Source organism: Leeia oryzae DSM 17879 (assembly GCF_000376945.1).
In the GTDB taxonomy this organism is placed as follows: domain Bacteria; phylum Pseudomonadota; class Gammaproteobacteria; order Burkholderiales; family Leeiaceae; genus Leeia; species Leeia oryzae.
Window position 1 is genome coordinate 57,672 of the sequence record NZ_AQXU01000015.1, and the last position, 56,775, is coordinate 114,446.

General features: G+C 52.3%; 59 protein-coding genes (2 of these 59 running past the window's edge). 38 read left to right on the top strand and 21 right to left on the bottom strand.

The features are described 5' to 3' along the window. The 7 genes from F552_RS0103060 to rfbC all read left to right on the top strand — a co-directional run. Positions 1-467, top strand: the final stretch of a protein-coding gene (locus tag F552_RS0103060) for a Re/Si-specific NAD(P)(+) transhydrogenase subunit alpha (RefSeq protein ID WP_026182344.1). The gene continues 652 nt to the left of window position 1, outside the view; 467 of the gene's 1,119 nt are visible here — the last part of the coding sequence; its start codon lies beyond the left edge, outside the window; the stop codon is at positions 465-467. Positions 468-512: 45 nt separating this feature from the next. Next, complete coding sequence (locus F552_RS0103065; protein WP_018150248.1) at positions 513-821, top strand: proton-translocating transhydrogenase family protein; 309 nt, start codon at positions 513-515, stop codon at positions 819-821. After that, positions 821-2,188 (top strand): NAD(P)(+) transhydrogenase (Re/Si-specific) subunit beta, encoded by a 1,368-nt coding sequence (locus tag F552_RS0103070; RefSeq protein ID WP_018150249.1) that lies wholly within the window; start codon positions 821-823, stop codon positions 2,186-2,188. Before F552_RS0103065 ends, F552_RS0103070 begins: the two co-directional genes overlap by 1 nt. A 175-nt stretch (positions 2,189-2,363) precedes the next feature. Beyond that, positions 2,364-3,425 carry a dTDP-glucose 4,6-dehydratase gene (gene rfbB / locus F552_RS0103075; protein WP_018150250.1) on the top strand — a complete coding sequence of 354 codons (1,062 nt, stop codon included), beginning with the start codon at positions 2,364-2,366 and terminating at the stop codon, positions 3,423-3,425. Further along, positions 3,415-4,341, top strand: coding sequence for a dTDP-4-dehydrorhamnose reductase (rfbD, locus tag F552_RS0103080; protein ID WP_018150251.1), 927 nt, complete (start codon positions 3,415-3,417; stop codon positions 4,339-4,341). The genes rfbB and rfbD overlap by 11 nt, the downstream gene beginning before the upstream one ends. Positions 4,342-4,362: 21 nt before the next feature. Continuing rightward, entirely contained in the window at positions 4,363-5,244 is an 882-nt protein-coding gene (rfbA, locus tag F552_RS0103085) for a glucose-1-phosphate thymidylyltransferase RfbA (protein WP_018150252.1), read from the top strand. Between the two features lie 18 nt (positions 5,245-5,262). Continuing rightward, on the top strand, positions 5,263-5,832 hold the full coding sequence (gene rfbC, locus F552_RS0103090; RefSeq protein WP_018150253.1) for a dTDP-4-dehydrorhamnose 3,5-epimerase: 570 nt from the start codon (positions 5,263-5,265) through the stop codon (positions 5,830-5,832). A 79-nt stretch (positions 5,833-5,911) separates the two neighbouring features. On the opposite strand, the gene F552_RS0103095 is transcribed toward rfbC, so the two are convergent. From F552_RS0103095 to F552_RS0103110, 4 genes are all read right to left on the bottom strand, one after another. Further along, positions 5,912-6,781, bottom strand: a complete 870-nt coding sequence (locus tag F552_RS0103095; protein WP_018150254.1) for a DMT family transporter — start codon at positions 6,779-6,781, stop codon at positions 5,912-5,914. A gap of 39 nt (positions 6,782-6,820) precedes the next feature. Further along, complete coding sequence (locus F552_RS0103100; protein WP_211208211.1) at positions 6,821-7,438, bottom strand: phosphohydrolase; 618 nt, start codon at positions 7,436-7,438, stop codon at positions 6,821-6,823. A 47-nt stretch (positions 7,439-7,485) separates the two neighbouring features. After that, on the bottom strand, positions 7,486-7,905 hold the full coding sequence (locus F552_RS0103105; RefSeq protein WP_169333561.1) for an LEA/WHy family protein: 420 nt from the start codon (positions 7,903-7,905) through the stop codon (positions 7,486-7,488). Between the two features lie 106 nt (positions 7,906-8,011). Then, on the bottom strand, positions 8,012-8,617 hold the full coding sequence (locus F552_RS0103110; protein WP_018150257.1) for a LysE/ArgO family amino acid transporter: 606 nt from the start codon (positions 8,615-8,617) through the stop codon (positions 8,012-8,014). 109 nt (positions 8,618-8,726) lie between these two features. Here F552_RS0103110 and F552_RS0103115 point away from each other — a divergent pair, with 109 nt between their 5' ends. Both F552_RS0103115 and prpR read left to right on the top strand, forming a co-directional pair. Then, on the top strand, positions 8,727-9,632 hold the full coding sequence (locus F552_RS0103115) for a LysR family transcriptional regulator ArgP (RefSeq protein WP_018150258.1): 906 nt from the start codon (positions 8,727-8,729) through the stop codon (positions 9,630-9,632). Positions 9,633-10,235: 603 nt separating this feature from the next. Then, positions 10,236-12,128 carry a propionate catabolism operon regulatory protein PrpR gene (prpR, locus tag F552_RS0103125; protein WP_018150260.1) on the top strand — a complete coding sequence of 631 codons (1,893 nt, stop codon included), beginning with the start codon at positions 10,236-10,238 and terminating at the stop codon, positions 12,126-12,128. Here the strand turns inward: prpR and astA are convergent. Together astA and ctlX are read right to left on the bottom strand one after the other, a co-directional pair. Continuing rightward, positions 12,125-13,144, bottom strand: a complete 1,020-nt coding sequence (astA, locus tag F552_RS0103130) for an arginine N-succinyltransferase (protein WP_018150261.1) — start codon at positions 13,142-13,144, stop codon at positions 12,125-12,127. The two genes, prpR and astA, sit on opposite strands and share 4 nt — an antisense overlap. A 28-nt stretch (positions 13,145-13,172) precedes the next feature. Beyond that, complete coding sequence (gene ctlX, locus F552_RS18360; protein ID WP_051078251.1) at positions 13,173-14,138, bottom strand: citrulline utilization hydrolase CtlX; 966 nt, start codon at positions 14,136-14,138, stop codon at positions 13,173-13,175. Positions 14,139-14,305: 167 nt separating this feature from the next. Here ctlX and F552_RS0103140 point away from each other — a divergent pair, with 167 nt between their 5' ends. After that, positions 14,306-14,794, top strand: a complete 489-nt coding sequence (locus F552_RS0103140) for an Lrp/AsnC family transcriptional regulator (RefSeq protein WP_018150263.1) — start codon at positions 14,306-14,308, stop codon at positions 14,792-14,794. A 96-nt stretch (positions 14,795-14,890) separates the two neighbouring features. On the opposite strand, the gene F552_RS0103145 is transcribed toward F552_RS0103140, so the two are convergent. Continuing rightward, positions 14,891-15,769: a D-hexose-6-phosphate mutarotase gene (locus F552_RS0103145; RefSeq protein ID WP_026182348.1), complete on the bottom strand. Its 879-nt coding sequence runs from the start codon at positions 15,767-15,769 to the stop codon at positions 14,891-14,893. 159 nt (positions 15,770-15,928) lie between these two features. Continuing rightward, positions 15,929-16,915 carry a malate dehydrogenase gene (locus tag F552_RS0103150; RefSeq protein ID WP_018150265.1) on the bottom strand — a complete coding sequence of 329 codons (987 nt, stop codon included), beginning with the start codon at positions 16,913-16,915 and terminating at the stop codon, positions 15,929-15,931. Between the two features lie 312 nt (positions 16,916-17,227). Between F552_RS0103150 and F552_RS18365 the strand changes: the two genes are divergently transcribed. From F552_RS18365 to F552_RS0103215, 13 genes are all read left to right on the top strand, one after another. Beyond that, positions 17,228-17,944, top strand: a complete 717-nt coding sequence (locus tag F552_RS18365) for a GntR family transcriptional regulator (RefSeq protein ID WP_169333562.1) — start codon at positions 17,228-17,230, stop codon at positions 17,942-17,944. Positions 17,945-18,191: 247 nt separating this feature from the next. After that, positions 18,192-18,569 (top strand): succinate dehydrogenase, cytochrome b556 subunit, encoded by a 378-nt coding sequence (sdhC, locus tag F552_RS0103160; RefSeq protein WP_018150267.1) that lies wholly within the window; start codon positions 18,192-18,194, stop codon positions 18,567-18,569. Next, positions 18,566-18,913 carry a succinate dehydrogenase, hydrophobic membrane anchor protein gene (gene sdhD / locus F552_RS0103165; RefSeq protein ID WP_018150268.1) on the top strand — a complete coding sequence of 116 codons (348 nt, stop codon included), beginning with the start codon at positions 18,566-18,568 and terminating at the stop codon, positions 18,911-18,913. Before sdhC ends, sdhD begins: the two co-directional genes overlap by 4 nt. Continuing rightward, a complete protein-coding gene (sdhA, locus tag F552_RS0103170) occupies positions 18,914-20,698 on the top strand; it encodes a succinate dehydrogenase flavoprotein subunit (RefSeq protein ID WP_018150269.1) in 1,785 nt (594 codons plus the stop codon). Between the two features lie 52 nt (positions 20,699-20,750). Continuing rightward, on the top strand, positions 20,751-21,446 hold the full coding sequence (locus F552_RS0103175; RefSeq protein WP_018150270.1) for a succinate dehydrogenase iron-sulfur subunit: 696 nt from the start codon (positions 20,751-20,753) through the stop codon (positions 21,444-21,446). A gap of 56 nt (positions 21,447-21,502) precedes the next feature. Then, positions 21,503-21,736 carry an FAD assembly factor SdhE gene (locus tag F552_RS0103180; protein ID WP_018150271.1) on the top strand — a complete coding sequence of 78 codons (234 nt, stop codon included), beginning with the start codon at positions 21,503-21,505 and terminating at the stop codon, positions 21,734-21,736. A 195-nt stretch (positions 21,737-21,931) separates the two neighbouring features. Further along, entirely contained in the window at positions 21,932-23,221 is a 1,290-nt protein-coding gene (gene gltA / locus F552_RS0103185) for a citrate synthase (protein ID WP_018150272.1), read from the top strand. 93 nt (positions 23,222-23,314) lie between these two features. Then, positions 23,315-26,134, top strand: a complete 2,820-nt coding sequence (locus F552_RS0103190; protein WP_026182349.1) for a 2-oxoglutarate dehydrogenase E1 component — start codon at positions 23,315-23,317, stop codon at positions 26,132-26,134. A gap of 65 nt (positions 26,135-26,199) precedes the next feature. Continuing rightward, positions 26,200-27,387, top strand: a complete 1,188-nt coding sequence (gene odhB / locus F552_RS0103195) for a 2-oxoglutarate dehydrogenase complex dihydrolipoyllysine-residue succinyltransferase (RefSeq protein ID WP_018150274.1) — start codon at positions 26,200-26,202, stop codon at positions 27,385-27,387. Positions 27,388-27,549: 162 nt separating this feature from the next. Next, positions 27,550-28,977, top strand: coding sequence for a dihydrolipoyl dehydrogenase (lpdA, locus tag F552_RS0103200; RefSeq protein ID WP_018150275.1), 1,428 nt, complete (start codon positions 27,550-27,552; stop codon positions 28,975-28,977). Between the two features lie 62 nt (positions 28,978-29,039). After that, positions 29,040-30,209, top strand: a complete 1,170-nt coding sequence (gene sucC / locus F552_RS0103205) for an ADP-forming succinate--CoA ligase subunit beta (RefSeq protein WP_018150276.1) — start codon at positions 29,040-29,042, stop codon at positions 30,207-30,209. Positions 30,210-30,240: 31 nt separating this feature from the next. Further along, the gene (sucD, locus tag F552_RS0103210) at positions 30,241-31,125 is read left to right on the top strand and encodes a succinate--CoA ligase subunit alpha (RefSeq protein ID WP_018150277.1); all 885 of its coding nucleotides are present in this window, start codon (positions 30,241-30,243) and stop codon (positions 31,123-31,125) included. A 118-nt stretch (positions 31,126-31,243) separates the two neighbouring features. Continuing rightward, positions 31,244-31,948 carry a TIGR01621 family pseudouridine synthase gene (locus tag F552_RS0103215; RefSeq protein ID WP_033374581.1) on the top strand — a complete coding sequence of 235 codons (705 nt, stop codon included), beginning with the start codon at positions 31,244-31,246 and terminating at the stop codon, positions 31,946-31,948. An 8-nt stretch (positions 31,949-31,956) separates the two neighbouring features. Here F552_RS0103215 and F552_RS0103220 read toward each other — a convergent pair whose 3' ends face one another. After that, a complete protein-coding gene (locus F552_RS0103220; protein WP_018150279.1) occupies positions 31,957-32,448 on the bottom strand; it encodes an HPP family protein in 492 nt (163 codons plus the stop codon). Positions 32,449-32,555: 107 nt separating this feature from the next. On the opposite strand from F552_RS0103220, the gene F552_RS0103225 reads away from it, so the two are divergent. Both F552_RS0103225 and F552_RS18370 read left to right on the top strand, forming a co-directional pair. Beyond that, positions 32,556-33,125, top strand: a complete 570-nt coding sequence (locus F552_RS0103225; protein ID WP_018150280.1) for a TetR/AcrR family transcriptional regulator — start codon at positions 32,556-32,558, stop codon at positions 33,123-33,125. Positions 33,126-33,193: 68 nt separating this feature from the next. Next, positions 33,194-33,409 (top strand): DUF3460 family protein, encoded by a 216-nt coding sequence (locus F552_RS18370; RefSeq protein ID WP_018150281.1) that lies wholly within the window; start codon positions 33,194-33,196, stop codon positions 33,407-33,409. Between the two features lie 78 nt (positions 33,410-33,487). On the opposite strand, the gene F552_RS0103235 is transcribed toward F552_RS18370, so the two are convergent. The 11 genes from F552_RS0103235 to F552_RS0103285 form a co-directional block, all read right to left on the bottom strand. Beyond that, positions 33,488-34,009 (bottom strand): CBS domain-containing protein, encoded by a 522-nt coding sequence (locus tag F552_RS0103235; protein ID WP_245546646.1) that lies wholly within the window; start codon positions 34,007-34,009, stop codon positions 33,488-33,490. Positions 34,010-34,092: 83 nt separating this feature from the next. Then, complete coding sequence (locus F552_RS18375) at positions 34,093-34,650, bottom strand: ankyrin repeat domain-containing protein (RefSeq protein ID WP_169333563.1); 558 nt, start codon at positions 34,648-34,650, stop codon at positions 34,093-34,095. A gap of 279 nt (positions 34,651-34,929) precedes the next feature. Continuing rightward, positions 34,930-35,433, bottom strand: coding sequence for a FixH family protein (locus F552_RS18380; RefSeq protein ID WP_018150284.1), 504 nt, complete (start codon positions 35,431-35,433; stop codon positions 34,930-34,932). Positions 35,434-35,448: 15 nt separating this feature from the next. Continuing rightward, positions 35,449-36,876 (bottom strand): cytochrome c oxidase accessory protein CcoG, encoded by a 1,428-nt coding sequence (ccoG, locus tag F552_RS0103250; protein WP_018150285.1) that lies wholly within the window; start codon positions 36,874-36,876, stop codon positions 35,449-35,451. Between the two features lie 127 nt (positions 36,877-37,003). Next, positions 37,004-37,945, bottom strand: coding sequence for a cytochrome-c oxidase, cbb3-type subunit III (gene ccoP / locus F552_RS0103255; RefSeq protein ID WP_018150286.1), 942 nt, complete (start codon positions 37,943-37,945; stop codon positions 37,004-37,006). Further along, entirely contained in the window at positions 37,942-38,115 is a 174-nt protein-coding gene (locus F552_RS20290) for a cbb3-type cytochrome oxidase subunit 3 (RefSeq protein ID WP_083917413.1), read from the bottom strand. The genes ccoP and F552_RS20290 overlap by 4 nt, the downstream gene beginning before the upstream one ends. A gap of 24 nt (positions 38,116-38,139) precedes the next feature. Then, a complete protein-coding gene (gene ccoO / locus F552_RS0103265; RefSeq protein WP_018150288.1) occupies positions 38,140-38,754 on the bottom strand; it encodes a cytochrome-c oxidase, cbb3-type subunit II in 615 nt (204 codons plus the stop codon). An 18-nt stretch (positions 38,755-38,772) separates the two neighbouring features. Further along, on the bottom strand, positions 38,773-40,203 hold the full coding sequence (gene ccoN, locus F552_RS0103270; RefSeq protein ID WP_018150289.1) for a cytochrome-c oxidase, cbb3-type subunit I: 1,431 nt from the start codon (positions 40,201-40,203) through the stop codon (positions 38,773-38,775). An 81-nt stretch (positions 40,204-40,284) separates the two neighbouring features. After that, a complete protein-coding gene (gene ccoS / locus F552_RS0103275; RefSeq protein ID WP_026182353.1) occupies positions 40,285-40,464 on the bottom strand; it encodes a cbb3-type cytochrome oxidase assembly protein CcoS in 180 nt (59 codons plus the stop codon). Between the two features lie 165 nt (positions 40,465-40,629). Then, positions 40,630-43,059 (bottom strand): heavy metal translocating P-type ATPase, encoded by a 2,430-nt coding sequence (locus F552_RS0103280; RefSeq protein ID WP_018150291.1) that lies wholly within the window; start codon positions 43,057-43,059, stop codon positions 40,630-40,632. A 20-nt stretch (positions 43,060-43,079) separates the two neighbouring features. Further along, positions 43,080-43,961, bottom strand: a complete 882-nt coding sequence (locus tag F552_RS0103285; protein ID WP_245546649.1) for an HDOD domain-containing protein — start codon at positions 43,959-43,961, stop codon at positions 43,080-43,082. Positions 43,962-44,344: 383 nt separating this feature from the next. Between F552_RS0103285 and F552_RS0103290 the strand changes: the two genes are divergently transcribed. Continuing rightward, complete coding sequence (locus tag F552_RS0103290) at positions 44,345-44,890, top strand: retropepsin-like aspartic protease family protein (RefSeq protein WP_169333564.1); 546 nt, start codon at positions 44,345-44,347, stop codon at positions 44,888-44,890. A 67-nt stretch (positions 44,891-44,957) separates the two neighbouring features. Here F552_RS0103290 and nadB read toward each other — a convergent pair whose 3' ends face one another. After that, a complete protein-coding gene (gene nadB / locus F552_RS0103295) occupies positions 44,958-46,526 on the bottom strand; it encodes an L-aspartate oxidase (RefSeq protein ID WP_018150294.1) in 1,569 nt (522 codons plus the stop codon). Positions 46,527-46,713: 187 nt separating this feature from the next. Here nadB and rpoE point away from each other — a divergent pair, with 187 nt between their 5' ends. The 12 genes from rpoE to nagZ form a co-directional block, all read left to right on the top strand. Continuing rightward, on the top strand, positions 46,714-47,313 hold the full coding sequence (gene rpoE / locus F552_RS0103300) for an RNA polymerase sigma factor RpoE (RefSeq protein ID WP_018150295.1): 600 nt from the start codon (positions 46,714-46,716) through the stop codon (positions 47,311-47,313). A 5-nt stretch (positions 47,314-47,318) separates the two neighbouring features. Continuing rightward, a complete protein-coding gene (locus F552_RS19915) occupies positions 47,319-47,807 on the top strand; it encodes a sigma-E factor negative regulatory protein (RefSeq protein WP_169333565.1) in 489 nt (162 codons plus the stop codon). Next, the gene (locus F552_RS0103310; RefSeq protein ID WP_018150297.1) at positions 47,804-48,772 is read left to right on the top strand and encodes a MucB/RseB C-terminal domain-containing protein; all 969 of its coding nucleotides are present in this window, start codon (positions 47,804-47,806) and stop codon (positions 48,770-48,772) included. Before F552_RS19915 ends, F552_RS0103310 begins: the two co-directional genes overlap by 4 nt. 33 nt (positions 48,773-48,805) lie before the next feature. Next, positions 48,806-50,194, top strand: a complete 1,389-nt coding sequence (locus F552_RS0103315) for a DegQ family serine endoprotease (RefSeq protein WP_018150298.1) — start codon at positions 48,806-48,808, stop codon at positions 50,192-50,194. A 22-nt stretch (positions 50,195-50,216) separates the two neighbouring features. Continuing rightward, positions 50,217-50,456, top strand: coding sequence for a glutaredoxin family protein (locus tag F552_RS0103320; RefSeq protein WP_018150299.1), 240 nt, complete (start codon positions 50,217-50,219; stop codon positions 50,454-50,456). A 107-nt stretch (positions 50,457-50,563) separates the two neighbouring features. After that, positions 50,564-52,357 carry a translation elongation factor 4 gene (gene lepA, locus F552_RS0103325; RefSeq protein WP_026182356.1) on the top strand — a complete coding sequence of 598 codons (1,794 nt, stop codon included), beginning with the start codon at positions 50,564-50,566 and terminating at the stop codon, positions 52,355-52,357. Between the two features lie 41 nt (positions 52,358-52,398). Then, positions 52,399-53,373, top strand: a complete 975-nt coding sequence (gene lepB / locus F552_RS0103330) for a signal peptidase I (RefSeq protein ID WP_018150301.1) — start codon at positions 52,399-52,401, stop codon at positions 53,371-53,373. A gap of 20 nt (positions 53,374-53,393) precedes the next feature. Continuing rightward, positions 53,394-53,765 carry a DUF4845 domain-containing protein gene (locus F552_RS0103335; protein ID WP_033374584.1) on the top strand — a complete coding sequence of 124 codons (372 nt, stop codon included), beginning with the start codon at positions 53,394-53,396 and terminating at the stop codon, positions 53,763-53,765. Between the two features lie 4 nt (positions 53,766-53,769). Continuing rightward, a complete protein-coding gene (gene rnc, locus F552_RS0103340; protein WP_018150303.1) occupies positions 53,770-54,471 on the top strand; it encodes a ribonuclease III in 702 nt (233 codons plus the stop codon). Next, positions 54,468-55,391 (top strand): GTPase Era, encoded by a 924-nt coding sequence (era, locus tag F552_RS0103345; protein ID WP_018150304.1) that lies wholly within the window; start codon positions 54,468-54,470, stop codon positions 55,389-55,391. The genes rnc and era overlap by 4 nt, the downstream gene beginning before the upstream one ends. Before the next feature lie 25 nt (positions 55,392-55,416). Beyond that, entirely contained in the window at positions 55,417-56,187 is a 771-nt protein-coding gene (gene recO / locus F552_RS18390) for a DNA repair protein RecO (RefSeq protein WP_018150305.1), read from the top strand. 41 nt (positions 56,188-56,228) lie between these two features. After that, positions 56,229-56,775, top strand: the 5' portion of a protein-coding gene (nagZ, locus tag F552_RS0103355; protein WP_018150306.1) for a beta-N-acetylhexosaminidase. Its footprint extends 545 nt past the window's final position; 547 of the gene's 1,092 nt are visible here — the first part of the coding sequence; it begins with the start codon at positions 56,229-56,231; the stop codon falls past the right edge of the window.

Genomic DNA, 56,775 nt, shown 5'->3' on the forward strand with positions numbered 1-56,775 from the left:
ATGAATCTGGCGATGCAGCCGGCGGGTACGCCAAGGAAATGTCGGAAGAATACAAGGCCAAACAGGCTGAGTTGATCCATGAACGGGCCAGACAGGCGGACGTGGTGATTACCACGGCGCTGATTCCTGGTCGTCCTGCTCCTATTCTGATTACGGCAAGAACCGTCGCGGCCATGAAGTCTGGCTCTGTGGTGGTGGATCTGGCCGTGGAGAATGGGGGGAACACTGAGGGTGTGGTGTTGAATGAAGTTGTCACGACGGCGAATGGGGTCATGCTGGTAGGTAACCCGAACGTACCGGCGCTGGTAGCTGCTGATGCCTCTGCACTGTATGCAAAAAACCTGCTGAATTTCATTAATCCGATGCTGGATAAGGAAAAAGGTTTGGTGCTGAACCCCGAAGACGAACTTGTGAAAGCAACGCTGGTTGTGTCGGGTGGTCAGGTGCTGTTTGGCAAGCCGGTTTAGGCTGTTTGCTGACAACTGTTTAACAGGATAAAACAAGGAAAGATCATGGATCCATTGATTGTCAATCTGACGGTCTTTGTATTGGCCGTATTTGTCGGATACCACGTGGTATGGAATGTTACACCTGCCTTGCATACGCCGCTGATGGCGGTGACCAATGCCGTATCGGGCATTATTGTGGTGGGTGCTTTATTGCAGGTAGTGGAAATTGATGGTCAGCAAATCACGCTGACTAGCGTATTGGGTGCAGTGGCGGTATTGCTGGCATCCATTAACATCTTTGGCGGCTTTATGGTGACTCAGCGCATGCTGGAGATGTTCAAGAAAAAAGACCGTAAGAAAGGAAATGCATAATGCAAAACTTTGCTTCCCTTTTATATCTGGTCGCTTCGGTGCTGTTTATTCTGGCATTGAAAGGCTTGTCGAGCCCTGATAGTGCACGTCGCGGTAATTTGTATGGCGTGATCGGGATGGTGTTGGCGGTGGTGACGACCCTGTTGCTGATGGATAAACCCATCGTCGCGCTGATGCTGGGTGCGGTGGTGATTGGTGGTGGTATTGGTGCCACACTGGCGCGTCGGGTGCAGATGACACAAATGCCGGAACTGGTGGCTGCCATGCACTCGCTGGTGGGGTTGGCCGCGGTATTGATCGCGATTGCTGCGATCTTCCACCATGGTCAGGAACACACTGGCGCGCAGAAAATCGAGCTGTTCATCGGTGCGTTCATTGGTGCGATTACCTTTACTGCATCCGTGATTGCCTATGGCAAGTTGTCAGGTCGTTTTGGTGCCAAGCCAGTCAGTTTTGGCGGGCAGCATCTGCTGAATCTGGTACTTGCGCTGGCGATGCTGGGCTTCGGCTTTACCTACTATGCAACGGATAATCATGCGGCCTTCCTGATGATGTCTGCCATTGCTTTGGCACTGGGTGTGCTGCTGATCATCCCGATTGGCGGTGCCGATATGCCGGTGGTGGTGTCCATGCTGAACAGCTACTCTGGCTGGGCTGCGGCAGGTATTGGTTTTACGCTCAATAACAGCGTGTTGATCATTGCCGGTGCGTGTGTGGGCTCTTCTGGTGCGATTCTGTCTTACATCATGTGCAAGGCCATGAACCGTTCGATCATCTCGGTCTTGCTGGGTGGTTTTGGAGCCGAAACGGCTGCTGGCCCAGCAGCAGACAGTGGTCCGAAAAACTACAAATCCGGTAGCCCTGAAGATGCGCTCTTCATGATGAAGAATGCGGATAGCGTGGTGATTGTGCCTGGTTATGGTCTGGCCGTGGCGCGTGCCCAGCATGCGCTGCAAGAGCTGGCAGAACTGCTGCAGGAAGAGGGCGTGAATGTTCGTTATGCCATCCATCCGGTCGCGGGGCGCATGCCAGGCCACATGAACGTGTTGCTGGCCGAGGCTGAAGTACCTTACGAGCATGTGCTGGAAATGGAAGAAATCAACAATGATTTCTCCAGTACCGATGTGGTGCTGGTTATCGGAGCGAACGACGTGGTCAACCCGGCCGCCAAGAATGACCCTTCCAGCCCGATTTTCGGCATGCCGATTCTTGAGGCACATAAAGCACGTACCGTGATGGTGGTGAAGCGCTCCATGGCGGCAGGTTATGCCGGTTTGGACAATGATCTGTTCTATATGGACAAGACCATGATGGTCTTCGGTGATGCCAAAAAAGTGGTAGAAGACATGGTGAAGTCGTTTCACTAAGTAGGTAGCTGGCCCGATATTATGTTGGGCGGGTTGCTGTCAAAAACGCAGGCGAACGCAAGTTCGCCTGCGTTTTTTTATGGAATTGCGCTGTTGGCTGCATATTTTGGTGGCTTGATACTTATCAAAATGGTCTGGAGTGCTAAACTTGCATTTTTAAGCGCTGGGATCGTGTATGTCCATTCTTGTCACCGGTGGAGCCGGCTTTATTGGCGGCAATTTTGTCCTGGATTGGCTGGCAGCCTCTGATGAGAAAGTCATCAATCTGGATAAGCTGACTTACGCAGGCAATCTGGATACATTGCGATCACTGGAGGGTAACCCGAACCACGTGTTTGTCCGTGGGGATATTGGTGACAGGGCACTGGTTGGCCGCCTGCTGGAAGAACACCAGCCGCGAGCCATCATCAACTTTGCCGCCGAGTCGCATGTGGACCGGTCGATTCATGGGCCGGGCGATTTTATTCAGACCAATATTGTGGGTACCTTCAATTTGCTGGAATCCGCCAGAGCTTACTGGCAAGCATTGACCGGGGAGGCCAAGTCAGACTTCCGCTTCCTGCATGTGTCTACCGATGAGGTGTACGGCACGCTGAGCAAGGACGACGCGCCTTTTTCTGAGACCAATCCGTACGAACCTAACAGCCCCTATTCGGCAAGCAAGGCTGCCAGTGACCATCTGGTGCGTGCCTGGCACCATACGTATGGCTTGCCGGTGCTGACCACCAATTGTTCGAACAACTATGGCCCGTATCATTTCCCGGAAAAACTGATCCCGCTGGTGATTTTGAATGCGTTGGCTGGCAAGCCGTTGCCCGTGTACGGGGACGGACAGCAGATTCGGGACTGGCTGTATGTCAAAGACCACTGCAGCGCCATTCGCAGGGTATTGGCAGCCGGACGACTGGGCGAAACTTATAACGTGGGTGGCTGGAATGAAAAAGCCAATCTGGATGTTGTGCACAGCATTTGCCGGATTCTGGATGAGCTGAAACCCAAGGCGGATGGTACAGGCTATGCCAGCCAGATTACCTTTGTGCAAGACCGCCCCGGGCATGATCGTCGCTACGCCATTGATGCCCGCAAGCTGGAAAAAGAACTGGGCTGGAAGCCGGCCGAGACATTTGAAACCGGGATCCGCAAAACCGTTGCCTGGTATCTGGAGCATACTGACTGGGTGGAGAATGTGACCAGCGGCAGTTATCAGACATGGATTGAAACCCAGTATGGCCAATAATATGCCGGTTTCACCTGTACGGTTACTGATTCTGGGGGCGAATGGCCAGGTTGGGTTTGAATTGCAGCGCGCCCTGTCTTTGTTGGGTGAGGTGATTGCCGCAGACAGGTCCATCGTGGATCTGTCTGACCCCGCTCGGATCCGGGCATATGTCAGGGAAGTCCTGCCCGCGGTGATCGTCAATGCGGCTGCCTATACTGCTGTTGATAAGGCCGAGACGGACAGCGCGATGGCCCGGGCCATCAATGCGGATGCAGTCGGTGCCTTGGCTAGTGTTGCCAGTGAGTTGGGATGCCTGCTGGTCCATTACTCTACGGATTATGTTTTCGATGGTAGTAAAGCGGAGGCCTATCAGGAAACCGATACGCCAGCCCCGATCAATGTCTATGGTCAAACCAAGCTGGCGGGTGAGCAGCTGATCCAGCAGCAATGTGCTCGGCATCTGGTATTCCGTACCACCTGGGTCTATGGGGTACACGGCGGGAATTTTGTGAAGACCATGTTGCGACTGGCCAAAGACCGCGACAGCCTGAATGTGGTAAATGACCAGTTTGGCGCGCCGACCAGTGCTGCGCTGATTGCCGATGTGACCGCCAGTGTCATCAAACAGTATCTGGTCTCTGACCCAATGCATTTCCCGTACGGAATTTATCATTTGGCCGCCGCAGGTGAGACCAACTGGCATGCGTATGCCAGTTTTGCCATCGGCCTTGCCAGGCAGCTGGGCATGCCTTTAACCCTTGACCCCGTCAATATTCAGGCAATCCCCGGTAGTGCTTACCCGGTGCCTGCCGCCCGACCAGCCAACTCCCGGCTGGATTGCCGCAAGTTGCAGCAGACATTTGGCATTACGCTGCCATCTTGGCAGCAACATGTTCAGCAAACCGTTCAACTGATCACAGAACTCAGCAGATAATCAACTCAGCAGATATCCAATATGACGACACTAAAACGCAAAGGCATCATTCTGGCCGGCGGTAGCGGTACCCGGCTCTACCCGGCCACCCTGGCGGTGAGCAAACAGTTGCTACCCATCTTCGACAAACCGATGATCTACTATCCGCTGACCACGCTGATGCTGGCAGGTATTCAGGATGTATTGATCATTTCCACGCCACAGGACACCCCCCGTTTCGAGCAACTGCTGGGGGATGGCAGCCAGTGGGGCATGAACCTGCAATATGCGGTGCAGCCTAGTCCGGACGGGTTGGCGCAGGCCTTTATTATCGGCAAGGAATTTGTGGGAAATCACCCATCGGCGCTGGTGCTGGGGGACAATATTTTTTATGGTCATGACCTGATCAAACAGCTGGAGCGCGCCAATGCCCAGACCACGGGGGCAAGCGTGTTTGCCTACCATGTGCAGGACCCGGAGCGTTACGGGGTGGTTGAGTTTGATGACCAGTTCCGCGCGCTTAGCATTGAAGAGAAACCCAAACAGCCCAAGTCCAACTATGCCGTGACGGGCTTGTATTTCTATGACCAGCAGGTGTGCGACATTGCCGCAAGCATCAAGCCTTCTGATCGTGGCGAGCTGGAAATTACCGATGTTAACAAACGTTATCTTGAAGCCGGGCAATTGAGTGTCGAGATCATGGGCCGCGGCTACGCCTGGCTGGATACCGGTACGCATGACTCCTTGCTGGAGGCCTCCAGCTTTATTGCGACACTGCAAAAGCGGCAGGGCCTGATGGTGGCGTGTCCGGAAGAAGTAGCCTTGCGCAATGGCTGGATCAGTGACGCCCATGTCGCGGCATTGGCCAAACCGTTGGCCAAGAATGCCTACGGACAATATTTGCTGAAACTGATTGGCCAATAACACAAAAGGAAAGCATTCATGCCATATCAGGCTATCCCGACCGGATTACCCGACGTTTTGATTCTGGAACCCAAGGTATTTGGCGACGAGCGGGGCTTCTTTTTTGAGAGCTTCAACCAGAAAGAGTTTGAACGGGCAACGGGGCTGCAGCGTACTTTTGTGCAGGATAACCATTCCCGCTCAGCCAAAGGGGTGCTGCGCGGCTTGCATTACCAGATGGCACCACATCCACAAGGCAAACTGGTGCGGGTAACTGCGGGTGAGGTATTTGATGTGGCCGTGGACATCCGCCCTGAGTCGCCGGATTTCGGTAAGTGGGTTGGCGTGCATTTGTCGGCGCAGAACCATCGCCAGTTGTGGGTGCCGGAAGGGTTTGCACATGGTTTTCTGGTACTGTCGGAGTCGGCTGACTTCTTGTACAAGACCACGGACTACTACATGCCGGAACTGGAGCGCTGCATTGCCTGGGATGATCCGGAACTGGGGATCGAATGGCCGCTGGATGGCATGGAGCCTCGCATGTCAGCCAAAGATTTGTATGGCGTATCGTTTGAAGTAGCCACCCAAGCGTTGCATCCGCAACCCTGACCGGATCAACCTGTCGAGATGACGTGCAGTGCCGGTCTGCGGTACGGCGCTGCACCTGTCCGTTGTGTATGCACTCCTATTACCGTTTCAGGCTGATACCATACAAGGCGATGCCGATCATGATCATGCCGGTAGTATCCATGAGGTGCGGAATCTCGCCTAGCTGCAGGGCGCTGAAGAGCACCGCCAATGCCGGCACCAGTAAGGCGTTGAGCCCCACCGTGTTGGCGGGCAGGTTCCGTAGTGCAAACATCCATAGTGTCCAGCCAAGCGCATTGCCAAACAGGGCAGAAAATGCGGTAGAAATGATGACTGTCTCGTTCCATTGCGTAGGCGGTGTCGGGTAAAGCAGGGCCAGCGCAATGGTGAACAGGCAACCATAAAACATCTGCCAGGCCGTCAGGCTCAGGGCATCTATCTGATGTTTCATGCAGATGCGCTTGGTGTAAATGATGCTGCATGCCCACACCAGTCCGGATAACAGGGCCCACAAGTCACTGACCAGCGAACCATGCAGTGACCATGGCTGGATGACCAGCACCATCCCGAAGGCCGCCAGTCCGACCATCCACTTCTGCAGATGCTGCAAGTGTTCTCCCAAAAACATCCTTGAGAGCAGAACGGTCCAGAATGGCATGGTGTAGGCCAGGACAGTGGTTTTACCAGCAGCGCCGCTCATCAGTGCCATGGTGGCTGTCAGGTTGAACAGGAAGGTCTGCCCAAAACCGAGCAGCAGCGTGGGACGCCAGGGGGGAATTCCGTTGCTGGGGCGCTTGATGCCGACAATGATCATCAAGGTCAAGCTGCCAAAAATGGTTCTCCAGGCAACAAAGGGAATCGGATGAATATAGTGGACGGCTTTTTTCAGCAGAATCCAGTTATAGCTCCAGATGACGGCCAGAATGAACAAGGCGATGAAAGCATTTCTTTGTGTTTGGGACGTGGACATGAAAATGAGTGAATCCGTAGCAAGGGGTAAGACTGCTGGTTAGAGCCGGCTTTTCAGTTCGTTCAGCATCTCCAGAAAGCGGCTGCGCGCTTTCTCGGGCGCCCAGGGTTCCCATGGCGTGTCGCCGTAGTGTGCGGCCAGTACATCCTCTGCCAATGGCTGGAAACGGATTTTCAGCGTTTGCCGGATTTCTTCCTTGCTCCAGCCCACAATGTGTAATGCCTCACTGGCGGCCGCGATACGGTCAGCCCGTTTATGCTCGGTTTTGTCATCCGCTTGCCAGCTGGGCAGGCCATAACGCAGAAAAACGGCATGTTCCAGCCGGGCGCTTAGCTGCTTGAAACCTTCCCCCATGAAAGGTTTGAGTACGGAAATGCAATCAAACCCCAGCAAGCCTTCTTCGGCATCATGCAGCAGTTCCCGCAGCTCTTGCACCGGAGACAGTTTGTTTTTGCTTAGCTGGCGGCGTAGCAGCATGACAGCGACCGAATGCTGCGCCACAGAAAGCGGCAGCGGCCATGCTGAGTGGCCGCCCCAGCGGTAGGTTCTGGCAAGCCCCAGAGCCAGATCCTCATCATCCCAGTCAAACGGGGTGGGGTTGAGCAGGTCCAGTCGCTTGCCGGAAGGCAGACGAACCCAGGCACGGGTATTTTGCATGGCAGACATCTTTGTGATGAGTAGGGTAGATCAGAAAAAGGGAAGGGTCAGAACCGCAAATCCGGTTTCCAGAGACCTTTGTATTCAAACGGCAGGCCGCCAGATTTCAGGGGTACAAAGGCATTGCCTTTGACGCTGTAAGGCAGGCCTTGGCCCGGGTTCTTGAGCCATTTTTTGACTTGGGGCAGCAGGTTGTTTAATTGGCTGACCACATCCAGCTGAATCTTGGCTTCGCCATGGCGTGGCAGGGTAACGCTTTGTTGCGTCTGGCCTTGCGCCATGGAAAGCCCGTTGATCAGGAATTCTGCCCCAAGCTTGGTTAGCGGGATCGGAATATCATTCGGATTTTGCAGGGTGAGTGTCAGGGTAAAGTGCTGTTCTGTCAGGCTCATGTCACCGGTTTTGATGCCAACCGCCGTGATGTTAGGCGCCTGTAACACTTTTTGGGACAAACTGCTGCATGCCATGAGGCCACCGGCAAGCAGGAACACAAAGCAGCGGCGTGACAGAGCGGAGATCATAATGGGTGACTTTCATGGCGTACAGATGCGTATTGTACGCCATGAAAAATCGTTATACCAACAGGCTTGCCGCCAGGCTCCACATCACGATGCCGACAATCGCATCCAGCACCTTCCACGCAACTGGACGGGCAAACAGCGGGGCCAGCAAGCGTGCCCCATAGCCCAGCGAGACAAACCAGAGGAAAGAGGCCGTCATCGAACCCAGGGCAAACCACAGTTTCCCCTGACCGACTTCTTGCCCGCCAATCGATCCCAGCAGTACCACCGTGTCCAGATAGACATGCGGGTTCAGCAAGGTAATGGCCAGCACGGTGGCCAAGGCCTGACGCCATCCCAGCGCTTTGACCGGCGCACTGGTATCCAGCGTATCGTGTGCAAACACGGCCTTCCAGGCTTTTAGCCCGTACCAGAACAAGAAGGCAGCGCCGCCGAATTTGGCCACTTGCAGCAGTGTTGGCGTGTTTTCAATCAGGGCACCCATGCCCGCGACACCTGCACCAATCAACAGCATGTCACACAAGATACATACTGCAATGGTCAGACTGATGTGCTGGCGCTTGATGGCTGTCCGCAGCACATAGGCATTCTGCCCGCCAATGGCCATGATCAGGCTGGCGCCCAATCCCATTCCCTTGAGATACACAGGTAAAAACATGATCTGCTCCTTCATTACGTTGAAGGCATTGTGAAGCAGGCAAGAATTAAATGAAACAATACTTAGTATTTGTTAGTATTCATTAAAATATCTTAATAAAGGTGGGGTGATGAACGAGCATATTGCCAATCTGGACTATCGCCAGACCGAGGCACTGATGGCGGTGGCTGAAACCGGCAGCTTTGAGCAGGCTGCACAACGCCTCTTCATGACGCCATCGGCGATATCTCAGCGTATCAAGTTGCTGGAAACCCGTCTGGGTAAGCCGCTGCTGATCCGTACACGACCGGTACGCCTTACCCGGGAAGGCCAGCGCGTCTTGCAGTACCTGCACCGGGCCCGCTTGCTGGCTAACGAGCTGGCCATTGACTTGTCGGATGATAGTGACGCCCCTGTGACCATTGCGATAGCGGTCAATGCCGATACCCTGAGTAGCTGGTTTTTACCGTCACTGTCGGCTTTCCTGATCGAAGAAAACATTCTGGTGGATTTGAGTGTGGATGACCAAGACCACACGCATGCCCTGTTGCAAGCTGGGCTGGCCGTGGGTTGCATCACGGCAGAACCCGTGGCCATGAAGGGATGCATCGCCCAGCCGCTGGGCATCATGCGCTACCGTGGGGTGGCAGCCCAGGGATATATTGATCGCTGGTTCCAGAACGGCGTGCATCGCGACAGCTTGCGCAAGGCCCCCGTGATGGTGTTTAACCAGAAAGACCGCTTGCAGGCCGATTTGCTGGAGCAGCGTTATGGGTTGCCGGCCGGTACCTACCCGTGCCATTACTTGCCGGCCTCAGAGCCGTATATGCATGCAATCGCTCTGGGTATGGGCTGGGGAATGCTGCCGGAGGTACAAATGGCCCCCTGGCTGGACAGGGCCCGCTTTATTGATATTTTTCCGGATGCGCCAGTGGATATTCATCTGTACTGGCATCACTGGCAACTGCAGACCCCCAAGATGGAACGTCTGAGCAGGCAGCTGGTGCAAGCCGCCCGGGATATCCTGATCAACTGATCCGGCAAAAAAATACCCCGCGCAAAGGCGGGGTGTTAAGTCAACGCTGGCACCGGAGACGCCAACGTGTCTGGGATATTGCCTGGCAGCATGTGAGCAGCAGACTAGGCAATAAATTCGGTTTCCCGGGCGTACTGGTGTGGCGATCCGCTTAAATGGCTGACGGGGGCGACGCCCGCAACCTGAACCTGGAACTTGTCATCCAGTCGCGTCATTGCTGCAACAATGCGCGCAGGCTGCGGATAGCACGTTATCAAAGGCACCGCCCCATCAGCGTCGACGTCTGGCTTGCGGTCATGAATCGTGTAGGTACACCGCAGGACATCGACAACTAAGCTTCCGTTACAAACCCGGATATCTGCAGCAGAAGCGTCATGTTTTGGTGATCTGCTTTCTGCTGCTTGCCACTATATGAGCAAATGGCGTGCCAGCCTCTCAAAAAATGCGATAAAAATAATTTCTTCATTAAAAACATGGGTTTATATTTTTCGTGTTTGTCTGAAACTTAAGTCTTGCGAATTTGCTGTGTTTCATGTGAAATTTACATGTTTCATATGAAACACCTATAATGCACTTATCCCGATATCTGACCCGAGCCAACGTATGAAAGCAGCCAAACCCACCCTGGCCATTGTGGCCTACCGCGGCCTTGCCCGGTTGATGCGTACCGTATTACCAGAATACAGCGGGCTGGCGGACTGGCGCCTGATCGACCTGCCGATTCAGGATGCGCGGCTGGAGGTCGAGTCGCTCTGGCAGGATGGTGTGGTAGATGCGGTGGTGGCTGCCAGCGCTAACTCGCGGGTTTTGCGCAAGGTGGTGCCGTTGCCCGTTGCGACGATTCAGGTGAGCGGGCACGATGTTCTGCTGGCGATTCAGCAAGCGCATCAAATGGCGCTGCCACGCAAGGCAAGGGTCGTCATGCTCGGCCGGCAGCCATTGGTGCACGGCTTTCTGGACTTGCAAGATGTGCTGGCCGTCCGGCTGGATATCCGTACCTACCAGCAGGATGCTGAAGCGCGGGAGATTCTGGCGGCGCTGGCCGCCGAGAACCCGGAAACGGTGATTGTCGGTTCCAGTCTGATCGTGGACTGGGCCGAACAGCTGGGGATGCAAGGGGCAATGATTTACTCCCTGCCGTCGCTAAGACGTGCTCTGGACGATGCGCTCGAACTGGTACGGATTGCTCACGAAGAAGAAATCAAGCGCGAGCGGTTAGACAATATTGTCCGCACCCTCAATGAAGGGGTGGTGGCAGTAGATATGAGCGAGCGTATCGAAACCGTCAACCATGCCATGGCCGATGTGCTGGGGGTGGCAGAAGAGCGGGCCGTCGGCCGAATCTTGAGCAGTTTGTGCCCGGCCTTGTCGCTGCAAGAAGTCTTGAAAAGCGGTGTTTCCCAGCTGGACAAGGTGGAGACCGTGGGCCAGCGCCGGCTGGTGACGCAACGGCAGCCCATCATCGAGCAAGGCCGGCAAATTGGGGCGGTACTGACGTTTCAGGACGCCAGCAGTATTGAACGAGCCGACCGGAAGCTGCGTCATCAGGCCAACAAGCGTCAGTTCAGTGCCCGTTACCAGCTGGCCGACATTATCGGCCAATCCCCCGCCATGCTGGCAGTTAAAGAACTGGCCATGCTCTATGCCCCCAGCGATGCGGCCGTGCTGGTGCTGGGCGAGTCGGGGACCGGTAAAGAATTGTTTGCTCAAGGTATGCATCAGCTGTCCCCACGTCGGCACGCGCCGTTTGTGGCGGTCAACTGCGCCGCCTTTCCGGAGTCTTTGCTGGAGTCAGAACTGTTTGGCTACGAAGAGGGCGCCTTTACCGGGAGCCGCAAGGGTGGCAAGGCCGGCCTGATCGAAATGGCACACACGGGCACCCTGTTTCTGGACGAAATTGGCGACATGCCGTTGGCACTGCAAACCCGCCTGCTGCGCGTCTTGCAGGAAAAAGAAGTGTTGCGCCTGGGCGGTAGTGAACCCACCCATGTCGATGTCCGGGTGATGGCGGCAACCCACGCAAGGCTAAAGCAAAAAGTGGCGGATCAGCAGTTCCGGGCCGACTTGTATTACCGTTTGAATATCCTGAGCCTGAATCTCCCGCCACTGCGTGAGCGGCAAGGTGATGTACCCCGCCTGGCCCGGCATTTGATTCAGCAAGCCCTGAGCAGGATAGGCAGCGGCTTGTCGCCAGATCAATTTGCGGCTGATTTCCTGGCGCTGGCGGGGGAGTATGCCTGGCCCGGCAATGTGCGTGAACTGGAAAACCTGATCGAACGGGCGACGGTTTTTTGCCATGCCCTGGGGAAAACGGACTCCACGGTGCTGGCTCGGGTGCTGCCAGAGGTGCTGGCACAACACCCGGCGCAAGATGAAAGCCAACAGATCCGGTCGGCATTGCAGCAGACCGGCGGAGACCAGCAAGCCGCCGCCAGGTTGCTCGGTATCAGCCGGACAACCCTATGGCGGCGCATGAAGCAGCTGGATGCCGGTTAAGGGGTCAGGCTGGCGATATCGGCTTCGTCCCCGGGGTTCAGCATCAGCAGATCCAGCTGGGCAGCGGTCAGGCAGGCTGCAGCTTCCGCATTCTCGGCTTGTACCATGATGACGCGGAAGCCCTGGTCTTGCCGGTTGGATACCAGATAGTAAGCACCCGTCTCCGCGACATTGGCTTTCAGGCTGACCGGCAGGGTATGCCCTTGTCTGACCATGCGCAGATCATCCACATAGGCTTCCAGCGTTGCACCACCGTCAAAAATGTCGATGTAGCCCTGGTAATGCAGCCCCTCGGCTTCCAGCATGGCACGCGCCGGTTCTGTCTGGGCATGCACTTTGCCAATCACTGCCTGGGCTTGTTCTGTGAGTAAACTGGTGTAAATGGGTAGCTTGGGCATCAGCTCGGCAATAAACGATTTTTTGCCAACCCCGGTCAGGTAATCGGCATGGGCAAAGTCAATCTGGAAGAAATGCCGCCCCAGACTTTCCCAGAAAGGGGATTTACCCTGTTCATCTGATACCCCTCGCATTTCCGCCACGACTTTTTTGCTGAAGCGCTCTTTAAACGCCCTCAGAAACAGTAAACGAGACTTGGATAATAGCTGACCATTCTTGCTGTGCCGCCAGTCCTTGTCCAGAAACAACGTACACAATTCGCTGTGGCCGGTATGGTCGTTAGACAGAAAGAGGGTGGGGATATGCCGGTTCACATCAAACTCGCTAGACATGTGGCTGACCACGCCCACCCGATAGTTATACCAGGGGGACTGCAACCCGACCGCGACTTCCAGTCCACACAGGCCAACCACTTGCCGCTTCTGGCTGTCTTCCAGCACAAACAGGTAGCCCTGCTCGGCCAGTGGTGCGCTACCTGCCATGGTGGCCTCACTGCGGCGGATGCGCTCCGCCAGCAGTGCTTCATCCGGTTGTAGTGAGGTCACGCCAACCCCTGCATTTTGTGCCAAATGCAGGATGGCGGGGAGGTCTGCGGTTCTGATGGGTCTGATAAACATCATGATGTGTCTGCTCTCTTTTTTATAATGCTCAGTGATGCGTCGCCATGACAGGGCTAAACGCATGGTCATTGTCTGCCGCTGTTTTCAGTGGCAGGAAAATCTCTGCAATCATGCAGCGGGCGCCGCCGCCGCCCAGAGTTTCAATCGTGTGCAGGTCTGCGGTCACGGGAATCGTGTACTGGCGAACCAGCTGCTGCTGTTCGTCGCTCAAGGCATCCCAGGCTTGCGTCGACAGCGCCAGTACGGCCTCACCCGCCGGGTTCTGCAGCTCCATGACATTGCCGGCAAACGCATTCATTTGTGTGTAAGAAATCGGCAAAATGACCTTGCCGCTATCCGTCAATTTTTGAACCAGTTGCTGGCGCTGTGCCAGGTCATGAATGGATTCCAGACAAACCACCGCCAGGGTACGGCCAACCCCCATCATGACGTTGGTGTGATAAATGGGTCGTCCTGTGCTATCCACGGCATCAAACCAGAAGGCCTGATAGCCAAGGTGCGCACTAAATGCCGCCATGACTTCAGGATGACTGCGGCTGGCTCGGCAGACATAGGCAATTTTATGAACATGGTCCAGCACCATGACGCCAGTCCCTTCATGGTATTTCCCGTCCAGTTCGAACCGGCTCAGGTCCAGCACCTGCCTTACGTCAAACCGCTTGCCAATCTGGGCCAGAATGTCTTGCCGACGTTCCTGCCGACGATTTTCTGCCTGCATGGGGTAGAGCACTACCGTGCCATTTTCATGAAAGCTGACCCAGTTGTTCGGGAAGATCGAATCCGGGGTGTGTGGCAGCGGTGTATCGTCAATCACCGTGACATCCATGCCGGCAGCCCGCAACTTTGCAACGTATGCGTCAAATTCGTTCATGGCTGCGACCTCTGGTGAGACAAAGGTGATGTCAGTGCGCTGAAATGCGTTACTAGACTGGGTTTGCGGGTTTGAAATGAATCGAACCGGGCGAATCATCAGAATATGCTGGGTATTTTGCATGGTCATCTTTGTCTGAAGGTTGCTCACAAGAGATGACATATTGTGTGCTTTTGCAGCGCGAGATTCTGGCTGAGTTGGCTTTATGGCCAGCCGGTTTTTGTCGAAATGACCCCGTCAGACAGCAGAATCCGCTGCAAAGGCAAAACGAGGAAAAGGTGTAGGCAGAAATGCTTGAAAACGGGCCTAAATTAGACCGCATCGACCTCAAGATTATCGAGGTATTGCAATCCGACGCACGCATCAGTTACCAGAAGCTGGCTGAACTGGTGCATTTGACACCACGCCCCTGTCAGGAGCGGGTGAGAAAACTGGAGCGTATGGGGGTGATCCGCGGCTACACCGCGCTGATTGACCTGGATACCGAGAGCAAAGGGCTGGTGCTGCATTTGCAGGTAGCGCTCATGAGCCAGAGAAACCGTTCTGCACAACAGGCTTTTGAAGCAGCGCTTCAGCAAGATCCGGATGTGCTGGATTGCTGGCTGGTTGGCGGCTCGTTCGACTACATTGTCCGTCTGCATTGCCAGGATATGGATGGCTATCGTGAAATCAGTAATCGCTGGCTGGCTGAAGCCGCATTCTGTATCGAACGGATTATTTGTACACCAGAGATGCAAACGGTGAAGCGACATAATCTGGCTGCCGCCGTTTCAGTTTGATGTGAACCTGTTTATCGTAGGGTAGGACTGATCGCCGAGTGTTGGGCGCATCACCAAGTAGCCCGGACACCCAACGGATGTCCGGGCGCCATCTGGTTATTTTCTGCCAATCCGCAGTGCGCCGTTAAACACCTCGCCCGGCAACAGCAATATGGTGTCTTCCATGACGTTGCCAGACTCGACACACACCATGGTTTGCCAAGCCATTTCCCCAATGTCCTGCATCTTGCTGGCCAGTGCCTGGCCCGGATTCCAGACAATCGCATTTTTAAACCCGCTGCTGGATATCCGGATGTTGCCGTTTACTGGGTCCACAATTTCATACGCACCGTCTACCTGCTTGTAGACCCGGTCCACCTCGTCTTTGAGCCGAACATCACCTCGCTGGGTTTGGAGCGTACCGGTTGGTTTGTCGTAATAGGGCTTGTCTGCCAACCCGGTAATCACGGTCTTTTCTACATCCGTTACTGGAAAGTAGCTGTGTAGTGCCAGTCCGTATTGGCAAGGCATGTCGCCATGATGCGTGATGGTTACTGACAAAAGGATGTCGTCGCCCAGGGTCATCTTCAAGCCAAGGGTACCCGGGTATTCCGGGGTATTGGCAGAGGCTGGCAATACCCAACTGATCACCGCATGATCATCATGCATTTCCATCCCGGTACATGCCCACACTGCCGTTCTGGCTATGCCATGTGCAGGCTGCCCGGACGACTGCGGATGTGCACCGAACCAGGGCCAGCAAACAGGAATCCCGCCACGTATGGCTTTGCCTGTCTTGAAAGCGGCCTGGGGTGACAGCCATAATAGGTCCGTATCACCGGTGGGCGTATAAGAAAGTAGTTGCGCGCCTTGCAGGGCAATAACGGTTTTCCCCCATGGGGCATCCATGGTCAATACATCCAGCTCGTCCATCCTGGACAGCTGGCAATAGGGAAAATCAGAAACGCGATCAAGAACGCTGTTCATAGAAGACATCTACCTATCCATTGAGCAAGTTCGGCGGGACATAAACGATGCGACGACGGTGGCAAGATATGCCAGTCTCGCCACGGTACCCGCCCAGTCTCCGCCAGTCATCAAATAAAAAAGCCTGACTGCATATCGCGGTCAGGCTTTTTTGAGGCAAAAAAACGCTTAGCCCAGCAGGTGAGCTACACCAGCGCGTTCTTCTTCCAGCTCGTCCAGCGTGTGGTTCATGCGGTCACGGCTGAATTCGTCAATTTCCAGGCCTTCAACACGCTTGTACTCGCCATTTTCGCAAGTAACAGGCACGCCATAAATTACATCCTTAGGAATGCCGTAAGAACCGTCAGAAGGTACGCCCATGGTTACCCACTTGCCATTGGTGCCCAGTACCCAGTCGCGTACGTGGTCAATGGCTGCGTTAGCAGCAGAAGCTGCAGAAGACAGGCCACGTGCTTCGATGATCGCTGCGCCACGCTTGCCAACGGTTGGCAAGAAGGTAGTGCGGTTCCATTCTTCGTCGTTCACCAGTGCTTTTACGCTTTCGCCATTCACGGTGGCAAAACGGTAGTCAGCGTACATGGTTGGGCTGTGGTTACCCCATACAACCATATTCTCGATGTCAGCCACCGCTTTGCCTGTTTTTGCAGCCAGTTGGGACAACGCACGGTTGTGGTCCAGACGCAGCATGGCGGTAAAGTTTTTGGCAGGCAGGTCAGGCGCGCTCTTCATGGCGATGTAAGCGTTGGTGTTGGCTGGGTTGCCAACTACCAGCACTTTTACATTGCGGCTGGCAACATCGTTCAGTGCTTTACCTTGTACGGTAAAGATTTTGGCGTTTTCTTGCAGCAGGTCTTTACGCTCCATGCCCGGGCCACGCGGACGTGCACCCACCAGCAGCGCAACGTCTGCGTCCTTGAAGGCAACGTTAGGATCATCTGTGCCTACTACGCCAGCCAGCAGAGGGAAGGCACAGTCTTCCAGCTCCATAATCACGCCTTTAAGGGCTTGTTGTGCTTTCTCGTGGGAGATTTCCAGCAGTTGCAGGATAACCGGTTGATCTTTGCCCAGCATTTCGCCACTGGCAATACGGAACAACAGGCTATAACCGATTTGACCAGCTGCGCCGGTAACGGCAACACGTACAGGTGCTTTCATGAGAGTTCAGGCTCCAACGTTGTTTGGCTGCATGTTTCATCTGCACGATGCATGAAGAAATCAGTACAGCAAAAGGGTCTTGTTTTGCCCGACAGTTGCTGCAATACAACATGTCAGACAACGCTTTGATTTTGCACGTATATAGAAGGGGGCGTGCACTTTACGAAACCGCCATAAGTCTAGCATGCGATGCCAGTTTTGACGATACCTAATCCAAGAAGAATGCTGTATGATTTGATGTCTGTCTTATGTCTTATATAAGACAGCTATAGACATGAATTTGGAGCAATGTTAAAAATGCAGCAATCGCAAATGGCACAGGTTAAATATCTGCCGCTTTATCAGCAGGTTAGGCAGCAAATGCTGCACCTTCTGGCGGATTCTACATGGCGGGCGGGTGAGTTGCTTCCCACGGAGTTCGAGCTGGCAGAACGCTTTGGCGTGAGTCAGGGGACAGCAAGAAAGGCATTAAATGCCCTTGTGCGCGAAGGTGTGCTGACACGCCGGCAAGGGGTGGGCACTTTTGTTGCAGACTGGCCGGAAGAATGGACTGAGGGTGGTTTGTGGTTGCCGGGGCATGAATTTGCAAATTTGCCCGACAGGCTGGAGCCAGAGTTGCTGTCTTGCGGCCGGGCGGTTGGCTCGGAGCGGGTGGTTGAAGCGCTTGGGTTGAAAAGAAACGCCCAGATCGTGCTGATTCGCCGCCTGTGGCGCCTGAGTGGTCAACTGGTGGCGTATGACGAAATTGCGCTGGATGCGGTGCGGTTCGATCGGCTGGATGCACGATTGATCAAGCAGCACTCGGGGCGTTTGCTGAAGCTGTACCTCGCCGAGTTCGGTTTGAGGATATCTCGGCAAAATGAATGGTTTCTGGCCATGGTGGGTGTAGAAGAGGGCTGGATCCGCTTTACGGATGCCGTGCCGGTGCTGCGGATTGAAAGAAGTTCGCAGGATGTGTCGGGGCAGGTATTCGAGTGGCGCAGAATTTGGGTAGATTCCCGGCGGTGCATTTATCGCCGGAATGCATAAGCAAGTTTGTAGTGAGATTGTAGTTGTTGGTAGTTGCAGTGCAAAAAAGTCGATTGAAATCGTAGAGTTGGTCGGTAACAAGCAAAGAAATTTGATAAAATCGACATGTTTCGTTGCTGTGCGTGCATGGGATCTTCTGTGCGGTAACGTTTCCGTGGAGCTGGGGCCCGCAAGGGTGGTCAGTGTGGCGTTAACAACATTGGCGTCTTGTGCCGAGACAAAAATGTGAGTTTAGGAAAACATAACAATGCAAAAAGTGCGACCCAAGCATCTTGATCTGTCAAAGATCAAGCTGCCATGGCCGGGAAAAGTGTCCATCTTGCATCGCGTTAGTGGTGTGGGTTTGTTCCTCGGTCTCCCATTTCTTCTCTACCTGTTACATCTATCGCTGGTTTCCGGTGATGCTTTTGCCGCTGCAAAAGACTTTTTCTCCAATCCCCTCGTCAAGCTTGTCTCCCTCGGTTTCATCTGGGCATTCATGCATCACGCCTGTGCGGGTATCCGTTTCCTGTTTCTGGATATTCATAAAGGCCTGGACTTACACACCGCTCGCTTCACGGCAAAACTGGTCATGGTTGTAAGTATTGCACTGACCTTGGTTATCGGCGGGGTGACTTTGCTATGAGTAAAAATCGAATTGTTGTTGGCGCACATTACGGCCTGCGCGACTGGATCATGCAGCGTGTTACTGCGTTGGTGATGCTGGCTTATACCGTAGCACTGGTAGTCATCCTGCTGGCTATCCCTCATGACCATGAAGGCTGGAGACACCTGTTTGCCAATCATGCAGTCAAGGTGTTCACCCTGGTGACCTTCATTGCACTACTACTACACGCATGGGTCGGTGTTCGCGACCTGTGGATGGACTATATCAAGCCAGTTGGTTTGCGCTTAACGCTGCATGTTCTGACTATTATCTGGCTGGTCGCTGCGTTTATCTACGCAGTCAACATCATTTGGAGCGTATAAATGGCCCTTCCAGTAAGATCGTTTGATGCAGTGATTGTTGGCGCCGGTGGCGCAGGTATGCGTGCATCCCTGCAGCTGGCAGAAGCCGGCCTGAAAGTGGCTGTTTTGTCCAAAGTGTTTCCGACCCGTTCCCATACCGTTGCCGCTCAGGGTGGTATTGGTGCTTCTTTGGGTAACATGGCAGAAGACAACTGGCACTATCACTTCTTTGATACCGTGAAGGGTTCCGACTGGCTGGGTGATCAGGATGCGATTGAGTTCCTGTGCCGTGAAGCGCCGAAAGTCGTATACGAACTTGAACATTTCGGCATGCCGTTTGACCGCAATGCCGACGGTACCATTTACCAGCGCCCATTTGGCGGCCACTCCTCCAATTACGGTGAAAAGCCTGTGCCTCGCGCCTGTGCGGCAGCTGACCGTACCGGCCATGCACTACTGCATACCCTGTACCAGCGCAACGTACGCGCCAACACCCAGTTCTTTGTCGAATGGATGGCGCTTGACCTGATTCGTGATGAAGAAGGCGATGTAGTTGGTGTAACCGCGCTGGAAATGGAAACCGGCGAAGTCATGATTCTGCACGCAAAAACAGTGCTGTTCGCGACTGGTGGTGCAGGTCGTATTTTTGCAGCGTCTACCAATGCCTTCATCAATACTGGTGACGGCCTGGGTATGGCTGCCCGTGCAGGCATTCCGCTGGAAGACATGGAGTTCTGGCAATTCCACCCGACCGGTGTGGCCGGTGCCGGCGTGCTGATTACCGAAGGCGTTCGCGGCGAAGGCGGTATCCTGCGTAACGTCAACGGCGAACGTTTCATGGAGCGTTATGCGCCAACCCTGAAAGACTTGGCCCCACGTGACTTTGTGTCCCGTTCCATGGACCAGGAGATCAAGGAAGGCCGTGGTTGTGGCACTGATGGCGACCACGTATTGTTGGATCTGACCCACCTGGATCCGCAAGTCATCATCAAGAAACTGCCGTCCATTCGTGAAATCGCGCTCAAGTTTGCCAACGTAGACTGCCTGAAAGAGCCGATCCCGGTTGTGCCAACCATCCATTATCAGATGGGTGGTATCCCGACCAATATTTATGGTCAGGTTGTGGCGCCAAAAAATGGCAACTCCAATGAAATCATCAATGGCCTGTACGCAGTAGGTGAATGTTCATGCGTGTCTGTACACGGTGCGAACCGTCTGGGTACCAACTCCCTGCTGGATCTGGTGGTGTTCGGTCGTGCCGCGGGCAATCACATTGTGGACTTCCACAAGCGTAATCCAACCCTGAAACCGCTGCCGAAAAATGCCGGTGACTTCACCATGGCTCGCCTGAACCGTCTTGATAGCCGCACCAGTGGCGAACAGACTCAGGACGTGGGCCAGGCGCTGCGCAAAACCATGCAGGCACACTGTGGCGTGTTCCGTAACCAGAAACTGCTGGCAGAGGGCGTGACCAAGGTCATGGAGATTGCAGAACGCGTAAATAACATTGCAATCAAAGACAAGAGCAAGGTGTTTAACACGGCACGTGTTGAAGCGCTTGAAATGGACAACCTGATTGAAGTGGCAAAGGCAACCATCGTGTCTGCAGAGGCACGCAAGGAAAGCCGAGGCGCGCATGCCCGTGAAGATTATGCGGACACGCCTGCCCATCCAAACGGTCGTAACGACGAAGAATGGATGAAGCATACCCTGTGGTATAGCGAAGGCAACCGCCTGGAGTACAAAGCAGTGAATCTGAACCCACTGACTGTTGACTCCATTCCACCGAAAACTCGTTCTTTCTGATCCGCCCGCGTGCGTGACTGGTAAAGACAACAGGTAGAAAAAGGAATTTCGAATGCGTTTCCAAATTTATCGCTACGATCCGGACAAAGACGACAAACCATACATGCAAGAGTATGACGTCAAACTTGAAGCTACTGACCGCATGCTGCTGGATGCCATCGTGCGCCTGAAGCAGCAGGACGATTCTCTGGCATTCCGTCGTTCATGTCGTGAAGGCGTTTGTGGCTCTGATGCCATGAACATCAACGGCCGCAATGGACTGGCATGTATTACCAACCTGAAAGACGTGCAAGAACCCGTGGTGCTGCGTCCGTTGCCAGGTTTGCCTGTGATTCGCGACTTGATCGTGGACATGACCCAGTTCTTCAAGCAGTATCACTCGATCAAGCCGTATCTGATCAATAACGATCCGGCACCCGAGAAAGAGCGCAAGCAGTCTCCGGAAGATCGCGAGATGCTGGATGGCCTGTACGAATGTATTTTGTGTGCATGTTGCTCTACTTCATGCCCGTCATTCTGGTGGAATCCGGATAAATTCGTGGGTCCAGCCGGTTTGCTGGCAGCTTATCGCTTTATTGCCGATAGCCGTGACCAGGCAACCAACGAACGTCTGGACAATCTGGATGATCCGTATCGCCTGTTCCGCTGCCACACCATCATGAACTGTGTTGATGTTTGTCCGAAGGAGCTAAGCCCGACCTTCGCCATTGGCAAGATCAAAGAGTTGATGGTTAAGCGCGCAGTTTAATCCTCAGGTCACCGGGTTGCCATAGGGCAGCCCGGTATCAATTACTAGGATACCTGATGAGTGATTTTGACCGGATTAGATGGCGTTCTCGTCGCGGACTGCTAGAGTTAGACATTATTCTGGAGCGTTTTCTGATCAATGAATGGCATGGATTGAGCCTTGAAGAGCAGGCTATCTATGTCGAAATTCTGGAAGAAACAGATAACGATTTGCTGGATATGTTAAACGGCAGGACGGATACCCAGGTAGCACACTGGGTCCCGATGATTGAACGCCTGCGTAAAGCATGACTGCTAAGTGTCTCGATTTGAGACATGAACATCCAAACCATAGAAGCGTATAAAAACGCGTTGCCCGAAGTCCCCAGGGTAAAACGCCAAAAAATTAAATACGACCAAGATTTAGGTATAAATCGGAAAACCCGCCCAGCCGGATGGATAAAAGCCAAATGGCATCCCCAAATGGGCACTCAAGTGGAGCAGAGTATGGAAAAGGGTAAGGTTACGTTAAATTACGGTGACGGCCAGTCTATTGATTTGCCCGTACTGTCTGGCACCTTAGGGCCGGATGTTGTTGATATTCGCACGTTTGGCAAAACGGGTCTGTTCACTTATGACCCTGGTTTTCTGGCAACGGCCAGTTGCGAATCCAAAATCACCTTTATTGATGGTGATGAGGGCTTGCTGTACTACCGTGGCTATCCTATCGAACAACTGGCAGAAAACAGTGATTACCTGGAAGTCTGCTATCTGTTGCTGAATGGCGAACTGCCAACCAAAGCACAGAAGTCCGAGTTTGACCATCTGGTGATGCGTCACAACATGCTGCACGACCAGATCATGTCTTTCTTCAAAGGCTTCCGTCGTGATGCTCACCCGATGGCCGTGATGGTCGGCGTGGTGGGGGCATTGTCTGCGTTCTATCACGACTCTCTGGACATCAGCGACTCACGCCACCGTGAAGTGTCTGCTTTCCGCCTGATTGCCAAGTTGCCGACAATTGCTGCACAAGCCTATCGCTATAACAAAGGCTTGCCGTTCTCTTATCCGAAAGCCGGTTTGTCATATTCAGAGAACTTCTTGCACATGATGTTCTCTACACCGGTTGAAGAATACAAAGTGAACCCGATTCTGGCGCGTGCGCTGGATCGCATCTTCACTCTGCATGCAGACCATGAGCAAAATGCTTCGACCTCTACCGTGCGTCTGGCCGGTTCTTCCGGCGCCAATCCGTTTGCATGTATTGCAGCCGGTATTGCGTGTCTGTGGGGCCCTGCCCACGGCGGTGCCAACGAAGCCGTGCTGAAAATGCTGAATGAAATTGGTGATGAATCCCGGATTCCTGAATTCATTGCCCGTGCCAAAGACAAGAATGACAGCTTCAAGCTGATGGGCTTCGGCCACCGTGTTTACAAGAACATGGACCCTCGCGCCAAGATCATGCGTGAAACCTGTTATGAAGTCTTGAACGAACTTGGCCTGCACGACAGCAAACTGTTCAAACTGGCCATGGCACTTGAAAAAGTGGCGCTGGAAGACGAATACTTTGTTTCCAAGAAACTGTATCCAAATGTTGACTTCTACTCAGGCATCGTACTGTCTGCCTTGGGTATTCCAGTCTCCATGTTTACCCCGATCTTCGCCCTGTCACGTACAGTAGGCTGGATTTCCCACTGGGCAGAGATGATTTCTGATCCAGGCATGAAGATCGGTCGTCCGCGCCAGTTGTACACTGGTGCTGGCCGTCGTGATTACGTTCCTCTGGACAAGCGCTAATCCTGCCGGTGTGGCACAAATACGTTTGTGCCACACCCCGGGTCTTGCCAGTGGTGCTCTTCCCTTTAACCTGACTCTCTAGTGATTAAAAAAATGTCTAACGAGATGCAACAACAGTGGGGCAGTTCTTACTTGTTCGGTAGTAATGCACCGTTCATTGAAGAACTGTACGAACGCTATCTGGCAGACCCAGCCAGCGTAGAAGAAAAATGGCGCAGCTACTTTGATACATGGCAGCATTCCGGTCATGGCAGAGACGTTGCGCATTCTCCGGTGCAGGCTTCATTTGTCGAGCTGACCAAGCGTCCTCGCGGCACAGTCTCTGCTGCCGACGATGGCCAGTCAGAAAAACAGCTGCAAGTACTGCGTGTGATTTCCGCCTACCGCATCCTGGGTAGCCGTCACGCCAAGCTGGACCCGTTGCAGCGCTTTGACCAGCAGTCGGTAAAAGAGCTGGAGCTAGAGCACCACGGACTTAGCCAGGCAGATCTGAACACGACCTTCCAGGGTGGATCCCTGATGGGTAACGGCCGTGCCAAACTGTCTGAGATTCTGGCCAAGCTGAAGCAGACTTACTGCGGTTCGATTGGCCTGGAATACATGCACATCACTGATAGCGAACGCAAAAAGTGGGTGCAAAACTGGTTTGAAAACAACTCTTCTACACCCGCTTTTGGTGTAGAAAAACGTAAGCGTATTCTCAAGCAGATTACTGCAGCAGAAACGCTGGAAAAATACCTGCACACCAAATATGTCGGCCAGAAGCGCTTCTCTCTGGAAGGGGGCGAGTCACTGATCGCTGCCATGGATGAGCTGATCCAGGGCGCGGGTGAGCGTGGCGTGCACGAAATGGTGATCGGTATGGCTCACCGCGGCCGCCTGAACGTACTGGTGAACACGCTGGGCAAGGCACCCAAAGACCTGTTCTCCGAGTTTGAAGGCCGCCCGACGACGGATCTTCCATCTGGTGACGTGAAGTACCACATGGGTTTCTCGGCCGACGTACCAACACCTGGCGGTGCCATCCACCTGTCGCTTGCCTTCAACCCGTCACACCTTGAGATTGTGAACCCGGTGGTTGTCGGTTCCGTACGTGCCCGCCAACAGCGTCGTGATGACCGCGATGGCTCCCAGGTCATGGCGATCCTGATTCACGGTGACTCGGCCTTTATTGGTCTGGGTACCAATCAGGGTACGTTTAACCTGTCGCAAACCCGTGGTTACGGTACCGGCGGTACCGTTCATATCGTGGTGAACAACCAGGTTGGCTTTACCACCTCTGATACGCGTGACACCCGTTCTACCCTGTACTGTACTGATATCGCCAAGATGATCGAGGCGCCCGTATTCCATGTGAACGGGGATGACCCGGAAGCCGTGGTTCTGGTCACTCAGGCAGCGCTGGAATATCGTGCCACGTTTGGCAAGGATGTCGTGATTGATATCGTCTGTTTCCGTCGCCACGGTCACAACGAGTCGGACGATCCATATCTGACCCAGCCGATGATGTACAAGAAAATCTCCCAGCATCCAGGTACACGCAAGCTGTATGCTGACCGTCTGGTAGCCGAAGGCGTGATTGCTGCACATGAAGGTGATGAGCTGATCAAAGCCTATCGTGCGGCACTGGATAAAGGCGAGCACGTAGAGCAAACCTCGCTGACAGGTTTCCAGCGTCAGTTTGCCATCGACTTTACCCCATACTTTGGTACGCACTGGGCGCACCCGGTCAATACGACCGTCCCGTTGTCTGACCTGAAACGTCTGACAGAAAAAATCACCAAAGTACCGGAAGGCTTCAAGCTGCACCGTACCGTAGACAAGCTGATCAAAGACCGCAACGCCATGGTGAATGGCGAGTTGCCGGTGGATTGGGGCATGTCCGAAACGCTGGCGTACGCCTCGCTGCTGGAGTCCGGTTTCCCGGTCCGTTTGTCAGGCGAAGACTCTGGCCGTGGGACATTCAGTCACCGCCATGCGGTCCTGCACGATCAAAATCGCGAAAAATGGGATGCAGGTGCATATGTGCCACTACGCAACCTGTCCGATACCCAGGCTAACTTCCTGGTAATTGACTCGATCCTGAACGAAGAAGCCGTATTGGCGTTCGAATATGGCTATGCGAGTTCTGCACCGGATGAACTGGTGATCTGGGAAGCCCAGTTTGGTGACTTTGCGAACGGTGCCCAGGTAGTGATTGACCAGTTTATTACCTCTGGTGAAACCAAATGGGGCCGTTTGTGCGGCCTGACCATGATCTTGCCGCATGGTTATGATGGTCAGGGCCCTGAGCACTCTTCTGCACGTCTGGAGCGTTACCTGCAGATGTGTGCCGAGCACAACATTCAGGTCATCATGCCGTCCGAAGCAAGCCAGATGTTCCATCTGCTTCGTCGCCAGATGATTCGCCCATATCGCAAGCCGCTGGTGATCCTGATGTCCAAGCGTCTGCTTCGGTATAAAGATGCCATGAGCCCGATCGAGCACTTCACCAACGGTGAATTCCGGACCGTGATTTCTGATCCGGCTGATCTGGACAAGAAGAAGGTCAAGCGCGTTGTCGTCTGTTCAGGGCAGGTTTATTACGACCTGGCCAACGGACGTAAAGAGCGTAATGTGCAGGATGTGGCGATCGTTCGTGTCGAGCAGTTGTACCCGTTCCCGACCGAAACGTTGCGTGCAGAACTGGCGCAGTACACCGGCGCCAAGGAAATCGTCTGGGTTCAGGAAGAACCACGCAACCAGGGCGCATGGCACCAGATCCGTCACCGCCTTGAAGCTTGCATGACAGCCAAACAGACACTTGCTTATGCCGGTCGCGATTCATCTGCATCACCTGCGGTTGGTTACATGAGCAAACATACGGCTCAATTGAAGGCATTTGTTGAAGCGGCGCTGACCATTAGTAAGTAATTCACCAAACTGAATAGATACAGAAGAGGCGCACAGTGCCTCTTCTCCAAGGTAAAGGAATAGTCATGATTGTTGAAGTTAAAGTACCGGTACTGCCAGAATCCGTCTCTGAAGCCACTCTGCTGGCATGGCACAAAAAAGAAGGCGATTTCGTCGAGCGTGACGAGAATCTGGTTGATGTTGAAACCGATAAGGTTGTACTGGAACTGCCGGCACCTCAAGCAGGTAAACTGGTCAAGATCATCAAGGGTGATGCTGCAGTCTGTGTTGGCCAGGAAGTGATTGCCCACATTGATACCGCCGCTGTAAAAGGCGATTCAGCACCTGCCGCTGAAGCACCAGCAGCCGCTCCTGCTGCAGCACCGGCTGCCGCTGCTTCTGATGCGGTGGCCATGCCATCAGCCAAGAAGCTGGCAGCTGAAGCCGGTGTTGATATCAATGCTGTCGCAGGCTCAGGCCGTGGTGGCCGCGTCTTGAAAGAAGATGTCCAGGCCGCCGCCGCTGCACCAAAAGCTGCCGTAGCTGCGCCTGCCGTGATCACTGATCTGGGCGCTCGTCCAGAGCAGCGTGTACCAATGTCCCGCCTGCGTCAACGTGTTGCAGAACGTCTGGTACAGTCCCAGTCTACTGCCGCCATCCTGACCACGTTCAATGAACTGAACATGAAGCCGGTGATGGACCTGCGTAACAAGTACAAAGACAAGTTCGAAAAAGAACACGGCGTGAAACTGGGCTTCATGTCTTTCTTCGTTAAAGCTGCTGTGCATGCACTGAAGAAATTCCCGGTTGTGAATGCGTCTGTTGACGGTAACGACATCGTTTACCATGGCTACTTTGATATCGGCGTTGCCGTTGGCAGCCCGCGTGGTCTGGTCGTGCCTGTATTGCGCGATTGTGACCAGCTAAGCCTGGCCGACATCGAGAAAAAGATTGCTGATTTTGGCAAGCGTGCACAAGACGGCAAACTGGGTGTTGAAGAACTGACTGGTGGTACCTTCACCATTTCTAACGGTGGTACCTTCGGTTCCATGATGTCTACCCCGATCATCAACCCGCCACAATCCGCGATCCTTGGCATGCACGCCACCAAAGACCGCGCCGTGGTTGAAAATGGGGAAGTGGTTGTACGTCCGATGATGTACTTGGCGCTGTCTTACGATCACCGTATCATCGATGGCCGTGAAGCCGTGTTGAGCCTGGTTGCCATGAAAGAAGTGCTGGAAGATCCGGCCCGTTTGATTCTGGATCTGTAATTTGATGCCGGGACAGGTGACAGAGATTGTTGCCTGTCCGTACTTTCTGAAGAATGAGGCGATAGTATCCGTAACTTACCTCATTTAGCGGAATGGATGGTTGGCATAACATGGCAGATCGAATTGAACTTGCCATCTCAAGCATGAAAAAAGGATTTCACGATGTCGAATTATGATGTGGTAGTGATTGGTGCAGGCCCCGGCGGGTATATTGCAGCTATCCGTGCTGCCCAGCTGGGTTTCAAGGTTGCCTGTATCGATGCCTGGAAAAACAAGGCAGGCAAGGCCAGCCTTGGTGGCACCTGTCTGAACGTGGGGTGCATCCCGTCCAAAGCATTGTTGCAATCATCAGAAAACTTTGCCCAGATTCAGCACGATTTTGCAGACCATGGCATTACCGCCGAAGGGGTAAAGCTGGATGTTGCCAAAATGCTGTCTCGCAAAGACAAGATCGTTGAAAAACTGACCGGCGGTATTGGCTTTTTATTCAAAAAGAACAAGATCGACAGCTTGCATGGTACAGGTCGCCTGGTTAAGCGTGAAAATGATGTCTGGCAAGTCGAAGTCAAAGACGGCGACAAGGTCGAAACCGTTTCCGCTACCCGCGTCATTGTGGCTACCGGCTCTAGCCCGCGCCAGATTCCTGGTGCTGAAGTTGATAACATCAATATTCTGGATAACGAAGGTGCATTGAGCCTGGCGGCAGTACCTGCCAAGCTGGGCGTGATCGGTGCCGGCGTGATTGGCCTGGAAATGGGCAGTGTGTGGAATCGCCTGGGTGCTGAAGTCAAGATTCTGGAAGCAGCACCTGCTTTCCTGGGTGCAGCAGATGAAGCTGTGGCCAAAGAAGCTGCCAAGCTGTTCACCAAACAGGGTCTGGCGATCTCTACCGGGGTCAAGATCAACAAAGTGACCAATGGCAAGGCGGGTGTGACGGTTGAGTATGTGGACGCCAAAGGCGCAGAACACAAAGCCGAATTCGACAAACTGATTGTTGCGGTTGGCCGTGTGCCGAATACCCAGGGTCTGGGCGCCGAAGCGATTGGTCTGAAACTGAACGACCGTGGCCAGGTAGAGATCAATGATCACTGGGAAACCAGTCTGCCAAACGTCTATGCGATTGGTGACGTGGTACGCGGCCCGATGCTGGCGCATAAAGCCATGGATGAAGGCGTGGCCGTGGCCGAAATGCTGGCAGGTCAGAAGCCGCATCTGGACTTCAATACCATTCCTTGGGTGATCTATACCAACCCGGAAATTGCCTGGGTCGGCAAGACCGAGCAGCAACTGAAGGCGGAAGGTATCGAGTACAAGGCAGGTAAATCCGTATTTGGTGCCAATGGCCGTGCCTTGGGTCTGGGGATGGCAGAAGGCTTTGTCAAAGTATTGGCTTGTGCCAAGACCGACCGCGTACTGGGTGTTCACCTGATCGGTCCGTTTGCATCAGAAATGATTGCTGAAGCTGTAATGGCGATGGAATTCCGTGCGGCAAGCGAAGATATTGCCCGTATTGTTCACGCTCACCCATCGTTGTCTGAAGTGTTCCACGAAGCTGCTTTGTCTGTAGACAAGCGCGCGTTGCACGCATGATCAATGCCTGCAGCGTGTCTGCAGGTATTGAATCAATAACCCCTCGATAAGAAGGAATAAGAATGAATTTGCACGAGTACCAAGCTAAGGAGCTGCTGGCTGCTTACGGTTTGCCAGTTCAGCAAGGCGTGTTGGCTACAACACCTGAAGAGGCTGCGCAGGCATTTGACAAACTGTCTGGCAAGTTTGCCGTGATCAAGGCTCAGGTTCATGCTGGTGGCCGCGGTAAGGCAGGCGGCGTGAAAGTGGTTAAATCCCGCGAAGAAGCTGCTGAAGTGGCCAAAGGCCTGATTGGCAAAAATCTGGTGACTTACCAGACCGACGCTAACGGTCAGCCAGTCAATTCCGTACTGGTTTGTGAAGACATGTACCCGGTACAGCGCGAACTGTATCTGGGCGCCGTGGTAGACCGTTCAACCCGTCGCGTGACCTTCATGGCATCTACCGAAGGTGGTGTCGAGATTGAAGAAGTGGCACACAACACTCCGGAAAAAATCCTGAAAGTAACGGTTGATCCGCTGGTTGGCCTGCTGCCATTCCAGGCGCGTGACGTTGCTTTTGCACTGGGTCTGTCTGGCGACCAGATCGGTCAGTTCACTAAACTGATGACCGGCGCGTACAAAGCCTTTGTTGAAAACGACTTTGCCCTGTTCGAGATCAACCCGCTGGCTATCCGCGGTGACGGTTCCCTGGCCTGCGTAGATGCCAAAATCGGTATCGACAGCAACGCCCTGTTCCGTCTGCCAAAACTGGCTGCCATCCGTGACAAGTCACAAGAGAACGAGCGTGAACTGAAAGCCTCCGAGTTCGAACTGAACTACGTTGCGCTGGAAGGCAACATCGGTTGTATGGTGAACGGTGCCGGCCTGGCCATGGCGACCATGGACATCATCAAGTTGTACGGCGGTCAGCCAGCCAACTTCCTGGACGTAGGTGGTGGCGCAACCAAAGAGCGCGTGATCGAAGCCTTCAAACTGATTCTGGCTGATCCTTCTGTTCAGGGCGTTCTGATCAACATCTTCGGTGGTATCGTACGTTGTGACATGATTGCAGAAGCGATTATCGCTGCTGTTAAAGAAGTGAACGTGACTGTGCCTGTTGTGGTTCGTCTGGAAGGCAATAACGCCGAGCTGGGCGCGAAAATCCTGGATGAATCCGGTCTGAAACTGACTTCAGCCCAAGGTTTGTCTGACGCAGCTCAGAAAATCGTTGCCGCCGTCAAAGGCGCTTGATCAGCACATCGGTTCAGAAAGGTTCAAACAAATGAGCGTACTTGTAAATAAAGATACCAAAGTGCTGGTGCAAGGTTTCACCGGCAAGAACGGCACGTTCCACGCTGAGCAGGCCATCAAATGCGGCACCAAAGTGGTTGGCGGTGTAACTCCGGGCAAAGGTGGTTCTGAGCATCTGGGTCTGCCAGTGTTCAACACCATGAAAGATGCCGTGCGTCAGACCCAGGCCGATGCGTCTGTGATCTACGTTCCTGCAGCTTTCGCCAAAGACTCCATCATCGAAGCCGTTGATGCTGGCGTAAAACTGATCGTATGTATTACCGAAGGCGTGCCAACCCTGGACATGCTGCAAGTAAAACGCTACGTAGAGTCTTCAGGTTCACGCCTGATCGGACCTAACTGCCCTGGTATCATTACCCCGGGCGAATGCAAGATCGGTATCATGCCTTGGCACATTCACAAGCCAGGCCGTATCGGTATCGTATCCCGTTCCGGTACTCTGACGTATGAAGCTGTTGCTCAGACAACTGCTGCTGGTCTGGGTCAGTCTACATGTATCGGTATCGGTGGTGATCCAATCCCTGGTACCAGCCATATCGATGCATTGAAACTGTTCCAGGATGATCCTGATACCGACGCGATCATCATGATTGGTGAAATCGGTGGTTCAGCAGAAGAAGAAGCTGCCGAATACGCCAAAGCTTATGTCACCAAACCAATCGTTGGTTACATTGCGGGTGTTACTGCACCAAAAGGTAAACGCATGGGCCACGCTGGTGCGATTATCTCTGGTGGTAAAGGTACTGCAGAAGAGAAGTTTGCTGCGTTTGAAAAAGCCGGCATCGCTTACACTCGCAGCCCTGCAGAACTGGGCAGCACCATGGTTGAAGTACTGAAATCCAAAGGCATGCTGTAATCTGTCAGCAAGCGTTTGAGATGTCATGACAAAAAGCCACCCTCGGGTGGCTTTTTGTTTGATAGTGGCCGGTTATTGCACCAATTGGTAGTGCAGGAATCATGGTAGGATGTCGCGCATGAAAACCGATGCATTCCAGCTGCTTGCCGATGAGGATGACTTCATCATCATTAATAAAATGCCCGATATTTCCGTCCATAAAGACCAGGCGGATGAAGGGCTCATTGACATATTAAAACAAGCCTGCGGCGCGCCTGCACTTTATCAGATCCATCGTCTGGACAAGATGACCAGTGGTTTGCTGGTCTATGCCAAGTCGTATCAGGCTGCCCGTTTGCTATCGGAAGAATGGCAATCCCGGAGTGTCAGCAAGTACTACCTGGCGATATCGGACAAAAAGCCATCCAGAAAGCAGGGACTGGTGAAAGGGGACATGGTGAAATCACGGGGCGGTAGCTGGCGCCTGCAACAAAGCGTGGAGAATCCTGCCATAACCCAGTTTTTTTCTACCTCCTTAGTGCCGGGTATCCGCGCGTTTCTGCTGCGTCCTCACACTGGCAGGACGCATCAGATCAGGGTGGCCATGAAAAGCCTTGGTAGCCCCATTCTGGGGGATACGCGCTATGCTTCGGCAGGAGAGGGCGCTGCGAATGTTGACCGTGGCTATCTGCACGCCTACCAACTCGGTTTCGAACTAAAGGGGCGGACGTGGTCGTATCAGGCGACACCAACGGAAGGGATGTGGTTTACGCATCCTGCTATGCAGGCACTGTTGCTTGGTCAATGGCAGCAGCCCGGCTTGCTGCCATGGCCTGTTCTATAGTCACCTCTTCATGACTTGAAGGGTTTTGTTAACCGATTGAAACTCCACCCTGTCGCTGCCAGCAAGACTGCACCTACCAGTACAGGGGTCAGCAGGAAGTGCCAGCCGGGCTGGCTGAGCATCACGATTACCGGGTTTGAGCCTGCAGGCGGATGAACCGTGCGTGTTACATGCATCAGAAAAATGGCCAAGCCTAGTGCACATGCCATTGCCAGCGGTCCGCTGCCCAGCGTGGACAAGATGATCAACCCCGACGCCGCGCTAATCACATGTCCTCCGATGACCTGTTTGGCTTTGGAGAACGGGCTGTCGGGGTATCCAAATACCAGCACGCAACTTGCACCAAATGAGCCCAGAATCAAAGGCTGATTCAGTAACTGCCCTAAGAGGGCAATCCAGCCAATGGCTACAAATCCCCCCAGCGTTGCAAATGCGATAATCTTCCCCGGCTGCCTTGCCGGAAATCCAAAAAAGGTTTTTAGGGTTTGTCGTGTCGGCATGGGGTTACTTTCTCCAGAAATAGACAGATCTGTATATTATTTGTCTGCATGCCGCTATACTGTCAAGGCTAGTTTTATGAGACCAAACCTTCAAGATCTTGAAATACATGAGTAAACGCAAACAGCATCTTGTAGAAACCGCACTTCGCCTTTTTATGGCGGAAGGGTTCCATACTGTAGGCATTGACCGGATCCTTGACGAATCTGGGGTGGCCAAAATGACGTTGTACAAGCATTTCCCTTCCAAGCAGGCGCTCATACTGGAAGCGTTGGCCTTAAGAGATCAGCAGTTTTTCCAGCAGTTAAAGCAGTTCGCCGATGCTTTCCCTATTCAACATGGTGAGCGGATAGCGGCTATCTTCAAGTGGCACCAAGCGTGGATTGCCAGTGATACGTTTCGAGGGTGTGCGTTCATCAGTGCCGCTGTAGCCTTTCCCGCCGCGCAAGCCATGGCGCATCAATTTGCTGCCAGACACAAAGTTGAACTCGAGGCATATATCCGGGCGAGCCTGCCTGCAGATATGCCTCCTGCGACTGCCAGTCATCTGATGCTGCTATTGGAAGGTGCTGTCGTACTGGGTTTGATCCACGGTGATTGCCGGCACATAGGGGAGGCCATACGGGCCGCCGAAGGTGTGTTGTCAGTAGTGGCACCGTCTGGTTTGCTTGTCGGCTAACCACATTTCAGGCTTGGGCAATAGTTGTTTGGGCTGTATAATCTACGCATACTGACTGGAGAATCGCTATGTACCAATCTGAATTTACGAGCTTCATGGATGAATTTCTCAAGAAAAATCCTGAAGTGGCTAACGAACGTCTGGAAAATCGTGCTGTGTGGTGGGATAAGCCAGTGGATGCCGAGTTTGAAAAGCAAGCACGTGATTCCAAAGTGAAACAAAACGGTTATTACTATCAAGGCTATTTCTACAGTAATGGTCCTGCTAAAAAGGTTTCACTCTAAGCAGTGATTGCGCCAGCTAATAAAAAACCCCAATATAAATTGGGGTTTTTTATTGTGTGTGTAGATGAAATCAGTCGGTTACTGATGGATATAGTGCTCTAATTGTTCAATCACGAATTGCTGTTCGGCAATCGTTTCTCTTACCAAATCCGTAATGGATAAAACACCCATGACTTTGCCATTTTCAACAACCGGCAAATGGCGAATCCGGTTATTGGACATGAGTGCCATGCAAGCGGCCAATTCGGTACTGGGTGAGACAACAATCAGGCGCTGTGTCATGACTTCATGCACTAGCGTATCGGTTGAATTTTTTCCATTCAGAATGATTTTCCGTGCGTAATCCCGTTCCGAGAACAGCCCCACCAGCGTATCACTTTCCATGACAAGTACAGCGCCAATATCTTTCTCGGCCATCAGCTGCAGAACGGCATAAATACTGGCTTCAGGAGGTACGGAGTAAACCCCGGCAGGCTTGTTGTTTAAAATCTGGCGCGCAGTCTTCATGGTGTTTACCTCCTCTGGTGTCATCGCTGACAATGATGATACATCCGAATCCAAAACCTGCGTCATCTCGACATAGGCTTGATGCCAGCTCAAGATTCCTCAAAAAGACACCTTGATTATAGGCATATCGTCCATTTGCTTGATAGGTCTTTTTACGACCAACGCCAGTGCCAGGCTTATTGGGTGGCGTTTGCCTCTACCAGCAATTCCATGATATCGGTGTCATTACGCTTAAGCGACCATTTTAGCGCGGTCATTCCGTTTTCATTCATGACACTTGGGTCTGCATGTAACGATAACAGACGTTTGATGACGTCAATCTTACCCTCGCGTGCAGCCATAATCATCGGCGTGCTGCCTTCTGGTGCCTTGGCGTTGATATCTGCCCCGGCTGATATCAGTTGGTTTACGATGTCCATATCACCGCCACTGGCTGCATAGTGCAGTGCCGTCCAGCCGGTGCTGTTGACCTTGGCACCAGCAGCAAGCAGGGCGGTTACCATGCCTTTTTCGCGGCGATAGGCGGCCAGCATCAGGGCAGTTTCACCATAGATATTACGTAGTTCAAGTTTGGGGTGGTAGGCCAATAAGGCAGGCAGGGTGCGGGTGGCGCGATTGGCTGCCGCCAATATCACAAGCGTATTTCCTTTGGGGTCGGTCGTGTTAACGTCAAAGCCTTTGTCCAGCAGTTCTCTTGCATCCCCTTCAAAGTCGTTTTTTACGGCCTGGATCATGTCATCATAAGATTCTGCTGTGGCATAGGTTGTACCGAGGCACAGGCATGTCATCCAGACGAGCAGTGTGATTTTTAATGTGTTGGCACGGTTTATCAGCATGGTTTGCTTTACAGGGGACATCATCGTGCTTGAATTCTAGACGTTTTTGCTGCGAGTAGGAGATGTTTTATCTGGAAGCAACCAGTAAATGCAGGGCAGGGGAGTATAAAAAAGGCATAAAACACATGGATCCTGTTTTATGCCTTAAGTTTTATCAAGTTTTGATAAGTGGATTGATCAGGCCGGTTTCAGGGCTGTCTGGAATTCGTGACCGAATTTGATAAAGCCGGTTAATTTCCAGTCCCCATTACTATCGCTCAAATCGAAATACCATTTGCCAATCGGCAGATTCAGCTGCTTGCTGACATAGCTGTCTACGCCATCTGGTTGCAACTCAATGTGCTGGTCCAGTTTTTCATTGGCGGCATGCTGAACGAACAGTTTCAGTTTGGGGTATTTGACCGGGTTTTTGGTCTGATGCAGGAACACGCGAATGCGCTGATCATCACCAATGACCAGTTCAGCCGTCAACCCCAGTTTGGCGGCCTTTTGGTCTTTGGTGATATTCTCATTGATGGTGGTGCCTTCCTTGTAATAGTCATCCACAATCAGGCTATCGCTTTTGGTCACGGCGATGTAAATGGTGACTATGCTCGCAACGACAACAATGCCTGGGCCAATCAGCAAGAACCATAGCCATTTATGCTTGTACCAAGGCTTAGTTACGTTGTCAGTCAACATCTGTTAGTACCTTTATTATCTTGAAATGAAACTGGATTCTTCAACACGACTCATGGCTGGCGTGTCCAGTGCCTGAACCTTGAAATGGATTTCATAGGTACCTGGCTTGGCTTCGGCAGGGTCAGCAATGACACGCACAGAGAATTTCTGTGTACTGCCCGGTGTCATCTGAATTGGAAGCTTGGTATCGCTGGCCAGTTTAATGCCATTAATACCATCCACATCTACCGAGAATGAATGTACTGCTTCATCCGTATTGATGATATTGATGGTGTACACGTTTTCCAGGCCATACGCGGTTTCACGTACCAGTGTATTGCGGTCGCGCAGTACATCCACTTTAAGCGGATTGCGCACGGCCAGCGTACCGATCATGGCGGCGACCAGAATCGCCAGAATGGCGGTGTAAAGAATAATCCGTGGACGGAGGATATGGCTCATCAGGCCTTTTTTCTCGTCGTAGGCATGCTCCAGCGCATTCTCCGTGGTGTAGCGAATCAGCCCTTTAGGGTAATTCATCTTTTCCATGACCTGATCACAACCGTCAATACAGGCTGCACAGCCGATGCATTCATATTGCAAACCTTTGCGGATATCAATGCCTGTCGGGCATACCTGCACACAAATGCCACAGTCAATACAGGAGCCCAGTCCCAGTTCGGCAGGGTCTGCAGACTTTTTCCGGCTACCACGTGGCTCGCCACGTTCGGTGTCATAACTGATGATCAGGGTATCGCGGTCGAACATCACGCTTTGAAAACGTGCATATGGACACATGTATTTACAGACTTGCTCGCGCAGAAAGCCGGCATTGCCATACGTGGCCAGGCCATAGAAGAAAATCCAGAACATTTCCCATGGGCCGAAATTCCATGAAGCGGTTTCCTGGAAAAGCGTGGCCAAGGGGGTGAAATAGGCAACGAAGGTAAAGCCAGTCCACAAAGACAGCGCTAGCCATGCAGCATGCTTGCCACCACGCAACCACAGTTTTCTGGCACTGAAGGGGGCTTTGTCGAGTTTTTGACGTGCAACGTGGTTACCTTCGATCTTCTCTTCTATCCACATGAAGATTTCGGTATACACCGTTTGCGGACAGGCATAACCGCACCAGAGCCGACCGGCAATGGCAGTCCACCAGAAGAGGCCAAAAGCTGACACCATCAGCAGCAGGGCAAGGTAGATCAGATCCTGTGGCCAGAAAATCAGGCCAAAAATATAAAACTTGCGGGTTGTCAGATCAAACAGGACTGCAGAACGACCATTCCAGGTCAGCCAGGGCATGCCATAAAATACCAGCTGGGTAATCCAAACCAGTAGCCAGCGGTAGGTAGCAAATATACCGGTAACAGAACGAACCTGGATTTTTTTCCGGACTTCGTAGAGCTCATCAGCGGCGTCAGATGCTTCTGACTTGATGGGGATATTTTTGAACGAGTTGGTCATGCTAAACCTGCTGAGGTTACGACAATGATAATTCGGCTTCATGAAACCGGCTTATCATTATCCCCTCTTGGAGAGGAGAGGGGAGTGCGACATAGTGTCGCACTCCCTTACTTGCGGATGGTACTACTTATTTTGACAGACCATATACATAAGCGGCCAGCAAGTGCACTTTGGCAGCGCCCAGCTGGTCACCTTTGGCTGGCATCACGCCATTGCGGCCATTGGTAATGGTTTCTACCACGGTGGTTTGCGAGCCGCCGTACAACCAGATGTCATCGCTCAGGTTTGGAGCACCAAGTGCCTGATTACCTTTTGCATCTGCACCGTGACAGGCAGCACAATTCTGGCCGAAGATTTCTTTGCCACGTGTTGCACGGTCTGCATCAATGTTCTCTTTTTGAGACAGTGAGCGAACGTAGTTGGCAACGTCTTTGACTTTTTCTTCACCAAGAATCTTGCCCCATGCAGGCATGCGCGGTGCATCAGAAACAGGCTGAACACCATCTGGACCAGCCGCTGGGCGACCGTGCAGAATGGTTGCTTCGATAGTTTCTGGTGCGCCACCCCACAGCCAGTCTGCATCACGCAGGTTCGGGAAGCCTTTGGCGCCACGTGCATCTGAGCCGTGACACTGAGCACAATAGGTCAGGAACAAACGCTCACCCATTTTGCGGGCTTTCTCATCCTTGGCCACAACGGCGATCGGCTGTTTCAGATAACCATTGAAGATAGGACCGTAGGTTTTTTCCGCAACTGCAACTTCTTTGTCGTACTGACCATGAGAAGACCAGCCATAAGCACCTTTGTACTCGCCTAGGCCTGGATACAGCGCCAGATAAACCACACCAAATACCAACGTGCCGTAGAACATCCACATCCACCAGCGTGGCAGCGGGTTGTTGTACTCTTCCAGGGTGTCATCCCAGACGTGGCCCATGGTTTCCACTTTTTCACCGGTCTGTTTCTTTACCTTGTTCTGGCTTAGCAACAAGATAAACAGACCAATAAATCCGCCAATCACGATGACAGAAATATAAAGGCTCCAGAAGCCTCCAAGAAAATCACTCATTTATGTTCTCCTGACGAGTTATGCATATTGGCATCATCATCAGCAAATGGCAGGTTTGCTGCTTCATCAAAATTTCTCTTGTTTTTGGGGATAACAGCCCACCAAACGACGCCGAGAAAAACGATGAAACTTAAAACCGTTGAAATGACACGCATTTGATTCATGTCCATTATGCAATCCTCGTGCTAATCAGTTCAGCGTTTGTCCTTGATGGCGGTACCCAGTACTTGCAGGTAGGCAACCACGGCATCCAGTTCGGTTTTACCAGCAGCATCAGCTTGCGCGCTTGCAATCTGTGCGTCGGTATAAGGAACGCCCAACGTTTTCATGGCAGCCAGTTTCTTAGGCAGATCGGTAGTATCCAGCGGCGTACGACCCAGCCATGGGAATGCAGGCATGTTGGATTCACGCACAACATCACGAGGTTGTGTCAGGTGAGCACGGTGCCATTCGTCAGAGTAACGTCCGCCTACACGGGCCAGGTCAGGACCGGTACGCTTGGAGCCCCACTGGAACGGATGATCCCATACAGACTCGCCAGCAACAGAGTAGTGACCATAACGTTCGGTTTCTGAACGGAAAGGACGGATCATTTGTGAGTGGCAGTTGTAGCAACCTTCACGGATATAGATATCACGGCCGGCTAGCTGCAATGCTGTATATGGCTTCAGACCCTTGACTGGCTGGGTTGTAGAGCGTTGGAAAGCTTGTGGAACAATCTCCACCAAACCTGCAAAACTCACTACCAGAATGGTCAGGATGATCATTAAGCCGATATTTTTTTCAATCGTTTCGTGCTTGATTAACATGATGTATTCCTTCCCCTATCAGGCGTGGTGAGCAGCGTTGGTTGCAGGAATGGCTGCATCCACTGCCTTACCAGCAGAAATGGTCTTGATCACGTTGTAGAACATCATGATCATGCCTGACAGGTACAGTGCGCCACCGAGTACGCGGATGATGTAATAAGGGTATTTTTGTTTCAGTGCTTCAACGAAGGTGTAGGTCAAAGTACCGTCGCTGTTGAATGCACGCCACATCAAGCCTTCCATCACACCGGCAATCCACATGGAGGCGATGTAAAGAACGATACCGATGGTTGCAACCCAGAAGTGGGTTTCTACCAGTTTCTTGGAGTACATTTCATCACGGCCAAACAGGCGTGGAATCAGGTAGTAGATTGCGCCGATGGTGATGAAGCCAACCCAGCCCAAGGCACCACTGTGAACGTGACCAACGGTCCATTCGGTATAGTGAGACAAGGCATTGACGGTCTTGATGGACATCATCGGACCTTCGAAGGTAGACATACCGTAGAAAGACAGGGATACCACCAGGAACTTCAGGATAGGATCATCACGCAGTTTGTGCCATGCGCCAGACAGGGTCATGATACCGTTGATCATGCCGCCCCAGCTTGGTGCCAGCAGAATCAGGGAGAACACCATGCCCAGGCTTTGAGTCCAGTCAGGCAATGCGGTGTAATGCAAGTGGTGAGGACCTGCCCACATGTAGGTGAAAATCAGTGCCCAGAAGTGAACGACTGACAGGCGGTAAGAGTAAACCGGACGACCCGCTTGCTTAGGCACGAAGTAGTACATGATGCCCAGGAAGCCGGCTGTCAGGAAGAAGCCCACGGCGTTGTGGCCATACCACCATTGAACCATGGCATCTTGTGCGCCAGAATAAGCTGAGTAGGATTTCCAGAAGGTGACAGGCAACTCTGCGCTGTTAACCAGATGCAGGATTGCAACGGTCAGAATGAAGCCGCCAAAGAACCAGTTGGCCACATAAATGTGTTTTACCTTGCGTTTGACGATGGTGCCAAAGAACACCAGCGCATAGGCAACCCAGACGATGGTAATCAGAATGTCGATTGGCCATTCGAGTTCGGCGTATTCTTTACCGGATGTATAACCCAGAGGCAGGGTAATAGCAGCCAGAAGAATAACCAGTTGCCAACCCCAGAACGTAAAGGCAGCCAGTTTGTCGCAGAACAAGCGTACCTGACAGGTGCGCTGTACGACGTAGTAGGATGTAGCAAAAAGACCGCAACCACCAAAAGCAAAAATAACTGCATTGGTGTGAAGTGGACGAAGTCTACCATATGTCAACCATGGTAAACCCGGGTTTAGATCTGGCCAGACGAGCATGGCGGCGATAATAACGCCGACCAGCATTCCGACGATGCCCCAAACAACGGTCATCACGGCGAACTGGCGGACCACTTTATAGTTGTAAGTGGCTTGCGCTTCCATAGTGAGGTTTCTCCCGTTTACAAAAACTTGTAGCTTCAAGGACATGCTTTATTACGCAATGAACATCGCGTGACCTGTTGGCTAACGCTGTGACTCCTGCGCAGATTGCTCAGGAGTGTCTCTGTCGTCATCCATCATGATCTGAAAACTCGGGCCTTCAAGGTCGTCGAACTGACCGCCTTTGATTGCCCACCAGAACAGCATACTGATTAACAGTACTGCGAGTAGGCTGACTGGAATTAACAAATAAATTATGTCCATCTCAGATTGAATTTTTTGGTGAGCTGCGATTATACGCTGGTTTAAGCTAGGTGCGGCAAAATGTAGCCAACCAATTAACAGCGACTGCGACAATTTACCGCACCCTTCAAGGGTCAATTTTGACCCAAGTCAAGTCTTGCGGTTGCACAGACGCGACTTGGACAATCATTTAGTCGTAATGCGGGTAAGCCTTAATGCATTTAATACGACAATAAGAGAACTGGAGGCCATGCCAATACCCGCAATTAATGGGGTGACATGTCCTGTAATTGCAAGGGGAATTGCAATGAAGTTATAACAGAGTCCCCAGAATAAATTCTGGTATATGATTTTTTGTGTTTTTTGTGCCAGTAGCCAACCTTGTACGCAGGGTTTCAGTAAATCGCCCAATAGCACAATGTCTGCTGAATATCTGGCTAGGTCTGCACCCGCACCCATGGCAATCGACAATTGTGCTTTGGCCAGTACGGGAGCGTCATTCACGCCATCACCTACCATGGCAACCATGTGATGCTGGGCTTGCAATGTTTCAATGAGCGCAAGCTTGCCTTCCGGAGTCAGGTTTGCATGCCAGTTGGCAATGTTGAGCTGCCTTGCAATGCTTTCAACAGCAACCGGTTGATCGCCACTGGCGATATGTATGGTCATCCCGAGTGACTGAAAGTGCTGAACGGTTTCCATTGCGTCGCTACGCAACGTGTCAGCCAGTTCGAATGCTGCCAGATATGTGTCATGGCTGGCCAGCCAGATCACTTCTGCAGAAGCGACTTGCGGGCATGGCCCCGCGGTAAAGTCAGAGATAAAAGATGGTTTGCCCAAACGGTAGGTGCAACCATCAATGACAGCCTCGATACCTTGCCCCTTGTGATTGAATACCTGCTCGCAAGCCGCGAGTGTTGCCCCCTGGGTGAACCTGCATAAGGCATGGGCAACCGGATGCTCTGAATGGCTTTCCATGGTTCTGACCAGGCTTTCGATCTTTGCCCGATCGTCAAAGAAGTAACTGTTACTGACGCTGAGCTGACCAAGGGTCAAGGTACCTGTCTTGTCAAAAACAATATGGTCAATTTTTGCGAGTGTCGTGATGCTGTGACCTCTGGTAACCAGCAGGCCTGCTTTTGCGAGTGTGCCTGTCGCCGCTGTCAAGGCGACGGGTACCGCCAGAGAGAGGGCGCAAGGGCAAGTGATGACCAATACGGATACGGTGATCCATAATGCGCGCTCCGGAGTACTTTGCCCCCAATAGATTGCCGTGCCTGCAGCAACGCATAAAATCATGAAGACAAACCAGCTGGCAAAACGGTTAGCCAGTTCTGTGACGGCGGGTTTTTCGCCCAAGGCTTGATCCAGTAGCCGGACAATACTGGCAATCCGGGTGTTTTGACCTACATTCAGGGCTTTAATGATGAGCGGATGGCTTTGATTCAGGCTGCCACCAATCACGGGCATGCCCGGGTTTTTGGCTATGGGACGACTCTCGCCCGTCAACAGTGCCTCGATGACATCACTTTCGCCTTGTACGATCTCGCCATCCACCGGTATGGCCTCGCCGGGCTTGACCAGAATGATGTCTCCCACTTTTAAGCGTGCAACGGCTTGCTCTGAGGCTGCCTGACTGGATGGCCAGTGGGTCAGTTGGTGGGCGAACGCAGGAATCAGCTTGCTTAGACCATCCGCACTGCTGCTGGCTTTGCGCCTGGCGGTCAGTTCAAGAAAACGCCCGGTCAGCAACAAAAAGATGAACATGGCGACTGAATCAAAATAGACATGACCTTGTTGGGTGATGGTTGCCCATACGCTTGGAAGAAATGCGCCAAGTATTCCCAGCGTCACGGGCAGATCCATGCCGACCCGTTTTTGCTTCAGATCTCGCCAGCTACCAATATAGAATGGCCAGGCAGAGTATAGGATGACGGGTACTGTGAGGATGAGGCTTGCCCATTTCAACAGGAAATCCTGATCCAGCGGCAGATCGATACGGTCAGAGAAGTAAGCAGGCCACGCGTACATCATGACCTGCATCATGCCAAAACCTGACACAAACAAACGTTTGAGCGCGGTTTTGCGTTCATTGGCGTAGTGGGTTGCCTGACGTTCGGCATCAAACGGATGAGCGGTGTAGCCTATGTGGCTGATGGCTTCCAGTATGACAGACAGTTTGGTAGCTGAAGGGTCCCAGCGTACGATGGCGCGGTTATTGGAATAATTGATGCTGATGAAGGTAACCCCGGGCAACCTTCTGACGGTTTGCTCGTTGAGCCATATGCATGCCGCGCAGGTGATGCCTTCCAGCAAGAGCGTTGCTTCCTGCTCTGCGGCCACCTGCCTGACAAAGCTGGACTGAATGTCCGGGTCATCGTACAGGGCCAGTTGCTGAAGCAGTTCTTGAGGCAGCGCCTCGATTTTGTGCCCCTCGGTTTTACGCTGCCGGTAATAGGCCCCCATCCCTTGATCCACAATGGTCTGTGCGACGGCCTGACAACCGGCACAGCAGGTCTGCTGGGTTTCTCCATCAAACTGGACTGGGAACGATTCGGCATGCTGTGGGACGGGGAGGCCGCAATGAAAGCACTTTGTTACTTCAAGGACAGACATAAAATACTTTGGGTGAGTGATTATTCAGCTTGAAAGCGAAGATGAATACCATCACGCAAGTCTTCAAACTCTTCCAGTGTTAAACCTAGATGGGCCAGGATGACTTCCCCTCGGCCAAGCTCCCAGCCAGGATCAGCCCGGTGGTGCAGGGAGGCTTCGATATGCTCCGCCATGCGGCTGATGGATATCAGATTGGCGATATTACCATCATCATGATTATCTTTAGGGTTGTGCACATCCTCTTCGTGGTGCTGCAAGATGGCATTACATAGTTCATCAGGCAGTAACCATGCCTTGGCAACAAGGTAACCCACTGTGGCATGATTGCACGCATGCAATTCTTCTTCGATTTTCAGAAACTGGTAATCGCTGCCCTTGTGTGCCAGTTCCAGTGTGCGTCCATAAGACTTAAAGCGCAACAGCATGACCGGGATACCGCAATCTCTGAACAGGGTAAAGCAATAAAGCTCTTCCGGATGACCGCCTCCAATCTGTTGGGCGATCAGCGCCGATATCATGGCAACCCGGTTGGACCAGTCCCAAAACTCCCCCAATGGTCCAAGCAGTGACTTGGCTGCATTTTGCATGGTTGATTGCCGAAGAATAAACCCTGTGGCGAGCTGACGGATATTTTTCTGTCCTAACCTGGCGACAGCCTGGCTGATACTGCTGAGCATTGCATTGGTTCTGAAAAGAGGAGAGTTACAGGTTTTCAAAACGCTGGCTGCAAGCCCCATGTCCTGACCGATAATGCTAACGAGCTCAGTCGGATCGACATCCGCTTTCAGTGTCAGGGTATGAAGCTGCTCCAGAATGGCTGGTCTTGCCGGAATGACAATGTTTTTTGAGATTGTGGTGACATCTTCTTTGGTGATAACCCGCATTACCAGCTCCAGCAGCACGATCAATGAAACACGGAGACGTGCGCGTTTGATCTTGTTTGCATCTATGTTTTAGGGACAGATTCTAACATAGGCGAGAAAGTCCTTTTTGTCCAAATTTTTGGGCAAAGACACCTGCCAGATTTCAAATCTGCATCGTTGCAAAATATTTTGCATTTGACATATTGTTTGCGCTGTACCGGCATGCTTAAATGACGATAGATAGGGCTAGTTCAATGTATTCATACTACTATTTCGAACAAGCCAATGTACGCGATGCCAGCAGAAAGCACAGTCTAACAATGTCCAAATTTTTTTCCTTGATCTCGAAAAGCGTTTTGCTATTGATCTGTTCCGGTTCCGTGCTGGCTCAAAGTGTGCAACTGATAGGCGTCATGCCGGGCATGGCTGTCCTTAAAGTAGATGGCAGCTCCCCGAAAACGGTGAAGGTTGGTCAGAGTTATAACGATGTGAAGGTCTTGTCGGTTGCGGGGAGTTCGGCCATGATCGAAGTAGCAGGAAAGCGTCAGAAACTGGATCTGGGTGATGCGGGATTTTCCAGTGATAGCCAGTCAGGCTCCGGTAATGTCAGTCAGGTATTAACTGCAGATCAGCAAGGACATTTCTTTACCACAATTGCCATCAATGGTCGTTCCACCAGTGCTGTTGTCGATACTGGTGCTACTGCCGTTTCCATGGGGGAGGGGGTCGCTGCCCAGCTTGGTCTGGACTACAAATCTGGGCAGCGGGTCATCGTGAATACTGCCAATGGCCAAGCCAATAGCTGGATGGTGCGCCTGGATAGCGTGCGTGTCGGAAATATCACCCTGTATCAAGTGGACGGTACGGTCATTCAGGGGAACATGCCTATGGTCCTTCTAGGGATGAGCTTTCTCAACCGGTTGGAAATGAAGCGGAATAATGGTCAGCTGGAGCTGATCAAGCATTGATCAGCAAATGATCCCATCCTTTTACTAAAAACGTCAGGCCCGCTTGTTGCGGGCCTGACGTTTTGTTCTATCTGGGGGTGAGAACGGTATTTTGTGCTTCTTGCAAGGTATCTGGATAGTCTCGGCTGAAATGCAGCCCCCTGCTCTCATGGCGCGACAATGCACTTCTCACGATCAATTCGGCGGTCTGTACCAGATTGCGCAGTTCGATCAAGTCATTGCTTACACGGAAGTGTTTGTAATAGTCCTGAATTTCCTGTGTCAGTAGCTGGATGCGGTTCAGAGCGCGTTCCAGACGTTTGGTCGTTCTGACAATACCCACGTAATCCCACATGGCATGGCGCAGTTCATTCCAGTTATGGGAAATGACCACTTCCTCATCGGCATCGGTAACACGACTTTCATCCCAGGCCGGGATGTCAGGCAAAGCTGGCACTGGCTGGCTCAGAATGTCATTGGCGGCACTTTCCGCAATGACCAGGCACTCCAGCAAGGAGTTGCTTGCCAGCCGGTTAGCACCATGCAGACCTGTAAACGCCACCTCACCAGCAGCATACAGATTAGGCACATCAGTGCGCCCCTTCAGATCAATCATCAGGCCGCCGCAAGTATAGTGCGCAGCAGGCACCACCGGAATACCTTCTTTGGACATGTCGATGCCCAGCTCAAGACAGCGGGCGTAGATGGTTGGAAAGTGGCTGGTAAGGAACTCTTTGGGCTGGTGAGATATATCCAGATAGACACAGTCCAGTCCATGGCGTTTCATTTCGTAATCGATTGATCGTGCCACGGTGTCACGTGGGGCCAGCTCGGCTCGTTCGTCGTGATCCGGCATGAAGCGATGGCCATCCGGCAGTTTTAGCAGCCCACCTTCGCCACGCACGGCTTCAGAGATCAGGAACGACTTGGCATGCGGGTGATACAGGCAAGTAGGATGGAACTGAATGAATTCCATATTGGCTACCCGGCATCCCGCTCGCCAGCCCATGGCAATGCCATCCCCGGTCGCGGTGTCCGGGTTGGTTGTGTACAGGTACACCTTGCCGGCGCCGCCTGTGGCAAGCACTGTAAACGGTGCAGAAACCGTGCTGACCTTACCAGTGGTATTGTCCAGCATGTAGGCACCGATAACGCTGTTATCATTCATGCCAAGTTTTTGCTTGGTAATCAGCTCAACGGCAATGTGGTTTTCGAATACCTGAATATTGGGATGGCGGGCGACTTTGTGTGCCAGTGTGTCTTGTACCGCAGCGCCAGTAGCATCTGCAGCATGGATGATCCTGCGGTGACTGTGCCCGCCTTCTCGGGTCAGATGGAAACCGAACGCCGAGTCATCCTTGGTAAAGGGTACGCCTTGATCTATTAGCCACTCAATATTTCTTCTGGCGTTCTCTACAATAAAACGAGTGGCTTCGTCATCACATAATCCACCGCCGGCAATATGCGTGTCTTTAATGTGTTCTTCGATCGAGTCTTCGTCTGACAGTACAGCAGCAATACCACCTTGAGCCCAGCTACTTGCGCCATCCAGCAATGCTTTTTTTGTGAATAATCCGACTTTACGATGTTCGGCCAGACGAAGTGCCAAAGACTGTCCTGCCAGACCGCTGCCAATGATCAACACATCAAATTGCATTCTGTTTGCCTATGTATGAATAATGAAGCTACAAAGAGCGTATAAGTGTATCAGACCTTTTTGTGAAACTTATTGTAAAGTTGCTGGTCGTAGCTTCAGTGTTACAATTTGTTTGCGATAACCCATTAATTTAAAAATAGTAAACACCCGGCAATTTTCATATTGCAAGGATGTCAGGGATGGCAGGATGAGCGATCGCGAAGTCGATCAGCAACTGGTTGAGCGCGTACAGAAGGGGGACAAGCGGGCATTTGATCTGTTGGTAGGCAAATACCAGAGGAAATTGTCACGTTTGTTATCCCGGTTTGTGCGTGACCCGGATGAAATTGATGATGTTGCGCAAGAAGCCTTTATCAAGGCTTATCGGGCGCTGCCGTCTTTTCGTGGGGAAAGTGCGTTTTACACGTGGCTTTACCGGATTGCGATAAATACAGCTAAGAATTACTTGATGTCGTCAGGTCGTCGCGCGACAACGTCTTCCGTGATGGAGGGCGACGATGACGAGTCGCTGGACATGGCAGAGCAGATACCGGATTTGAACACGCCAGAAACGGCGTTGGCGAATCAGCAAATTGTCAGCACAGTGAACGAAGTGGTAAACCGGTTGCCTGAAGAACTCAGAATGGCAATTACCCTCCGGGAAATGGATGGCTTGAGTTATGAGGAAATTTCTGAGGCAATGAATTGCCCGATTGGCACCGTGAGATCCCGTATTTTCCGGGCTCGTGAGGCCATTGCCGCAGAATTGAAACCTTTGATTGAGCAGAAGCAAAACAGAAGATGGTGAGCAAGATGAATGAACGAATTTCAGCATTAATGGATGGCGAACTTTTGCCCGAAGAAGAGGCCTCTGTTCTGGAATGGTTGCGACACCATCCGGATGGCGCTGATGTATGGAATGCTTACCACCTGATTGGCGACTCGATGCGCCAGTCTGATTATCTGGCCTCAAACATACGGGCGAGGGTGGCCAGCCGTCTGTCCGATGAAGTGACTATCCTGGCGCCTCAATCACGCCGTCACGCTGTCAAGCGCACTTGGGTGGCCTTGTCAGCTGCGGCTTCTGTTGCAACCGTATCCATTATTGGGCTGGTTGCCTATCAGCGATATCAGCAAGTCGAGAATCCCCAGGCAGTTGTGACTGCCCAGGTGACCCAGGCTACGGGTACGTTTGACATGAGCCCATACCTGGCTGCTCACCAGCAGTATGCAGCCCAGGTTGGCGGGAGACCTCAAGTATTGCCCGCAGCTTATGATAATGGTGCGAGGTTAAATAAATGAAGTTGGCATGGTTGCTGCCTGGGTTTGTGTGCTACTTTTTTAGCGCAGTAGGTCATGCAGGACAATCGCTTTCTCCTCAAGAAGCATTGCAACTGCTGAATCGGGTGAATGCCGCATCACGCCAGATTGCATTCACTGGCATTTATGTCTACCAGCGCGGGGGTACGGTTGAAACTTCCCGTATTTCCCATGCGGTCATTGGCGGGGTGGATCTTGAGAAAATCGAGGCAGTAGATGGACCGGCGCAGGAACTTATCGTCCAGAATGATCAGCTTTCCTGCTATGTGCCCAATAACCGGGTCGGGTCCATCGACTTGCGTGCCAGCGATCATTTCTTTCCTTCGGTTTTACCCAAAGATGTGAAACCCTTGCTGGCCAATTATCATGCCATCAAACAGGATGTCGAGCGGGTGGCTGACAACGACTGTCAGGCCATTTTGCTGACCCCAAAGGACGGCCTGAGAAACCCTTTCCGGTTTTGTTACGAGCCAACCAGTGGCGTCATTCTTAAGTCTCAACGATATAACGATCAGCAAGAGCTGACCGAGCAAATGTCGTTTACCCAAGTGAAAATCGGGGTGGCGCTAGACCGTGCCGCATTCAAACCCAAATTCCCCAAAAAAGTTGGTACCTGGCAGCGTCAAAGCCAGATGGCCAAGCCGGAAGATATCGAAATTAACGGCAAGATGCTGCCGGCCGGATTCAAGCTGGTGCATGGTGGCAAGCGGGTTTTCCCAGGCAAGGCCAAACCGGTTTCCCACTACCTTTTTTCTGATGGATTGGCATCCGTCTCCGTCTTTCTGGATAGCGCTGCCGATGACGTTGTGTTGCAGAGTGGCATGTCCCGCAAGGACGAAACCAATATTTATGTCGAGTCAGAAGGCAATGTGGTCATGATGATTCTGGGTGATGTACCGGCACAGGCCGTACAACAGTTTGGCATGAGCCTGGGTATTAAAAAGTAAGTCAGTCAATTCTAATATCAGGAGAAAACTTCGATGTCATGGTTCAGAGTTCCAGTGTTTGCTGTAGTCATGCAATTCATTGTGATGTCCGTCTCAGCGAAAGATTTGCCCGATTTTACGGAAATGGTCGAAAAGCAGGGCCCGGCCGTGGTCAATATCAGCACGACGCAAACCGTAAAAGCTGGCAAGTCATCTCCGATTCCAGAGGGGGACCCTGCCTTCGAATTCTTTCGTCGCCTCTTTCCCCAGCAGCCTCCGCAACGGGATTATCAAACCCAGTCACTGGGGTCAGGGTTTTTGATTAGTGCTGACGGATACATTTTGACCAACGCCCATGTCGTGGATGGTGCGGATGAAATTACCGTCAAGTTAACGGACAAGCGGGAATTCAAAGGAAAGGTAATTGGTGCCGATAAGCGCGTTGATGTCGCGCTTTTGAAGATTGAGGCCAGTAATTTGCCGAAAGTGGTGCTGGGTGACCCGGACAAACTGAAAGTCGGGGAATGGGTGGTTGCCATTGGTTCTCCGTTTGGTCTGGAAAACTCCGTGACCGCTGGTATCGTATCGGCCAAAGGCCGGACGTTGCCTGATGATACTTATGTCCCTTTTATCCAGACAGATGCCGCTGTAAACCCGGGTAACTCGGGTGGTCCTCTCTTCAACATGAAGGGGGAAGTGGTAGGTATCAACTCGCAAATCTATAGTCGTTCTGGCGGCTATATGGGCTTGTCCTTTTCTGTGCCTATCGACATGGCCATGGATGTCGTGAATCAGCTAAAAAATGGTGGCAAGATCAGTCATGGCAAGCTGGGCGTCGCCATTCAGGCGGTCAGCAAAGACATTGCCGAATCATTGGGGCTTGAAAAGCCGATGGGTGCCTTGGTCTCCAGCGTGGAAAAAGGCTCTGCTGCAGACAAGGCCGGTATCAAGGCTGGCGATGTGATCCTGCGCTTTGATAACAAGCAGGTGCCTTCAGCGACGGATTTGCCCCGGATGGTTGGCATGGCAAAACCGGGCAGCAAAGTGGCCTTGCAGGTCTGGAGAAATAAAACCGCGAAGGAATTGCCTGTTGTCTTGGGAGATGCTGGCGGTGATGAGCGTGTGGCAGTAGAAAAAACCAAGCCTGTACCGGCCAAAACGGATGTGCTGGCTAAGCTTGGTCTGACCGTTACCGAGTTGTCTGCTGTACAAAAGCGACAACTGGAACTGGGATATGGTCTACTGGTGACGGATGTACAAGGAAGCGCCGCCAAGGCTGGTATTGAAGAAGGAGATGTCATTGTCGGCGTGAATAATGAGTCACTGAAATCATTGGCCCAGTTTAATCAGCTATTGGAGAAAGCGGCGAAAGGCAGTATGCTGGCGCTCCTGGTGCGTCGTGAAGACAGTACGCTTTTTGTGGCTGTCAGGGTTCCTAACTGATTTTCTTGATGATTACTTCCGGATGAAGCCTCAACTTACACTGTTTGTTCGTGAATATTGCCATTTATGCCAGCAGATGCTGGGGCAACTACAAGCGTATCAGGCTAAATTTCTGCTCAACGTGGTAGATATCGAAGACGACGATGCAACCGAGGAGCGATACGGGCAATTGATCCCTGTATTGATGGCCGGAGACGAAGAAATTTGTCATTACCACCTGAATACCCAACGTCTTGATGCGTATTTGGCAAAGTTTAGTTAAAATAGCGGGTTGAACTCGTAAAATTTCATGAGGGCACATGGCATTGTGCCCTTTGTTTTATTGCTTAACCGGATAAATAGCCAGTCATGAGACTGGCGACTGTGCAAATGGATCATATTCGTAATTTCTCTATCATCGCTCATATTGACCATGGTAAATCAACGCTGGCGGACCGGTTTATCCAGTTCTGCGGCGGGCTTGACGCTCGTGAAATGTCCGAGCAGGTGCTTGACTCCATGGACATCGAGAAAGAGCGGGGCATTACCATCAAGGCACAAACTGCTGCGTTAAGCTATAAGGCACTTGATGGCAAAGTTTACAACCTGAACCTCATTGATACCCCGGGACATGTGGACTTCTCATATGAGGTTAGTCGGTCTCTTGCTGCCTGTGAGGGGGCTCTGTTGGTGGTGGATGCATCCCAGGGTGTGGAGGCTCAGACCGTTGCCAACTGTTATACCGCAATCGAACAAGGTGTTGAGGTGGTGTCAGTTCTGAACAAGATCGACTTGCCAGCAGCAGAGCCAGAGCGGGTGTGCGAAGAGATTGAAGACATTATTGGCATTGATGCGGTGGATGCAGTACGTGCATCTGCCAAAAACGGTATTGGTATCCAGGATATTCTGGAAGCGGTTGTTGCCAAGATTCCACCTCCCAAAGGGGATCTGAGTGCCCCGCTGAAAGCATTGATTATCGATAGCTGGTTCGATAACTATGTGGGTGTCGTTATGCTGGTGCGGGTTGTTGATGGCGAATTAAAGCCCAAAGACAAGATTTTACTGATGAGCAGCAAGGCTCAGCACCTGTGTGAGCAGGTCGGGGTATTTACACCTAAATCAGTGCAACGCACGTCGCTCAAGGCAGGGGAAGTAGGTTTTGTCATTGCCGGCATTAAAGAGCTGAAGAGTGCCAAGGTAGGCGATACGATCACCCTTGCAGCGAGGCCAGCAACAGAAGCCCTGCCAGGCTTTAAAGAGATCAAGTCCCAGGTGTTTGCCGGGCTGTATCCGGTTGAAAGCCATGATTATGAATCCCTGCGCGACTCTCTGGAAAAGCTGCAACTCAATGATGCCAGTTTGCACTTTGAGCCAGAAGTGTCACAGGCGCTAGGTTTCGGTTTCCGTTGCGGTTTCCTTGGTCTTTTGCACATGGAAATCGTGCAAGAACGACTAGAGCGCGAATTCGATATGGATTTGATTACAACCGCACCAACGGTTGTCTATCAGGTGCTGATGAAAGACGGCGAGTTGATCGAGGTAGAAAATCCCTCCAAGCTGCCGGATCCCTCCAAGATTGAAGAGATTCGCGAGCCAATCATTACCGCCAATATTTTGGTGCCGCCAGACTATCTGGGGGCCGTGATGACCTTGTGTAATAACAAGCGTGGCGTACAAAAGAACATGCAGTACATGGGCCGCCAGGTCATGCTCTGCTATGACTTGCCAATGAACGAAGTGGTGATGGATTTCTTTGATCGACTGAAATCTGTTAGTCGTGGCTATGCGTCACTGGACTATGATTTCAAAGAGTTTCAGGCGTCCGATCTGGTGAAACTGGATATTCTGGTCAACGGTGACAAGGTCGATGCGTTGTCTTTGATTGTACACCGTGCCAATAGCATCTACAGGGGGCGTGAGTTGGCCAGCAAAATGCGACAACTCATTCCGCGGCAAATGTATGATGTTGCCGTGCAGGCAGCGATCGGTGCAAACATCATTGCACGTGAAAACGTCAAGGCCATGCGTAAAGACGTGCTGGCGAAGTGTTACGGTGGTGACATTTCCCGTAAGAAGAAACTGCTGGAAAAACAAAAGGCCGGTAAGAAGCGCATGAAACAGGTCGGTAATGTGGAGATTCCACAAGAAGCGTTCTTGGCGATTCTGCAGGTGAGTGACAAATAATCACGACATCAATGATGATGTATTGAGTTGAAGGATTTTGCATGAATTGGATGGCCTTGTGGTCTGGTGCCTTTGTGTTGGGTGTGGTCCTGCTGGTGGTGGGGAGAAGGTCTCCACGTCAGGAGTCCGGTGAGGCCCCTGCCGCGCTGCAGTTTGGCTATATGGCGCTTGTCGTTGGCGCATTTGGGATGGTCGGTTTTCAGACTAGTCTTGCATTAGCCATGCTGTTGTTCGTTCTTGTGTCCGGCTTTGTCTGGGGGTGGGACAAATGGGTGCTGGCGAAAAAGCGTACACAAGGTCAGCGCCAGCATGATGGCGTTGAATTGCTGGCAGGGCTGTTTCCGATCATTGCGGTAGTGTTTGTGGTGCGTTCCTTTTTGTTCGAGCCATTTACCATTCCGTCCAGCTCTATGCGGCCTGGTCTGGTACCAGGGGACTTTATTCTGGTGAACCGTTTTGCTTATGGTGTTCGCGTCCCGGTTTCAAACAAGGTGATGGTTGATACGGGCAAGCCTGCCCGTGGCGATGTGATGGTATTTCATTATCCGCCAGAACCAGGCAAGGACTTTATCAAGCGCGTTGTCGGTTTGCCTGGTGATGAAGTCGAGTATCGCAACAAGCAATTGACCATCAATCATGTGGCAGTCAAGCAAGAATGGCTGGCGGATAGCCAATATGCAAGAGACGGCCAGTTTGTCCCAGAAAACGTGAAGGTGTATAAAGAATCATTGGGGGTACAGCCTTCCATCATTCAGCAACGTGAAAACGAGCCGACAGTCTATCATGCGGCCGTCCAGCAATTCCCTTTCCGGGAAAATTGCAATTATGACGTGAATGACGAATGGTTCCGTTGTAAAGTACCGGCAGGGCACTACTTCATGATGGGTGATAATCGGGATGACAGTTCTGATGGACGCTACTGGGGCTTTGTTTCTGACGATCTGATTGTCGGGAAAGCAGTTTTGATCTGGTTCAACTGGCCGGACTTCAAGCGTATCGGTACAGTCATTCACTAAGAAAGGGTTTGGAGATGCATATGCAGAAAAAGCTCAAGTATCAGCAAGGCGTTTCTTTAATCGGCGTGCTGATGTGGGGTGCAATTATCGGATTGGGTCTCTTGCTCGGATTCAAGGTCGTACCTGCCTACACGGAGTTTGTGGAGGTCAAAAAGGCTTTGGCCAAAACTGCAGAAAAGAATGGCGCTCCATCTGAAATTCGCGATGCTTTTGGCCGTAATATCGAGGCAAGCTATATCCGGACCATCAGTGCCCAGGATTTGCAAATCGAACCACTGGGTGCAAAGACAAAATTGAGTGTTCAATACCAATACAAAGTGCCGCTGGTTGCAAATGCCACCCTCGTGTTTGATTTTGCAGCAAGTGCCACCGCAGGTGAGTCAGGTTACTAGAGACGTGCAAAGATCAGATTTAGAAGCAGAACTGCTTGCCTCGATGGCATATGCTTTCAAGCAGCCACAATTGCTGAGGCAAGCACTTACGCACCGTAGTTACGGTGTGCCGCACAATGAGCGGCTGGAATTCCTGGGCGATAGTGTACTGTCCTGCGCGCTTTCATCCATGCTGTTTGATCGCTTTCCCAATCTTTCCGAGGGTGAACTATCCAGAGTCCGGGCAAACCTTGTGAACCAGCAAGCATTGTCCCAGATTGCCAACCACTTGGGTCTAGGGCGTTTGCTCTGGCTGGGAGAGGGCGAGCTGAGAAGTGGTGGCCGGGAGCGTCCTTCCATCATGGCTGATGCGCTGGAAGCACTGTTTGGTGCCTTGTACCTGGACGGCGGCTTGCAAGCCGCGCATCAGTGGATTGCACGACTGTACCAGCCTTTAATTACCACACTAGACCCCAAGACGCTGGGTAAAGATCCTAAAACCCAATTGCAGGAGTATTTGCAAGGGCGTCGCTTGCCGTTACCCATTTACAAAGTACTGAATACCGAAGGGGCTGTCCATGAACAGCTCTTCGAAGTTGAGTGCGAAGTAGGAAAACTTAATCTGAAGGTGGCCGCTAAGGGAAATAGCCGTCGACTGGCAGAACAGTTGGCAGCAACCGATATGCTGCTGAAAATAGAACAACACTTGGCTAGCCAGAAGAAATGACACAAGACAACCTCCTTCCAGACTCAGAATCCCATGCCGACTTTCATTGCGGTTACATTGCCATTGTTGGCCGGCCGAACGTTGGCAAATCCACATTGTTGAATCACCTGATTGGCCAGAAAATCAGCATTACGTCCCGTAAGGCGCAGACAACCCGGCATCGGGTTACCGGCATTTATACGGATGACTCATGCCAGATGGTCTTTGTGGATACTCCGGGCTGGCAAACCAAATACAGAACTGCCATGAACCAGGCCATGAACAGAAGCGTTACATCCGCCTTGTCGGATGTGGATGTGGTGTTGTTTGTGGTAGAGGCTGGACGGTTTACTACAGAAGATGCGGATGTATTGAAGCGACTGCCATCCAACCGGCCTGTGATTCTGGTGGTTAACAAGGTTGACCAGTTGCATGATGACAAGACCCGCTTGCTGACATTCCTTACCGAGATGTCCAATCGCTTTGCCTTCGCTGCACTCGTGCCGGTGATTGCCCAACACGGGCATAAGCTCGATGTGCTGATGGAAGCGATCCGCCCGCACATTCCACTGGGCGAACCGATGTATGAGGAAGACCAGATTACGGACCGTAGCGAGCGTTTTCTGGCTGCCGAGATCATTCGTGAGAAGATTTTCCGTTTGCTGGGTGACGAGTTGCCATACTCCATGAACGTCTTCATCGAACAGTTCGAAATGGATGGCGCCATGAGACGCATCAGTGCTGCCGTGATGGTGGACAAGGCTGGCCAGAAAGCCATCCTGATTGGCAAGAATGGTGAAAAGTTAAAGCGTATCGGTACTGAAGCGCGCATTGATATGGAAAAACTCTTTGACGGTAAAGTATTCTTGCAGATCTGGGTTAAGGTCAAGAGCGGCTGGGCGGATGATACGCGTATCTTGCGTGAATTTGGTTTTGAATAACCTGCAAGCGCAGGGCAGGGTGTAAATGGCCCGTCAGGAAAACCGTATTGATCTCGAAGCAGGTTTTGTACTGCACAGTTATCCGTACCGGGAAACCAGTCTGATCCTGGACGTTTTCACCCGTAACCATGGTCGTTTGAGCATGGTTGCCAGAGGTGCACGACGCCCAACGTCTGTTCTGCGAGGAGTGGTTCAGCCATTCCAGCCCCTGTTAATCTCTTGGTATGGCAAGCACGAACTCCGGACGCTGCATAAACTGGAGTGGGTAGGTGGGCATCCTGCGCATGCAGAAGATGGTTTGGTATGCGCCTACTATCTCAATGAGTTGCTCATCCGGTTTTTGCCTAAAGAAGATGCCAGCTCACAAGCGCTCTATGACCTGTATGCAGACACCTTGAGGCAATTGGCCCATCGGGCGCCTGTACTGCCCTTGTTGAGGCAGTTTGAGCTGAATTTGCTCACAGAGCTGGGTTATGGTCTGAGTCTGAGTACTACGATTCATGGAGCGATGGTTGAAGCGCATCATCGTTATGTCTATCGGCACATGGTTGGTGTGCTGGAAGAAGACCAGTACGATGCCGAAACAGATGTGTTGATCAGTGGCCACACCTTGCAAGCCTTGGCGGCTGGCAAACTGGATGACAGAACGGCAAAAAGAGAGGCGCGGTTGTTGCTTCGGGAGGTGCTGCAGCAATTGCTGCCAGAGAATGCCTCCCTGGCCAGTCGCGAACTGATGCGCCGCATCCATGAAATACAACAACGCCCGTTAGAATCCCCCTCGTTTGTTGATGACTGATGGATTGTTAAACCTGTTCATACTGTAACGGACTGCATTAAATGACCACCTTACATATGCCTCTTGGTCCGATCATGGTTGATTTGGCTGGCCCGGCAATGACCAGTCATGAACGTGAGCGCCTGCGGCATCCGTTGACCGGCGGCGTTATTCTGTTCTCACGCAATTTCCAGGACATTCACCAGCTTGTTGCATTAACGGCGGAAATTCATGCGATTCGCAGCCCGCACTTGTTGATTGCGGTCGACCATGAAGGTGGGCGGGTTCAGCGTTTTCGTTCCGGATTCACAAAACTTCCCCCCATGTCGGTGCTGGGAGAGCGATGGAATGAAAACCCGACCGCAGCCAAGCAACTGGCGGATCGGGTGGGCTGGGTAATGGCAGCGGAGTTGCGTGCAAGTGGCGTGGATTTCAGCTTTGCACCGGTTCTGGATATAGATTACGCCAGATCGACTGTCATTGGTAACCGGGCTTTTCATCAAAGTCCGGAGGTGGTTTCTGAATTGGCTGCCCACCTGATACGCGGCATGCGACTCGCAGGCATGCATGCCTGTGGCAAGCACTTCCCTGGGCATGGTTTTGTCACTG

Coding starts and splice junctions, on each gene's coding strand:
- F552_RS0103065 (WP_018150248.1), top strand. CDS start 513: ATGGATCCATTGATTGTCAATCTGACGGTCTTTGTATTGGCCGTATTT.
- F552_RS0103070 (WP_018150249.1), top strand. CDS start 821: ATGCAAAACTTTGCTTCCCTTTTATATCTGGTCGCTTCGGTGCTGTTT.
- rfbB (WP_018150250.1), top strand. CDS start 2,364: ATGTCCATTCTTGTCACCGGTGGAGCCGGCTTTATTGGCGGCAATTTT.
- rfbD (WP_018150251.1), top strand. CDS start 3,415: ATGGCCAATAATATGCCGGTTTCACCTGTACGGTTACTGATTCTGGGG.
- rfbA (WP_018150252.1), top strand. CDS start 4,363: ATGACGACACTAAAACGCAAAGGCATCATTCTGGCCGGCGGTAGCGGT.
- rfbC (WP_018150253.1), top strand. CDS start 5,263: ATGCCATATCAGGCTATCCCGACCGGATTACCCGACGTTTTGATTCTG.
- F552_RS0103095 (WP_018150254.1), bottom strand. CDS start 6,781: ATGTCCACGTCCCAAACACAAAGAAATGCTTTCATCGCCTTGTTCATT.
- F552_RS0103100 (WP_211208211.1), bottom strand. CDS start 7,438: ATGCAAAATACCCGTGCCTGGGTTCGTCTGCCTTCCGGCAAGCGACTG.
- F552_RS0103105 (WP_169333561.1), bottom strand. CDS start 7,905: ATGGCATGCAGCAGTTTGTCCCAAAAAGTGTTACAGGCGCCTAACATC.
- F552_RS0103110 (WP_018150257.1), bottom strand. CDS start 8,617: ATGTTTTTACCTGTGTATCTCAAGGGAATGGGATTGGGCGCCAGCCTG.
- F552_RS0103115 (WP_018150258.1), top strand. CDS start 8,727: ATGAACGAGCATATTGCCAATCTGGACTATCGCCAGACCGAGGCACTG.
- prpR (WP_018150260.1), top strand. CDS start 10,236: ATGAAAGCAGCCAAACCCACCCTGGCCATTGTGGCCTACCGCGGCCTT.
- astA (WP_018150261.1), bottom strand. CDS start 13,144: ATGATGTTTATCAGACCCATCAGAACCGCAGACCTCCCCGCCATCCTG.
- ctlX (WP_051078251.1), bottom strand. CDS start 14,138: ATGCAAAATACCCAGCATATTCTGATGATTCGCCCGGTTCGATTCATT.
- F552_RS0103140 (WP_018150263.1), top strand. CDS start 14,306: ATGCTTGAAAACGGGCCTAAATTAGACCGCATCGACCTCAAGATTATC.
- F552_RS0103145 (WP_026182348.1), bottom strand. CDS start 15,769: ATGTCTTCTATGAACAGCGTTCTTGATCGCGTTTCTGATTTTCCCTAT.
- F552_RS0103150 (WP_018150265.1), bottom strand. CDS start 16,915: ATGAAAGCACCTGTACGTGTTGCCGTTACCGGCGCAGCTGGTCAAATC.
- F552_RS18365 (WP_169333562.1), top strand. CDS start 17,228: ATGGCACAGGTTAAATATCTGCCGCTTTATCAGCAGGTTAGGCAGCAA.
- sdhC (WP_018150267.1), top strand. CDS start 18,192: ATGCAAAAAGTGCGACCCAAGCATCTTGATCTGTCAAAGATCAAGCTG.
- sdhD (WP_018150268.1), top strand. CDS start 18,566: ATGAGTAAAAATCGAATTGTTGTTGGCGCACATTACGGCCTGCGCGAC.
- sdhA (WP_018150269.1), top strand. CDS start 18,914: ATGGCCCTTCCAGTAAGATCGTTTGATGCAGTGATTGTTGGCGCCGGT.
- F552_RS0103175 (WP_018150270.1), top strand. CDS start 20,751: ATGCGTTTCCAAATTTATCGCTACGATCCGGACAAAGACGACAAACCA.
- F552_RS0103180 (WP_018150271.1), top strand. CDS start 21,503: ATGAGTGATTTTGACCGGATTAGATGGCGTTCTCGTCGCGGACTGCTA.
- gltA (WP_018150272.1), top strand. CDS start 21,932: ATGGAAAAGGGTAAGGTTACGTTAAATTACGGTGACGGCCAGTCTATT.
- F552_RS0103190 (WP_026182349.1), top strand. CDS start 23,315: ATGTCTAACGAGATGCAACAACAGTGGGGCAGTTCTTACTTGTTCGGT.
- odhB (WP_018150274.1), top strand. CDS start 26,200: ATGATTGTTGAAGTTAAAGTACCGGTACTGCCAGAATCCGTCTCTGAA.
- lpdA (WP_018150275.1), top strand. CDS start 27,550: ATGTCGAATTATGATGTGGTAGTGATTGGTGCAGGCCCCGGCGGGTAT.
- sucC (WP_018150276.1), top strand. CDS start 29,040: ATGAATTTGCACGAGTACCAAGCTAAGGAGCTGCTGGCTGCTTACGGT.
- sucD (WP_018150277.1), top strand. CDS start 30,241: ATGAGCGTACTTGTAAATAAAGATACCAAAGTGCTGGTGCAAGGTTTC.
- F552_RS0103215 (WP_033374581.1), top strand. CDS start 31,244: ATGAAAACCGATGCATTCCAGCTGCTTGCCGATGAGGATGACTTCATC.
- F552_RS0103220 (WP_018150279.1), bottom strand. CDS start 32,448: ATGCCGACACGACAAACCCTAAAAACCTTTTTTGGATTTCCGGCAAGG.
- F552_RS0103225 (WP_018150280.1), top strand. CDS start 32,556: ATGAGTAAACGCAAACAGCATCTTGTAGAAACCGCACTTCGCCTTTTT.
- F552_RS18370 (WP_018150281.1), top strand. CDS start 33,194: ATGTACCAATCTGAATTTACGAGCTTCATGGATGAATTTCTCAAGAAA.
- F552_RS18375 (WP_169333563.1), bottom strand. CDS start 34,650: ATGATCCAGGCCGTAAAAAACGACTTTGAAGGGGATGCAAGAGAACTG.
- F552_RS18380 (WP_018150284.1), bottom strand. CDS start 35,433: ATGTTGACTGACAACGTAACTAAGCCTTGGTACAAGCATAAATGGCTA.
- ccoG (WP_018150285.1), bottom strand. CDS start 36,876: ATGACCAACTCGTTCAAAAATATCCCCATCAAGTCAGAAGCATCTGAC.
- ccoP (WP_018150286.1), bottom strand. CDS start 37,945: ATGAGTGATTTTCTTGGAGGCTTCTGGAGCCTTTATATTTCTGTCATC.
- F552_RS20290 (WP_083917413.1), bottom strand. CDS start 38,115: ATGGACATGAATCAAATGCGTGTCATTTCAACGGTTTTAAGTTTCATC.
- ccoO (WP_018150288.1), bottom strand. CDS start 38,754: ATGTTAATCAAGCACGAAACGATTGAAAAAAATATCGGCTTAATGATC.
- ccoN (WP_018150289.1), bottom strand. CDS start 40,203: ATGGAAGCGCAAGCCACTTACAACTATAAAGTGGTCCGCCAGTTCGCC.
- ccoS (WP_026182353.1), bottom strand. CDS start 40,464: ATGGACATAATTTATTTGTTAATTCCAGTCAGCCTACTCGCAGTACTG.
- F552_RS0103280 (WP_018150291.1), bottom strand. CDS start 43,059: ATGTCTGTCCTTGAAGTAACAAAGTGCTTTCATTGCGGCCTCCCCGTC.
- F552_RS0103290 (WP_169333564.1), top strand. CDS start 44,345: ATGGCTGTCCTTAAAGTAGATGGCAGCTCCCCGAAAACGGTGAAGGTT.
- nadB (WP_018150294.1), bottom strand. CDS start 46,526: ATGCAATTTGATGTGTTGATCATTGGCAGCGGTCTGGCAGGACAGTCT.
- rpoE (WP_018150295.1), top strand. CDS start 46,714: ATGAGCGATCGCGAAGTCGATCAGCAACTGGTTGAGCGCGTACAGAAG.
- F552_RS19915 (WP_169333565.1), top strand. CDS start 47,319: ATGAATGAACGAATTTCAGCATTAATGGATGGCGAACTTTTGCCCGAA.
- F552_RS0103310 (WP_018150297.1), top strand. CDS start 47,804: ATGAAGTTGGCATGGTTGCTGCCTGGGTTTGTGTGCTACTTTTTTAGC.
- F552_RS0103315 (WP_018150298.1), top strand. CDS start 48,806: ATGTCATGGTTCAGAGTTCCAGTGTTTGCTGTAGTCATGCAATTCATT.
- F552_RS0103320 (WP_018150299.1), top strand. CDS start 50,217: ATGAAGCCTCAACTTACACTGTTTGTTCGTGAATATTGCCATTTATGC.
- lepA (WP_026182356.1), top strand. CDS start 50,564: ATGGATCATATTCGTAATTTCTCTATCATCGCTCATATTGACCATGGT.
- lepB (WP_018150301.1), top strand. CDS start 52,399: ATGAATTGGATGGCCTTGTGGTCTGGTGCCTTTGTGTTGGGTGTGGTC.
- F552_RS0103335 (WP_033374584.1), top strand. CDS start 53,394: ATGCAGAAAAAGCTCAAGTATCAGCAAGGCGTTTCTTTAATCGGCGTG.
- era (WP_018150304.1), top strand. CDS start 54,468: ATGACACAAGACAACCTCCTTCCAGACTCAGAATCCCATGCCGACTTT.
- recO (WP_018150305.1), top strand. CDS start 55,417: ATGGCCCGTCAGGAAAACCGTATTGATCTCGAAGCAGGTTTTGTACTG.